Genomic DNA, 57,671 nt, shown 5'->3' with positions numbered 1-57,671 from the left:
GGCTCTCATCACGCGCCAGCATTTCCACATACGCCAGGCACCAGTGGGCAAACGTCACCGGCTGCGCGCGTTGCAGATGGGTGTACCCCGGCATGACGGCATCCTGATTATTCTGCGCCGTCTCTACCAGCGCGCTTTGTAACTGACGGTTAGCAGACAGCAGCTCGGTGACCGTATCTTTGCACCATAGCTTCAGGTCGGTCGCAACCTGGTCGTTACGACTGCGCCCGGTGTGCAGCTTTTTACCCAACTGGCCGACTTTATCGATCAGTTTGCCTTCCACCCAGCTGTGAATATCTTCCGCGTCGCTTTCCAGAATCTGCTGCGGATTCACCCGAACCTCTTCCAGCAGCGCGCTAAGCGCCTCTTCCAGTTGCAGTTGCTCATCCGCAGTCAACACCCCAACCGTGACCAGAGCTTTGGACCAGGCCACAGAGCCGACGATATCCTGCTCGGCCAGGCGGTAATCAAAGCGCAATGAGTCATTAAACTGTTTGAACCGTTGATCCGCTGCCTGTGTAAAACGCCCACCCCAAAGTGCCATAACATGCTTCCTTAATATCTTGAATTTCAATGCCGGATGGCGCTTAGCTTATCCGGCCTACAGGTTCGGTTCACCCAGGCCCGATAAGGCGTGGCCGCCATCGGGCACAAAATAGTTTAAGCCAGAATACGCGTACCGATCGGCGTACCGTTAAACAACGCCGGAAGCTGCTCGGCATGACGCCAGGAGGCGATATCCACCGGGCGCCCCAGCGTGCGGGCGGCATCCAGCGCCGCATTCACCTTCACAATCATGCCGTCGGTAATAATGCCCTGATCGATCAGCTGTTCCGCTTTGGCCGCCGTCATCTCGGCAATACGCTGACCTTTGCCATCCAGAATACCGCTTACATCAGAAAGCAGGATCAGATCCGCCCCCAGCGTTGCCGCCAGCGCCGTCGCCGCCTGATCGGCATTGACGTTCATCAGTTGCCCTTCTTCGGTCACGCCAATGGAACTGACCACCGGCAAGAAGCCGCCTTCCAGCAGCGAGTTAATCAGCTTAGCCGAACCTGGCTGCGCCAGTCCAACGTGGCCCAGCTCTTCATCGAGTTGGGTCACTTTTACGCTATCGCCGTCGCCGAGATACAGGCCAACGGACGCGATATGGTGTTTTTTCGCCCACGCCAGCAAGGTTTTATTGGCAGTTCCCGCCAGCGCGCCGGTGATGATGTCGATCTGATCGGCGGGCGTCACGCGCAGGCCATTTTTCTTTTTCACCGGCAAATTTAACTGTTTCATCAGCTCATCCACAACGCAGCCGCCGCCGTGCACGATAATCAGCGGACGCTGATGCGACTCGCGGTAATTGACCAGCGCAGTAAACAGACGCTCCAGCGCCTCTTCGCTATCCAGTAATACGCCGCCCAGCTTGATAATTAATGGATTCATCATTGCACCCTTAAATAAGAGACTGCGTTTCAGCAAAGCCGAAACGGATATTTGCGCACTGCACAGCCTGCGCCGCTGCGCCTTTCAACAGGTTATCTTCGGTCGCCACCACGATCAGGTGCTCGCCCTGAACGGCAAAGCCAATATCGCAGAACGGCAGCCCGACCACATTCTTCAGCGCCGGAACGCCCTTGTCATATAGCCGCACCAGCGGCTTGTCGCCATACGCCTGCTGCAACGCCTGCGCCACCTGAGTATGGGTAACGCCAGCTTTCAGGCGGCAGGTGATCGTTTCCAGAATCCCGCGCGGGAAGTTCCCCAGATGCGGCGTGAAAATAACCTCAGCCCCCAGATGGGTGGCGATTTCCGGCTGATGACGATGGGTAAAGACGCCATACGGTTGCAGGCTGACTTCACAGAAACTGTTCGAAAGCGCCGCCTTACGCCCGGCGCCGCTCACGCCGCTGGTTGCGTTAATGACCGGCCACTGGTTGAGATCCAGCAGACCTGCGTCAATCAGCGGTTTTAACGACAATTGCGCCGCCGTCGGATAGCATCCCGGCACCGCAATCAGATTCGCTTCTTTTAGCTTGTCCGCGCTCCACTCCGCCAGGCCATACACCGCCTGTTCCAGCAGCTCAGGGTGCTGATGGGTAAAGCCATAATATTTTTCGTAGAAGGCGCTATCATTAACCCGAAACGCACCGGAGAGATCAAACACAACGCAGCCCGCATTCAGGAACTGCGGGGCCAGGTCGTGGCTCACTTCATGCGCGGTGGCGAGAAACACCACATCCACCCCGCCGCTGAACTCGCTAATATCAGACATTGGCTGCAATGGCAGATCGACAATGCCTTTTAACTGCGGATGTAAATCAGAGATTAGCTTTCCTGCATCATTGCTTTGCGCTGAGACGGTTAAAGCGGTTATGGTCATATCAGGATGACGATTTACATAGGTCACAAGCTCTGCGCCAGCGTAACCGCTGGCACCCACAATCAGCGTATTCAACATCGGGGCTGTTCACCTTCTTATGTCTGGTTGCCTGGTTAAGCCGTAACAACTTCACCTTACAGTTGGTGGGTTTTCTTACGCTCAACGTTAATGTATTTTTATTCACAAATAATGCATGAATATTGATACTATCATGACCCGAGGTGTGTCAACAATGAAAAACACTTTACCGCCATTTATCGAGATTTACCGCGCTCTGATTGCCACACCGTCGATTAGCGCTACCGAAGAAGCGCTCGATCAAAGTAATGCGTCTTTAATCACTCTGCTGGCAGACTGGTTTAAAGATCTGGGCTTCAAGGTTGAGGTTCAGGCAGTCCCCGGTACGCGCAATAAATTCAATATGCTGGCCAGCACCGGACAGGGTACTGGCGGTTTGTTGCTGGCGGGCCATACCGATACCGTTCCCTTTGACGACGGACGCTGGACGCGCGATCCGTTCACGCTGACCGAGCACGATAACAAGCTCTACGGGCTGGGTACGGCGGACATGAAAGGCTTCTTTGCTTTTATCCTCGATGCCCTGCGTGACGTGGATGTGACGACGCTGAAAAAACCGCTGTATATTCTGGCTACCGCCGATGAAGAGACCAGCATGGCGGGCGCGCGCTATTTTGCTGAAACCACCGCCCTGCGCCCGGACTGCGCGATCATCGGTGAACCAACGTCCCTGCAACCGGTGCGCGCGCACAAAGGCCACATTTCAAACGCCATCCGCATTCTGGGGCAATCGGGCCACTCCAGCGATCCGGCGCGCGGGGTTAACGCCATTGAGCTGATGCACGACGCCATTGGCCGCATCATGCAGCTGCGCGATGACCTGAAAGAACGTTATCACTACGCGGCGTTTACCGTTCCTTATCCGACATTAAACCTGGGCCACATTCACGGCGGCGACGCCGCGAACCGTATCTGCGCCTGTTGCGAGTTGCATATGGATATTCGCCCGCTGCCAGGCATGACGCTGAACGATCTCAACGGATTGCTCAACGATGCGCTGGCGCCCGTGAGCGAGCGCTGGCCGGGTCGTCTGACGGTGTCCGAACTGCATCCGCCGATTCCCGGCTACGAATGCCCGCCTGACCATCAACTGGTGGAAGTGGTCGAGAAACTGCTGGGCGCGCAAACCGAAGTGGTGAACTACTGCACCGAAGCGCCGTTTATCCAGACCTTGTGCCCAACGCTGGTGCTTGGCCCGGGTTCGATTAATCAGGCGCACCAGCCGGATGAATATCTGGAAACGCGTTTTATCAAGCCAACCCGCGAGCTGATTACGCAGGTTGTCCATCATTTCTGCTGGCATTAACTGCTTATCACCTCGCTAACTCTTTAGTGGTAATCGAGGTGATTTATTAACATTTCCATAAGCAACGCTTATTTGATTCGATGTGAATTAAATTACGTAAATTCCCGTCATTTATTCGTTTGCTGAACCGATTTCGCAGCAATTGACGTCAGGTGTTTTACGTGGCTTTATAAAGATAAGAAGTGATGTAAAAAATTAAAGTCCGAAAGATTTCACGTTGCAGCCAACGCCGCTGTGACGCGAAAGATACAGGACATATTCAAAACAGATGGGGTGTCTGGGATCATATGAACGAACAATATTCCGCGTTGCGTAGTAATGTCAGTATGCTCGGCAAAGTGCTGGGAGAAACCATCAAGGATGCGCTGGGAGAGAACATTCTTGATCGCGTAGAAACAATCCGTAAGCTGTCTAAATCATCTCGCGCTGGCAATGAAGCGAATCGCCAGGAGTTGCTCACCACGCTACAGAATCTGTCCAACGACGAGCTGCTGCCTGTTGCCCGCGCGTTTAGTCAGTTCCTGAACCTGGCCAATACCGCCGAGCAGTACCACAGCATTTCGCCGCAGGGCGAAGCTGCCAGCAACCCGGAAGTGATTGCCCGCACCCTGCGTAAACTGAAAGATCAACCCAATCTCGACGAAGCCACCATCAAAAACGCGGTGGAGTCGCTATCTCTGGAACTGGTACTGACCGCACACCCTACCGAGATCACTCGCCGCACGCTGATTCACAAAATGGGCGAAGTCAACGCCTGTCTGAAGCAGCTTGATAACAAAGAGATCGCGGATTACGAACGTAATCAGCTCATGCGCCGTCTGCGCCAGCTGATCGCCCAGTCCTGGCATACGGATGAAATCCGTAAAAACCGCCCAAGTCCGGTCGACGAAGCCAAATGGGGCTTTGCGGTGGTTGAAAACAGCCTGTGGGAAGGGGTGCCAAATTATCTACGTGAGTTGAACGAACAACTGGAAGAACATCTGGGCTACAAACTGCCGGTGGATTTTGTTCCGGTGCGTTTCACCTCCTGGATGGGCGGCGACCGTGACGGCAACCCGAACGTAACGGCTGATGTCACCCGCCACGTTCTCCTGTTGAGCCGCTGGAAAGCCACCGATCTGTTCCTGAAAGATATTCAGGTTCTGATTTCTGAGCTGTCGATGGTCGACGCCACGCCGGAGCTGCTGGCGCTGGTCGGCGAAGAAGGCGCATCAGAACCTTACCGCTACCTGATGAAAAGCCTGCGTTCCCGCCTGATGGCAACGCAAGCCTGGCTGGAAGCGCGTCTGAAAGGCGAGAAACTGCCGAAACCCGCTGGTCTGCTGACGCAAAACGAGCAGCTGTGGGAGCCGCTGTACGCCTGTTATCAGTCTCTGCAAGTGTGCGGCATGGGCATCATCGCCAATGGCGAGCTGCTTGATACCCTGCGCCGGGTGAAATGCTTTGGCGTGCCGCTGGTGCGCATTGATATTCGCCAGGAGAGCACCCGCCATACCGAAGCGCTGGGCGAGCTGACGCGTTATCTGGGCATCGGCGATTATGAAAGCTGGTCCGAAGCCGATAAACAGGCTTTCCTGATCCGCGAACTCAACTCCAAGCGTCCGCTACTGCCTCGTCAGTGGGAACCGAGCGACGACACCCGCGAAGTGCTTGAGACCTGTCAAGTGATTGCCGAAGCGCCGCTGGGTTCCATCGCCGCTTACGTTATCTCTATGGCGAAAACGCCGTCCGACGTGCTGGCCGTGCATCTGTTGTTGAAAGAAGCCGGAATTAGCTTTGCCATGCCGGTTGCGCCGCTGTTCGAAACGCTGGACGACCTGAACAACGCCGACGCGGTAATGACCCAGTTGCTGAATATCGACTGGTATCGCGGCTTTATTCAGGGCAAACAGATGGTCATGATTGGCTACTCTGACTCAGCGAAAGACGCAGGCGTAATGGCCGCCTCCTGGGCGCAGTATCAGGCTCAGGACGCGCTGATCAAAACCTGTGAAAAAGCCGGAATTGAACTGACGCTGTTCCACGGTCGCGGCGGTTCCATTGGCCGTGGCGGCGCGCCTGCTCATGCGGCACTGCTTTCCCAACCGCCGGGCAGCCTGAAAGGCGGCCTGCGCGTGACCGAACAGGGTGAGATGATCCGCTTTAAGTACGGCCTGCCTGAAGTCACCATCAGCAGCCTGTCTCTGTACACCGGCGCGATTCTGGAAGCCAACCTGCTGCCGCCGCCGGAGCCGAAAAATTCGTGGCGTCATATCATGGACGAGCTGTCCGTGATCTCCTGCGACCTGTATCGCGGCTATGTCCGTGAGAATAAAGACTTCGTCCCGTACTTCCGTTCCGCAACGCCAGAACAGGAACTGGGCAAATTGCCGCTCGGTTCGCGCCCGGCAAAACGTCGCCCGACAGGCGGGGTTGAATCCCTGCGCGCCATTCCCTGGATCTTCGCCTGGACGCAAAACCGCCTGATGCTCCCGGCCTGGCTGGGTGCGGGCACCGCGCTGCAAAAAGTTGTTGAAGATGGCAAGCAAAGCGAACTGGAAGCCATGTGCCGCGACTGGCCGTTCTTCTCCACGCGCCTCGGCATGCTGGAGATGGTGTTCTCTAAAGCCGACCTGTGGCTGGCGGAATACTACGATCAACGCCTAGTCAAAAAAGCGCTGTGGCCACTGGGTGAAGAGTTACGCAACCTGCTGGCAGAGGACATCAAAGTGGTGCTGGCGATTGCCAACGATTCCCATCTGATGGCCGACCTGCCGTGGATTGCCGAGTCTATCCAGTTAAGGAATGTGTATACCGACCCGCTGAACGTATTGCAGGCGGAGCTTTTACACCGTTCCCGTCTTGCAGAAGAGCAAGGTAAAGATCCAGACCCGCGCGTCGAACAGGCGCTGATGGTCACGATTGCGGGCGTGGCTGCGGGGATGCGTAATACCGGCTAACCCACACGCATCGTCATATCCCCTCTCGCCCGCCCGGGCGAGAGGGCTTTGAAATATTTCTGTAATAATCGCCTGTTTTTCAATATATTCCTGCCTGCGTTTTGTTCACTCTGCTGAATACGCCATCAACAAGAATAGGTCACTGGCATCGCCATACTTAAGGTTCTCTTAATGATTTGTCGCTACGTTGGCGACTCGAATAAAAACAGGCTTCATATATGTTCTTCACACACACATCTGCTAAACCTTCGTTTAGCTGGAAAGCCCTTGGCTGGGCGCTACTCTATTTTTGGTTCTTCTCTACATTACTTCAGGCCGTTATTTGCATCAGCGGCTATAGCGGCACCAACGGGCTACGTGATTCACTGCTTTTTAGTTCGCTCTGGCTGATCCCGGTATTTTTATTTCCCCGTCATACCCGCGCGATTGCCGCCGCTATTGGCGTTGTACTCTGGACCTCTTCGCTGGCGGCGCTCAGTTATTATGTCATTTACGGGCAGGAATTCTCGCAAAGCGTTCTGTATGTCATGTTTGAAACAAACGCGAACGAAGCCAGCGAGTACTTGAGCCAGTATTTCAGTCTGAAGATTATCCTTATCGCCCTGGCCTATACCGCCGTGGCAATCCTGCTGTGGACGCGTTTAAAGCCAATATATATTCCCGCGCCGTGGCGCTGGTTAGTCTCCTTTGCATTGTTATACGGCCTTATTCTGCATCCGATCACCGTCGGGACGTTTATCAAACATAAGCCGTTTGAGCAGACATTAGGCGGCCTCGCCTCGCGTATGGAACCCGCTGCGCCGTGGCAGTTTATCAATGGCTATTATCAATATAATCAGCAACTCACGTCGCTGAATAGCCTGCTTAACGAGAACAACGCGCTGCCTCCGTTAACGAATTTTAAAGATAACTCCGGTGATGCGCCGCGTACGTTAGTGCTGATTATCGGCGAGTCAACCCAGCGTGGTCGCATGAGTCTGTACGGTTATCCGCGTGAAACCACGCCAGAGCTGGACGCGTTGCATAAAAGCGATCCGGGTCTGACCGTATTCAATAACGTCGTCACCTCCCGGCCATACACGATTGAAATTCTGCAACAGGCGCTGACCTTCGCCAATGAAAAGAACCCGGATCTGTATCTGACGAAACCGTCGCTGATGAACATGATGAAACAGGCAGGTTATAAGATGTTCTGGATCACCAATCAGCAGACGATGACCGCGCGTAATACGATGCTGACCGTATTCTCGAAACAGACCGACAAGCAGTTTTATATGAATCAGCAGCGTACTCAAAGCGCGCGGGAATATGACACCAACGTTCTGGCGCCCTTTAAAGACGTGATGGCTGACCCGGCGCCGAAGAAATTTATTATCGTTCACCTGCTGGGAACACATATCAAATACAAATTCCGCTACCCGGAGAATCAGGGAAAATTTGACGGTCAAACCGATCATATCCCTGCGGGCGTGAGCGAAGACGAACAGGATATTTATAACGATTACGATAACGCGAATCTGTATAACGACCATGTCGTCGCCAGCCTGATTAAGGACTATAAAGCGACTGACCCGAACGGTTTTCTGCTCTACTTCTCCGATCACGGTGAAGAAGTGTATGACACGCCGCCGCACAAAACGCAGGGACGTAACGAAGACAACCCTACGCGTCATATGTATACGGTGCCGTTCCTGTTATGGACGTCAGAAAAGTGGCAGGCCGCACACCCGCGCGATCTCTCTGCGTATGTTGACCGCAAGTACAGCAGCTCTGAACTTATCCATACCTGGTCCGACTTAGCGGGGCTGACCTACGACGGGTTCGACCCGACGCGCTCCATCACCAGCCCGCAGTTTAAGGCGATCACGCGCTGGATTGGCAACCCGTATAAGAAAAACGCGTTGATTGATTACGATACCCTGCCTTACGGGGATCATGTCGGAAATCAGTAACGGCATCGCCGGATGGCGCTGACGCTTATCCGGCCTGCAAAATGCATAACCCGTGTACCGCCATCCGGCAATTATCGCTTGAGGCGGTTTACGTTCAACGTTACTGTTTCCTCTGTCTGCGCTCTGCAAGGGATCAACATGTATCACGACGTCAGCCACCTTCTCTCCCGTCTGATTAACGGCCCTATGGCGCTGCGGCAGGTTTTTTTCGCCAATACCAGCGGTACGGCGCCCGAACTGGCGTATCAGGTTGATTTTCCACGCCTGGAGATGGTGCTGGAGGGGGAGTTCACCGATACAGGCATCCCGGCCGCGCCCGTGACGCTCATCGCTGGCGACGTTCTGTATGTTCCGGCAGGCAGCTGGAACTTCCCGCAGTGGCAAACGCCCGTCACCACACTCAGCATCCTGTTCGGCAAGCAGCAATTAGGTTTCAGCGTTGTTCACTGGGACGGCAAACAATATCAGAATCTTGCAAAGCAGCATGTCGCACGTCGAGGTCCACGTATTGGCTCCTTCCTGCTGCAAACGCTCAATGAAATGCAGATGCAGCCGCAGGAACAGCAGACGGCCCGATTAATTGTCGCCAGCCTGTTGAGCCACTGCCGCGATCTGCTGGGCAGCCAAATCCAGACGGCGTCACGGAGTCAGGCGCTTTTTGAAGCGATTCGCAACTATATCGATGAGCGTTACGCTTCCCCGCTCACCCGCGAATCGGTGGCGCAGGCGTTTTATATTTCGCCAAACTACCTTTCTCATCTGTTTCAAAAAACAGGCGCTATCGGCTTTAACGAATATCTGAATCACACTCGGCTGGAACACGCGAAAACGCTGCTGAAGGGCTACGATCTGAAAGTCAAAGAAGTGGCTCACACCTGTGGATTTGTCGACAGTAACTATTTCTGCCGCCTGTTTCGTAAAAATACGGAGCGTTCGCCGTCAGAATATCGTCGGCAGTACCACAGCCAGTTGACGGAAAAGAAGGCTACTCCAGAATAAGATGCGTATGCTGCGGCGCAGTGAGCAGTTTACGCACGGCGCTCATCACCCGCTGAGGTTCGCGAAGAAAGGCGTTAATTCCTGACTGAACATACCGACTCTGAATAAAACGCTCCGCGCCCGCCAGTTCAATATCCGTAATCAGCAACACAACATCCGCCCGGTTGATATCCTCCTCCGTTAAGCGATTTTCCGTGCCCAGCGCTCCCTGGGTTTCAATTTTAATGTTCCATTTTTCCTGCTGGCAGAGCTTCTCCAGGCGTTCGGCGGCCATATAGGTATGCGCCACGCCGCTGACGCAGGCGGTAACGGCAACCAGATAGCGTACAGTTGAGACTGTCATATTAACCTCCCACAGTGACCAGAAACCCGGCTCGCTCTGCCAACGCCTGCATTTCCGCCACCTCTTGCAGCGAGGGTACAGGCACATCTTTCATTGCCCACGGCTGCCCAAGCAGACGGTATTTCGCTTCACCATACTGATGAAACGGTAGCAGGTGCACCTGATTAATCCCTGACGATAGCAACACTGCCAACGCACGCTGCATATTCTCAACGTTGAGCGTGTAGCCCGGAATCAACGGCAAACGGGGGATGACCGTAATCCCCTCGTTTACCAGTAAACGCAGGTTATCCAGCACGCGTGGTAAATTCATTTTGACCACCTCATGCGCCTGGCGCGGCTCCATAATCTTTAAATCAAACAGCACTTCATCACACGCTTTAGCCAGCGGTAGCAACCGGCTGGCAGGCGCATCGCCTGCGGTTTCAATCGCGCAGGAAATGCCGAAACGTCGCAGACGTTGCAAAAACCGCGTGGCAAACGCCGCCTGCATTAATACTTCACCGCCAGAAAGCGTGACGCCACCGCCGGAGGTGCGAAAAAAGAGTTCGTCTTTCATCACCTCGCGTTCCAGTTCATCCAGAGTAATATCGCGCCCGATACGTTCAAACGCCCCGGAAGGGCATTCATCCGCATCACGCAAGCAGGGCGAGCAGTGCAGACATTTACTCTCCCGCCGCACCGTTTCGATGCGTGGCGAAATAGACTCTGGATTGGCGCACCACGGACAGGTATGCGGGCAGCCTTTAAAAAAGACCACCGTACGAATTCCCTGCCCGTCATTCAACGAATAACGCTGAATGTTGAAAATACGTGCGACATCATCAGCGCTCGTTTCCAGATTCTTACAGCTGATGCGCGGTGCGGCGAATGATGTCATCCTGGATCTCCTTCGACAGCTCGACAAAGAAGGCACTGTAACCCGCCACTCGCACCACCAGCCCGGCGAAATCCTGCGGGCGCAATTGCGCTTCACGCAACGTATCCGCATTCAACACGTTAAACTGAATATGCTGTAGCTTAAGCTGGGTAAAGGCGCGCAGAAAATCCGCCAGTTTGCGCAAGCCGGCCTCACCTTCCAGCGTCGCGGGCGTAAACTTCACGTTGAGCAGCGTACCGTTAGAAAGCAGCGTGTTATCCAGTTTACTTACTGATTTCAGCACCGCCGTCGGCCCCTGCATATCCTGGCCGAGCATTGGCGACAACCCGCCGTCTGCCAGCTGTTCCCCGGAAAAACGGCCATCCGGCGTCGCCCCCACCACCGAACCCAGCGGCACATGCGCGGAGACGGTGTATGAACCCGGTGTAAATTGCCCACCGCGCGGGTTCTGATATTTCTCCACCTCTTTACAGTAATGGCGCAGCAGTTCAGCGCTGATGTTATCCACATCATCAATATCATTACCGTATTTCTCGAAGCGGTTAATCAGCCGGGCACGGATTCGCTCACCTTCCGGCGTCGCAAAGTTCGCCTTTAACACCGCCAGCAGTTCATCGAAACGTAAACGTTGCTGATCAAATACCAGCCCTTTTAACGCGTGCAGGGAGTCGCTCAGATTAGCAATGCCAATCCCCTGTACGCCAGAGAAGTTATAACGCGCGCCGCCATCGGTAATATCACGGCCTTTATCCAGGCAGTCGCTGATAAACGAGGAAAGCAGCGGTACCGGCGCCCAGTCACGGTGGCCGATATCGCAAATATTACTGCCTTCCACCATCAGCGTAATGTAATGGCTGATTTTGGCGCGAATATGCGCCAACAGATCTTCGTACGTCAGCGTGCGGTTTCCTTCATTCTCATACAGGCTGATTTCCATCACTTTCAGCAGGTTAAACATGGCGATGTCATGCAGGCCGTAGGTTCTGCCCGGAATCGACAGCTCCACACACCCCACTACCGCGTAATCACGGGCGTCCTCCAGCGAAACACCCCGGTTCAGGAACGCGGGCACAACCACTTCATCATTAAAGATCTGCGGAATACCGGTGCCGAGGCGAATCGTCTCCGCTGTTTTCATCAGGAAGGGCGTGTCAATCAGCGCATTGGTACGCACGCCAAGGTTCGGCTGCGGCAGTTGCACATTCTGGTACGCATCAAGACAGAGAAAAGAGAGCACGTTCACCGCACTGCGTCCGTTCTCCGTCAATCCCCCAAGCAATGCGGTGTAACCGGTCGGGAATCCGGCGAAATAGCGTGCGCTACTGGTCGAACGTAACAGCACGATGTCGTTACATTTTACCCACAGCGATTCGAGGAGTTCTTTTAAAAATGCCGGGTCTTCGCCCTGGCTCAGCGATGCCTGATAAAACGGCAGCATATACTGGTCAAAACGCCCCAGCGAGAGCGAGCTGGCGTTAGACTCATATTGCAGAATGATGTTCATGTACCAGAACAGCTGGCACGCTTGCCAGAAGGTTTGCGGCTTGTACTGCATGTTATGTCGGGAGTTCGCGGCAATGGTGAGCAACTCCTGACGCCGACGCGCATCCAGGCAACTTTCCGCCATTTTCTCCGCCAGCATCGCGTAACGCAGAATGTGGCCTTGCGAAGCCTCCAGCAGCAACAACGCCGCCTGGTAAAAGTGATTGTCCGGCTGCTGCTGGCAGTGGTGCCGCACTTGCGCCACCAGTTCACCCAGACCGTGATTCAACAGCCGCGGGTAATCAATAATAATGTGCCCCTGCCCTTTATCCGTCTGGTTAACGCTAAAAATCTGCGTGCTGACGGCGGCTTTCACGTCATCGGTCATCTGACCGTTGATGAAATCCTTCATCGACCGTTTTTCCCAGTACGGGAACAGCACCTCGCGGTAGAGGCGCTTATCGTCCTCGCTGATGTCAAAACGGTCCTGCGGACGCGTCGGGAACTGTTCTAACTCGTTAAGTAACCAGTACGGGTCCATTTCCGGCGACATAATTCCCGCCCGCGGTTTCACCGTGCGGTTCCCGGCAATCAACTCCTCATCACGAATCGAAATTTCAACATGCTCAAGGATATACGCCGTCGCTTTAGCGCGACGCAATATGACCGGCTCTCCCTCTGTCTGCTGATAGCTGGCGGTATACAGCTGCGCGCGCTCAAGCGAAATTTCACGGTTATTCTGGAAAAGTGCGGCTTTAAGGCGCTGGGTACGATTCATCATGAGGAACTCCTGTAGGCAAGCTTGTTGCCGGATGGCGGCGTGATCGCCTTATCCGGCCTACGGGGATTAACATCGTAGGCCCGATAAGCTTGCGCCATCGGGCATTCTAACGTTAAGCGATTTGCGAAAGATGCGCGTCAATTTTGTTCATAATGGCATCGGCGCGTTTTACCGCATCGCTGATGTTGACGCGGACAATGGTTTTACCCGCAAAGCGTTCCTCAAACTTGATGCCGATATCTTTGGTCAGAATCACCATATCCGCATCCGCCACATCCGCCGCAGTCAGTTCGTTTTCCAGACCAATCGAGCCCTGAGTCTCGACTTTGACTTCCCAGCCTTTCGCTTTGGCCGCGCTTTCCAGCGCTTCGGCCGCCATATAAGTGTGTGCGACACCAGAAGGACATGCTGTTACTGCGATAATCTTCGTCATGGCTCATTCCTCACTTAATTCATCTCAAACTCTAAATCCAGGTCGTCTTCTTTCTCATCAACCTGAGACACTTTCTTACGCGCCAGACTTTTCAGCACGTTAACGCAGATTGCCGTCACTACCGCCCCGACAGCGACTGCCGCGATATAACCCAGCTTGCCTTCCACAACCGGCAGAACAATCAGCCCACCCCAGCCGGCATAACACTGCGCGCCAAACAGCGCAGCCGTTACTGCACCACAGGCAGAGCCAACCATAATGGATGGGATCACGCGCAACGGATCGGCGGCGGCGAAAGGAATCGCGCCTTCCGTCACCCCAACGCAGCCCATTACCAGCGCGGCTTTACCGGCTTCACGTTCTTCAGAAGAGAAGTTTTTACGACCAACCAGCGTTGCCAGGCCCAGACCCAGCGGCGGAACGCAGATACCCACCGCAGCAATCGCCACCACGCTGTATACGCCCTGCGCCACGCAAATCAGCATGAAGGCGTAGGCCACTTTATTAATCGGGCCGCCCATATCGAAGGCCAGCATCAGCCCCATGATGACCGCCAGCAGCACGATGCTGCCCTGCTGCATTCCTTGCAGCCATTGGGTCAGGCTGGTGGTTAACGCGCCAACCGGTTCGCCCAGCCCCCACATCATGATGCCTGCGGTAATGAAGGTGCCGACGATAGGGATAACGAAGATAGGCATCACCGAGCGCAATACCTTATGCACCGGGATTTTCTTCAGATAATGCACGACGATACCGCCGATAATCCCGGCAATGAGCGCGCCAAAGAACCCGGCGCCAAAGCTGTTGCCCACCCAGGCGCCGATCGCGCAAGGCGCCAGCGCGGAACGTTCAGCAATGGAGTAACCGATATAGGCGGCAAGAAAAGGCACCATCAGCGTCAGTCCTGCGACGCCAATATCAAAAAGCTTCTTGAGATTAGGATCGGTCGCGGCATCGGGAACAGCGCCTTTGCCATACAGCATGACGGAAACCGCCAGCAAGATCCCACCCGCTACGACGAAGGGGATCATATGCGAAACACCGGTCATCAGATGTTGACGGGTGTTTTTCAGGATCTGCACCAACTCTTTCATAAGTCGCTCCCGGGCCACTTCAGGCCCCTATCCATAACGTTGTTGTGGCAAACAATAGGCAATCCAACGCGGCGCAGACAGTGGATAAAAAGGCCATTTACTGGATTTTTGTAATATCAGTCAAAAAATGCGATCCGCCTCATAACTTATTAAACCTCAGGAATAAGATGCCGTACTTCGACTTGTGAAGTGTCTCGCAATTTGACGTGTATGTTACATTTGTCCAGCGTTTGGCAGTTTTGTCACATGGCACTATGCGGCAACGCCCTTTTATCCTGTAGCCAGAAAATCGTTATGGGAGAAAGGCAATGGCCCTGATTGTGGAATTTACCTGTGAGCTGCCCAATGGCGTACACGCCCGCCCGGCAAGCCACGTTGAGACGCTGTGCAACACCTTTACCTCACACATTGAGTGGCATAACCTGCGCACCGACCGTAAAGGCAACGCCAAAAGCGCGCTGGCGCTGATTGGCACCGACACGCTGGCAGGCGACGCCTGTCAGTTATTGATTTCGGGTACGGACGAACAGGATGCCCACCAGCGCCTGAGCCAATGGCTGCGCGATGAATTCCCCCTTTGCGATGCGCCTCTGGCGGAGATCAAAAACAGTGAGCTGGAGCCGCTTCCGGCGTCGCTGACAAACCTGAACCCGCTGTTTTTTCGCGCCCGCGCCGTCTGCACCGGCAGCGCGGGCGGCGTTCTGACGCAGCTCTCCTCGCTGGATCTCAATACGCTCGGCGAACTTCCTGCTGCCAGTGATATAGAGACCGAGCAATCTGCGCTGGATAACGGCTTAACGCTGCTGATAAAGAATATTGCGTTCCGCCAGCTCGACAGCGACGGCGCCACCAGCGCGATTCTGGAAGCCCACCGTTCGCTGGCAGGCGACACCTCCCTGCGCCAACATTTGCTGGCAGGCGTTGCGCGCGGTTTAAGCTGTGCGCAGGCGATAGTCGAAAGCGCCGGACACTTTTGTGATGAGTTTGCCCGTTCCAGCAGCCGCTATTTACAGGAACGCGCGCTGGACGTACGCGACGTCTGCTTCCAGCTCCTGCAACAAATTTATGGCGAACAACGCTTCCCGGCGCCAGGCAAACTGACCCAACCCACCGTCTGTATGGCCGATGAACTCACCCCAAGCCAGTTCCTCGAACTGGACAAAACGTTCCTCAAAGGCTTGTTGTTAAAAAGCGGCGGTACGACTTCGCACACGGTTATTCTTGCCCGCTCATTCAACATTCCCACGCTGGTTGGCGTGGATATTGAGGCGCTAACGCCGTGGCTGCACCAGACGGTCTATATCGACGGCAACGCCGGTGCGATTGTCGTTGCGCCAGATGAACCCGTCACCCGTTACTACCAACAGGAAGCCCGTGTGCAGGACGCTTTACGCGAGCAACAGCGTATCTGGCTGACCCAACAAGCGCGCACTGCCGACGGTATCCGTATGGAAGTGGCCGCCAACATTGCGCATTCCGTCGAAGCGCAAGCGGCATTCGGCAACGGCGCGGAAGCGGTTGGTCTGTTCCGTACAGAAATGCTGTATATGGACAGAACCAGCGCACCTTGCGAGAACGAGCTGTACAACATTTTTTGCCAGGCGCTGGAGTCCGCACAGGGCCGTAGCATTATTGTGCGCACGATGGATATCGGCGGTGACAAGCCCGTTGATTATCTGAACATTCCTGCGGAAGCCAACCCGTTCCTCGGCTATCGCGCCGTACGTATTTATGAAGAGTACGCCACGCTGTTTACCACGCAGTTGCGATCGATCCTCCGCGCTTCCGCACACGGCAGCCTGAAAATCATGATCCCGATGATCTCCTCAATGGAAGAGATCCTGTGGGTCAAAGAGAAGCTGGCGGAGGCTAAACAGCAGTTACGCAACGAGCACGTCCCGTTTGATGAGAAGATCCCCCTCGGCATCATGCTGGAAGTGCCATCGGTGATGTTCATCATCGACCAGTGCTGTGAAGAAATTGATTTCTTCAGTATTGGCAGCAATGACCTGACGCAATATCTGCTGGCGGTCGATCGCGACAACGCCAAAGTCACCCGTCACTACAACAGCCTGAACCCGGCCTTCCTGCGCGCGCTGGATTTCGCCGTACAGGCGGTACATCGTCAGGGGAAATGGATTGGCCTGTGCGGTGAACTCGGCGCGAAAGGGTCAGTGTTGCCGCTGCTGGTCGGACTGGGGCTGGACGAGATCAGCATGAGCGCGCCGTCAATTCCTGCCGCTAAAGCGCGGATGGCGCAGCTCGACAGTCGTGCCTGCCGCCAGTTGCTGAATCAGGCGATGGCCTGTCGCACCTCGCTGGAAGTGGAGCATCTGCTGGCGCAATTCCGCATGACCCAGCAGGACGCGCCGCTGGTCACCGCCCAGTGCATCACGCTTGATAGCGACTGGCGCAGCAAAGAAGAGGTGATCAAGGGGATGACCGACAACCTGCTGCTGGCAAGCCGCTGTCGCTACCCGCGCAAGCTGGAGGCCGACCTGTGGGCGCGTGAAGCCGTGTTCTCCACCGGGTTAGGGTTTAGCTTCGCCATTCCGCACAGCAAATCTGAACACATTGAGCAGTCCACCATCAGCGTGGCGCGTCTGAAAGCGCCGGTACGCTGGGGCGATGACGATGCGCAGTTCATCATCATGCTGACACTCAACAAACACGCCGCAGGCGACCAGCATATGCGCATTTTCTCACGCCTGGCCCGCCGCATTATGCACGAAGAATTCCGCAACGCGCTGGTCAACGCCGCATCTGCCGAGGCAATTGCCAGCCTGTTGCAACATGAACTTGAACTCTAAGAGGGAGCAAAATGGAACTCTATCTGGATACCGCGAACGTCGCGGAAGTCGAACGTCTGGCGCGCATCTTCCCTGTTGCTGGCGTCACCACCAACCCAAGCATTGTGGCGGCGAGTAAAGAATCCATCTGGGATGTACTGCCTCGCCTGCAAAAAGCCATCGGCGAAGAGGGAACGCTATTTGCCCAGACGATGAGCCGCGATGCGCAAGGAATGGTGGAAGAAGCCAAACGCCTGAGCAATGCCATTCCTGGTATTGTGGTGAAGATTCCGGTCACTGCCGAAGGTCTGGCGGCGATCAAACAGCTCAAAAAAGAAGGTATTACGACGCTGGGAACGGCTGTCTACAGCGCAGCGCAGGGCTTGCTGGCGGCGCTGGCAGGCGCAAAATACGTCGCCCCGTATGTCAATCGGGTTGATGCCCAGGGCGGCGACGGCATCCGTATGGTGCAGGAACTGCAAACCTTGCTGGAGATGCATGCGCCGGGCAGCATGGTACTGGCCGCCAGCTTTAAAACGCCGCGTCAGGCGCTGGATTGCTTACTCGCAGGATGCGAAGCAATCACCCTTCCTTTAGATGTAGCTCAACAAATGCTCAATACCCCTGCGGTAGAGTCAGCTATAGGGAAGTTTGAGCAAGACTGGAATAACGCATTTGGCCACATCAACCTGTGAGGGAAATAAAGTATGGACCACATTATTCAATCTCCTGGTAAATACATCCAGGGTGCAGATGTCATCACACGTCTTGGAGAATATCTCAAACCCCTGGCCGAACGCTGGCTGGTGGTCGGAGACAAGTTTGTCTTAAATTTTGCCCAGTCCGCGCTGGAGAAAAGTTTCCAGGATGCCGGACTGGCTCTGGAAATCGCGCCATTTGGCGGCGAATGTTCGCAAAATGAAATCGATCGTCTGCGTATCGTCGCAGATAAAGCGCAGTGCGGCGCCGTTCTCGGCATCGGCGGCGGCAAAACGCTGGATACCGCGAAAGCGCTGGCCCACTTTATGGATGTCCCGGTCGCTATCGCGCCGACCATCGCCTCTACCGATGCCCCCTGTAGCGCGCTTTCCGTGATCTACACCGATGCAGGCGAGTTTGAACGCTATCTGATGCTGCCGCGTAACCCGAATATGGTGATTGTTGATACCAAAATTGTCGCGGGCGCGCCCGCACGTCTGCTGGCTGCCGGTATCGGCGATGCGCTGGCGACCTGGTTTGAAGCGCGCGCCTGTTCACGCAGCGGCGCGACCACGATGGCGGGCGGCAAGTGTACACAGGCGGCGCTCGCGCTGGCGGAGTTGTGCTATAACACGCTGATCGAAGAGGGTGAGAAGGCCATGCTGGCGGCTGAGCAGCATGTCGTCACGCCGGCGCTGGAACGCGTGATTGAAGCCAACACTTACCTGAGCGGCGTCGGTTTTGAAAGCGGCGGTCTGGCGGCGGCGCATGCCATACATAACGGCCTGACGGCGATTCCAGACGCGCATCACTACTATCACGGTGAGAAAGTGGCGTTCGGCACGCTGACGCAACTGGTACTGGAAAACGCGCCGGTTGAAGAGATCGAAACCGCTGCGGCGTTGTGCCATTCCGTTGGCCTGCCGATCACGCTGGCGCAACTGGATATTAAGCAGGACATTCCGGCGAAGATGCGCACGGTGGCGGAAGCCTCCTGCGCGGAAGGCGAAACCATTCACAACATGCCTGGCGGCGCCACGCCGGATCAGGTTTACGCCGCCCTGCTGGTTGCCGACCAGTACGGTCAGCGTTTCCTGCAAGAGTGGGAATAACGGTCAGGAGAGACAAAAAGCCCGCAGATCGTGCGGGCTTTTTTTATTTGCCGGATGGCGCTGGCGCTCATCCGGCCTACACATTTTACTGAGATGGCTTACAGCAGATCGAAACGATCCAGGTTCATCACTTTCACCCATGCCGCGACGAAATCCTTCACGAATTTCTCACGCGCATCGCTGCTGGCGTAAACTTCCGCCAGGGCACGCAGTACCGAGTTAGAACCGAATACCAGGTCTGCGCGGGTCGCCGTGAATTTCACCTCACCACTCAGGCGATCGCGGCCTTCGAACAGCTCTTTCGATTCGTCCGCCGCTTTCCACTCGTTACGCATATCCAGCAGATTCACAAAGAAATCATTGCTGAGTACGCCCGGACGGTCGGTAAACACGCCATTCTGGCTGCCATCAAAGTTAGCGCCCAGAACGCGCATCCCACCCACCAGCGCCGTCATCTCCGGCGCGGTCAGCGTCAGTTGCTGCGCTTTATCAATCAGCAGTGACTCGGTGGTCGACACATCAAGCCGTGCGCGATAGTTACGGAAGCCGTCTGCGATCGGTTCGAGAAGCTCAAACATCTCGATATCCGTCTGATCCTGACGTGCATCCACACGGCCCGGCGCGAACGGCACGCTGATGCTGACGCCCGCCGCACTTGCTGCCTGCTCCACACCGACAACGCCCGCAAGGACGATGATATCGGCCAGAGACGCCTTCCCGGACGATTTCTGAATCTCTTCCAGAACCGGCAGAACGCGCGCCGCAGCGGCGTTCACATCCCAGTCTCGCTGCGGCGCTAAAGCCAGGCGAGCGCCGTTAGCGCCGCCACGTTTATCGCCGCCACGGAAGGTTGACGCAGATGCCCATGCAACCGACACCAGTTCGCTGACGGAAAGCCCGGACGCGGCAATCGCGGCCTTCAGGTTGACGATGTCTTCCTGGCTCGGATTAAATACCGGCTGCGGCAGCGGGTCCTGCCAAATCAGATCTTCTTTCGGTACTTCCGGTCCGATATAGCGCGCTTTTGGCCCCATATCCCTGTGCGTCAGTTTGAACCATGCGCGGGCGAATGCTTCGTTAAACGCCTGCGGATCGTTGAGGAAACGGCGGGAAATTTTCTCGAATTCTGGATCGAAACGCAGCGTCAGGTCAGTCACCAGCATGGTGGGTTTACGTTTCTTCGACGGATCGAACGGATCGGGAATGATTTCTGGCGCATCAACCGCTTCGAACTGGATCGCGCCCGCCGGGCTGCGCGTCTGCACCCACTCGTATTTGAACAGGTTTTCGAAGAAGTAATTACTCCACTGGGTCGGCGTCTGCGACCAGACCACTTCCAGGCCCGAGGTAATCGCATCGCCGCCTGCGCCGCTGCCGTAGTCACTGCTCCAGCCCAGCCCCTGCAATTCAATCGGCGCGGCTTCTGGATCAACGCCAACATGGGACGCCGCCGCCGCACCGTGGGTTTTACCCAGCGTGTGACCGCCGCCAATCAGCGCCACGGTTTCTTCATCGTTCATGCCCATATTGCCGAACGTCGCGCGGATAGCCGCAGCGGCGGAAAGCGGTTCACCGCTGTGATCCGGCCCTTCCGGGTTAACGTAGATAAGCCCCATTTCGGTGGCGCCTAACGGCGCTTTCGCCAGCGCTTCGGGATGACGGTGCGTCAGCCAGGCTTTCTCATCCCCCCAGTTCACATCAAGATCCGGTTCCCACACATCTTCACGCCCGGCGCCAAAACCGAACGTACGGAAACCGGAGTTCTCCAGCGCTACGTTACCCGCCAGAATAAACAGGTCGGCCCAGGAGATTTTCTGGCCATATTTCTGCTTGATAGGCCACAGCAGACGACGCGCCTTATCCAGGCTGACGTTGTCCGGCCAGGAGTTCAGCGGTGCAAAACGCTGCTGCCCGCGTCCGGCGCCGCCGCGCCCGTCGACGGAACGATAAGTGCCCGCGCCATGCCATGCCATACGAATAAACAGACCGGCATAGCTGCCCCAGTCCGCAGGCCACCACGGCTGAGAATCGGACAGGAGAGCTTTAAGATCCCCTTTCAGGGCGGAATAGTCGAGTTTGCTAAATTCTTTGCGGTAGTCGAAGTCCTCACCCAGCGGGTTCGAACGGTTGGAGTGCTGATTCAAAAGATCTACACGGAGTTGGTTAGGCCACCAGTCGTGGCTGCTGGTGCCAGCACCCGCGCTACGGTCGTGGCTGCCCTGATGGAAAGGGCACTTCCCGGTAGACAATGAATTATGGGTATCGTCAGACATGCTCATCTATATGCTCCCTCTACAGTGTTATCGTTACGATATACATCACCAACGATAAGATATAGTTGAAATAACCCACAGATTCGATAGCTAATATCTTTTAAATTTATGTATCAGGCGTCAGATCAAAATGTGCATAAAAAAGCCCTCCGAAGAGGGCTAATCATGTTACAGGCCGGGCCGCACACCCAACGTGTGGCAAATGGCGTAACTCATTTCAGCGCGGTTCAGGGTGTAGAAGTGGAAATCTTTCACGCCTTCACGGCTTAAGATCTTCACCATGTCCATCGCGATATTCGCCCCGACCAGCTTGCGGGTTTCCGCATCGTCATCCAGGCCGTCAAACATCTGTGACATCCACGCCGGAATGCGCACGTTAGTCATATCAGCGAATTTCTTCGCCTGCTTAAAGTTGGAGACCGGCAGAATGCCCGGAATAATTTCGACATCAATACCCGCAGAGACGCAGCGATCGCGAAAACGCAGGTAGCTTTCCACATCGAAGAAAAACTGGGTAATTGCGCGGTTAGCGCCAGCATCGACTTTGCGTTTCAGGTTGAGCAGATCCGCCTGCGCGCTTTTCGCTTCCGGGTGGACTTCCGGGTAAGCGGCGACGGAGATATCAAAATCGGCAACCTCTTTCAGTAAGCTGACCAGGTCAGCGGCATACATATCCGGCTTGCCGCTCCCCGGCGGCAGGTCGCCGCGCAGGGCAACAATATGACGGATACCGTTATTCCAGTAATCCTGGGCAATGGTACGCAGTTCATCGCGGGTGGCGTCAATGCAGGTCAGGTGCGGCGCGGCTTCCAGGCCCGTACGCTCTTTAATGCCTTTGATGATGCTGTGCGTACGGTCGCGTTCACCGGAGTTGGCGCCGTAGGTCACGGAGACAAACTTCGGTTTCAGGCTGCTCAGTCGATCGATAGAGTTCCACAAGGTTTGCTCCATTTCACTGGTGCGCGGCGGGAAAAACTCGAACGAAACATTAATCTGACCCTGAACTTCCGCCAGGCTCTGATTCAGGGCTTCCCGCTGGTTGGCGTGAAAAAAGCTCATACCTTACCTCATCAATCGCATGTCATTATATGTTGTGTTGTGAACATCTATCCGTTTAGACGTCTGGATGTAAAAATGACCGAAAAGTGGGATGCCGTCAACAGAAAAATCACTGTTAAAGGTGAGGAATACTCAGACAACGTGAAAAAAATTCAAATCAGTCCGAAATAATGAAGGATTGCATCGCAAGCGTATTTAACCACCGCAACCGTACAGCGTTCTCAGGCAGCATCACCAGCCCGGCACGAATACGTAATTCAGTGTCGCTAAGTGCGCGGAATATCACGCCCTGGCGCTGAATAGCGGCAAACGAGCCCGGGAGCAAACTCAGGCCATCACCGTGGGCGATTCGCGCGAGCAGCACATCATGTTCCAGCGGTTCTTCAAGGCAGGAGGGAGCGTAACCAGCGCGATGGAAAATGTGCCGGGTGTAGTCAAAAAAGGCCGGATTACGTTCCCGTTTGAACCAGAACAGCGGGCGGTGATTAAGCGCAGTTAAGGAGAGCGACGTCAGGCTCGCTTCCGGCCAGACGGAGGGTAATGCGGCAATCAACGGTTCTTGCCAGTCGAGCGGCGTGACGGTTAACCCTGTGGCCTCAAGCGGCAGCGCCACCAGCGCCGCATCCAGTTTCCCCCGACGTACCTGGCGTACCAGTTCAGGCGAACCATGACGCACAATATGCAGCCTCTCCACACGCGTATTCAGCTGCGCCTCCAGGGTGGCAAAAATCCCCTGCTCAAACGCGGTGCTCAGCCCTAAACGCAGCGATTGCGCGCCGGTTTGCGCCAGTTGATTCAGCGCAGCATACGTTTTGTCCTGCTGCGCCAGCAGCGGGCGGACGATTTCCAGCGCGCGCAGACCCTCATCCGTCAGCGTAAGTCCACGAGTATGACGGACAAAAAGCGTCACCCCCAGACGTTCTTCAAGCTGGCGAATATGGCGGCTCAGCGGCGGTTGCGACATAAACAGTCGCTGTGCCGCGCGGCTCATATTGTTCTCTTCCGCCACCACGGCAAAGTAGCGTAGCAGGCGGATATCCAGAGAGTGCAGAGGGGATGTTGTCATACCGAAAAGGTATCACGGAAACGGTATTATCCAAATCATTCCGCGCCCCCTATCCTCACGCCACATACTCCAGACAAACGAGGAATACACTATGCATTCAGAACGCTTTATTACCGGTCAGAAAATGCTGCAACAGGTGGATGGCAAGGGTGGCGATGCGGTGATCGAAAGTTTGCAAGACATTGCGCCAGATTTTGCCCGCTATCTGATCGAATTTCCGTTTGGCGATATCTATTCCCGGCCAGGGCTGGATTTACGCAGTCGGGAAATCGCAACCGTCGCCACGTTAACCGCGCTGGGCAACGCCACGCCGCAGTTGAAGGTACATATTGCCGCCGCGCGACATGTGGGGTTAACGCAGGAGGAAATTATCGAAGTGATAATGCAGATGGCGGTTTATGCCGGTTTTCCGGCTGCGCTGAACGGTCTGTTCGCCGCAAAAGAGGTGTTTGCGACTCGGTGAAGCGCCGGGTGGCGGCGTTGCCTTATCCGACCTACATGTTCCGTAGGCCGGATAAGCGCAGCGCCATCCGGCAACAAACACTACAGCAGCTGCGCCAGGCGGTTGATATCCGACTGAATCGCCCCGGCGGTGACGTCACGACCGGCCCCCGGCCCGCGGATCACCAGCGGATTGTCGCGATACCAGCGGCTTTCGATGGCAAAGACGTTATCGCACGGCAGCAGCGCCGCCAGCGGATGTTCCGGGCGCACCGCTTCGACGCCAACGCGCGCTTTACCGTTGGCGTCGAAACGCGCCACGTAGCGCAGCACCAGCCCCATTTCACGAGCGGCTTCCAGACGCTGTACCATCTGCTCATTCAGCTCATCGCCATTTTCAAAGAAGTGATCGACAGACCCCTCTTCGCAGTGTGCGGGCACCAGCGATTCAACGCGCACCTGGTCCGGCTCGATGTCATAACCCGCTTCACGCGCCAGAATCACCAGCTTGCGCATCACATCTTTACCAGAAAGGTCAACGCGCGGGTCCGGCTCGGTCAGCCCCTGCTGCCAGGCCTGATCCACCAGATCGGTAAACGGTATGGAACCGTCAAATTGCAGGAACAGCCACGACAGCGTGCCGGAGAAGATCCCGCTGATCGACAGAATGGCATCGCCGCTATCAATCAGATCGCGCACCGTATAGTTGATCGGCAGGCCCGCGCCGACGGTCGCGTTATACAGCCAGTGACGCCCGGTTTTTTCGAACGCGTCGTGGATCTGGCGATATTTATCGCTGGTGCTCGCCCCCGCCAGTTTATTGGCGCTGATAACGTGGAAGCCGTGGCTGGCGAAATCAAGATACTGATCGGCCAGTTGCTCGCTGGCGGTGACATCCAGCACCACCAGATCGTCATACGGGTGAGCGCGCATCCACAGGAACAGCGACTCTTCATCCTGCTCAATCGCTTCGTCGTTGAAGAACGCCAGCGCACGGCTGGCATCCAGCCCTTCGTAGTTCAGCAGGCTGCGACGGCTATCCACCACGCCCGCCAGGACAAATTCAAACCCGGTACGCGCGGAGAGCGTGCTCTGCTCGCGGGCAAACAGTTCCAGCCAGCGGGAACCGATGTTGCCTTTGCCGAACAGCACCAGGCCGATGCGCTTTTCCGCGCGGAAAATAGACTGGTGCAGCCCCTGAATCAGGCTTTCGGTCGGGCCGGTGCGCAGTACGGCCACCAGGCTGATCCCCTCTTCCGACTGCCAGGTAAATTCAACCGGCTGGCCTTTCAGCTGTTGCCAGAAGCGGTGGCAGTGCAGCGGGTTACGGGTGACGCCAGCGCCAACCATAGCGACCAGCGCCAGCCCCTGACGCAGGCGCAATTCGCCCGGCAGACCCGCTTCATCAAGAATTTTTAATGCGCTATCAGCGACTTCAGAGGTGTAGCAGAATTGCAGCAGATGGCGATCGTTATGCACGCCAACCGCCAGCGGACGCACCTGCGCCCGTTTCAGAATCTGGTCGACGTCTCTCCAGGCCAGTTTAAAGTCCTGGCTGGCGGGCACCTGAAACTCAATCAGGCAAACGTCATCATGACTGGTGACGATACGCGCCCCGGTGCCGGACGCCAACACGCGTTCAATGCGCGTGGACCCCTGATCCGGCGTGTAGCTACAGCGCAACTGCAAATCGATATCGCTGCCGGAAACCGGCTGTAGGGTACGGGCATGCAGAACCGGCGCGGCCAGACGCGCCAGCTCGCTGGCTTCATCCAGACGCAACAGCGGCAGCAGGCAGGCATCTTTCACTTTACGCGGGTCGGCGCTGTAAACCCCGGCCACATCGCTCCAGATGGTGACGCGGGAAACACCCGCCAGCGCGCCAATTTGCGTGGCGGAATAGTCAGAACCGTTACGGCCCAGCAGCACCGTTTCGCCCGCATTGCTGCGACTGATAAAACCGGTAACGACCAGGCGCTTGCCCGGATGCTGCACCAGCAGCTGTTGCAGTAACGGGTAAGAGAGACCTTCATCTACCTGCGGCTGCGCGGCGCGTTCAGCGCGTAAAAACTCACGCGCGTCCAGCCATGCCGACGCCAGTCCTTGCTCATTCAGCACTGCGGACATCAGACGCGCAGACCAGATTTCACCATGCCCGACGACTTCGGCATAAACGGCATCGGTCACGCCGCTGTCGAGCAGCGCGGCAAGACGCTCCAGATCGCTAATGAAAGCGCTGATCAGGCCATCCGCAACGTCGGCGGGAAGCAGCCCGCTGATCAGATCGCTCTGATAGCGGCGTAACGTCTGTTGCACCTGATGCGCGGAGAGGCGGTCGGTCTGGCTTAACTTCAGCCAGCTAATCAACTGGTTGGTGGTACTACCGGCGGCGGAAACAACCATCATATCGTCAGGCTGCGAGTACTCCGCCATAATGCCTGCGACACGCAGATAACATTTCACGTCTGCCAGACTACTGCCACCAAATTTATGCAGTTGACGACCCTTCGCCCCTGCCTGCGCAATCACACTCATGTTTACCCCTTGTTTGCAGCCCGGAAGCCATTTTCCAGGTCGGCAATTAAATCTTCGCCATCTTCAATACCGGTGGAGATACGCAGCAGCGTCTCTGAAATTCCGGCGGCAGCACGCGCTTCTGGCGCCATGCCTGCATGTGTCATCGTTGCGGCGTGGGAGATCAGGCTTTCAACACCCCCTAAGGATTCCGCCAGCGTAAACAACGACAGCCCGCCCAGGAAACGACGCAGCGTCTGCTCATCGCCATCCAGTTCAAAACTCAACATTGCGCCAAAGCCTTTTTGCTGGCGCGCGGCAATCTCGTGCCCTTGATTATCCGGCAGCGACGGATGATACAGTTTTTTCACCAGCGGCTGGGTTTGCAGATAGTCCACAATGGCCTGGGCATTGCGCTGAGCCACGTCCATTCGCGGCGCCAGAGTACGCAGCCCACGTAGCAGCAGATAGCTATCAAACGCGCCGCCGGTGACACCAATATTATTGGCCCACCATGCCAGTTCGGTGACAATCTCTGGATCTTTCGCAATCACCACGCCAGCCACCACATCCGAATGGCCGTTTAAATATTTCGTGCATGAATGCAACACCAGATCGGCGCCCAACGCCAGCGGATTTTGCAGCGCAGGGCTTAAAAACGTGTTGTCCACAACGCTCACCGCGCCCGCTTCTCGCGACAGCTGGCAGATTTTCGCAATATCCACCACGCGTAACAACGGATTACTGGGGCTTTCCACCAGCACCAGCTTCGGTTTTTCCGCCAGCGCCGCTTTCAGCGCCTGCTCATCGCCTTGATCGACAAACAGCACGCGATAACAGCCCCGCTTCGCCAGGCTGTCAAACAGGCGATAGCTACCGCCGTAGCAGTCGTGCGGCGCCACCAGCAGATCGCCCGGCTTCAGGAACACGGTCGTCACCAGCAGAATGGCCGACATCCCGGTATTGGTCAGCACCGCGCCCGTACCGCCCTCCAGCTCCGCCAGCGCGCGCTGAACCACATCACGCGTCGGATTTCCACGTCGCGAATAGTCATGGGCGCGAGGTTCATTAAAACCAGTGAAGTTATAGGTGCTGGAAAGGTGAATCGGCGGGACAACGCAACCGTACTGCTCGTCGTCATTTAACCCGCTACGCACTGCGATGGTGGCCTGTTTACGCGTCATGTTGAGAAGTTCCTGGGCTGAATCGGTGAAAAGTCAGGCACCAGAGTAAACATTGTTACAATAGACGTCAATACATCTGGACATCTAAACTTCTTTGCGTATAGATTGAGCAAACTGGAAATAGCCGTTAAAATTATATGCATTAGCGCACATCTACAGACGCTTAACCCGTGTCACGATATCGCCTGTACGGTAAACTATGCGGGATTACGGCCAGGCACGACGATTCTGGCCCTTAACTAATGACGAGAAGATTAAAGGTATCTCATGGCTGAATGGAGCGGCGAATATATCAGCCCATACGCTGAGCACGGTAAGAAGAGTGAGCAAGTCAAAAAGATTACGGTTTCCATTCCTCTGAAGGTGTTAAAAATCCTCACCGATGAACGCACGCGTCGTCAGGTGAACAACCTGCGTCACGCCACCAACAGCGAACTGCTGTGTGAAGCGTTTCTGCATGCCTTTACCGGGCAACCATTGCCGAACGATGAAGACTTGCGTAAAGAGCGCAGTGATGAAATACCGGAAGAGGCCAAAATCATCATGCGTGAACTGGGGATCGACCCGGATACGTGGGAGTATTGATTTTTTTGCCGGATAGCGGCGGAAGGATTCAGTACCGCAGGTACTGATAAGCGTCAACGCCATCAGGCAAAGACAAAAAAAGCGCCTTTCGGCGCTTTTTTCTTTGACAGCAATAACTTATTTGCTGCCCGGGATGCTGAAACGCTTGTTGAAGCGGTCAACACGGCCACCGGTAGCAACATCACGCTGTTTGCCAGTGTAGAACGGGTGGCATTTACCGCACACGTCCAGGTTCAGGTCGTGACCTGCAGTAGAGCGGATTTTGATGACATTACCGCAAGAGCAGTTTGCAGTAATTTCTTCGTATTTCGGGTGAATATCTTTTTTCATGGGGAAACCTCGGTTTAAGGCCGCGTCGCTCTTCCAGCCCTAACGCCAGACACCACGCGATGTTGATAGTATAGGTCGATGATACAAATGTGTATCAAAGGCGGCGAATCATACAGAATTTGACCAGCGTATGCAAACTGATCCGCGCTCCCTCATCACAATGTGTATACTAACCCGCCAGAATTCAAGTCAGCCAGGATGATTACATGCCCGTCGCGCACGTTGCCTTGCCCGTTCCGCTACCCCGCACCTTTGACTATCTCTTGCCGGAAGGCATGACCGTCAAAGCCGGGTGTCGGGTGCGCGTGCCGTTTGGCAAACAGCAGGAACGCGTCGGGATTGTGGTGTCGGTCAGCGAGCAAAGCGAACTGCCGCTTAACGAACTGAAAGTGGTCGTTGAGGTACTGGACAGCGAGCCGGTCTTTTCACCCTCCGTCTGGCGTTTGCTGCTTTGGGCGGCGGATTACTACCACCATCCAATGGGTGACGTTCTGTTTCACGCTCTGCCGATTTTGCTGCGCCAGGGGAAACCCGCCAGCAACGCGCCGATGTGGTACTGGTTTGCCACCGAAGACGGCCACGCTATCGATCTCAATAGCCTGAAGCGTTCGCCTAAACAGCAACAGGCGCTGGCCGCGCTGCGGCAGGGGAAGATCTGGCGCGACCAGGTGGCGGATCTTGAATTTAATGACGCGGCGCTCCAGGCGCTACGTAAAAAAGGACTGTGCGAGCTGGCGAGCGAAACGCCCGGCTTTAGCGACTGGCGCACCCATTACGCCGTTTGTGGCGATCGGCTGCGTCTCAATACCGAACAGGCCACCGCCGTTGGCGCCATCCACAGCGCGTCGGACAGCTTTTCTGCCTGGCTGCTGGCGGGCGTTACGGGTTCCGGTAAAACAGAGGTCTATCTCAGCGTACTGGAAAACGTCCTCGCTCAGGGCAAACAGGCGCTGGTGATGGTGCCGGAAATTGGCCTGACGCCGCAAACCATCGCCCGCTTTCGCGAGCGCTTCAACGCCCCCGTCGAAGTTCTACACTCCGGGTTAAATGACAGCGAACGTCTCTCAGCCTGGCTGAAAGCCAAAAACGGCGAGGCGGCGATTGTCATCGGCACCCGCTCATCGTTGTTTACGCCGTTTAAAAACCTCGGCGTCATTGTGATCGACGAAGAGCATGACAGCTCCTATAAGCAGCAGGAAGGCTGGCGTTACCACGCTCGCGACCTGGCGGTATACCGCGCTCACAGCGAACAAATCCCGATTATTCTCGGCTCGGCAACACCGGCGCTGGAGACGTTATGCAACGTGCGACAAAAAAAGTACCGCATGCTGCGCCTGACGCGCCGGGCAGGCAATGCACGCCCTGCCCTCCAGCATGTGCTGGATTTAAAAGGCCAGAAGATCCAGGCCGGGCTGGCTCCCGCGCTTATCGCCCGTATGCATCAGCACCTGCTGGCAGATAACCAGGTCATTCTCTTCCTTAACCGCCGGGGATTTGCTCCTGCGCTGTTATGCCACGACTGCGGCTGGATTGCCGAATGTCCGCGCTGCGATCACTATTACACGTTGCACCAGGCGCAACACCACCTGCGCTGTCACCATTGCGACAGCCAGCGCCCGATACCGCGTCAGTGCCCTTCCTGCGGCTCCACGCATATGGTGCCGGTCGGGTTAGGGACAGAACAGCTTGAGCAGGCGTTGGCGCCCTTCTTTCCCGGCGTGCCGGTCTCGCGCATCGACCGCGACACCACCAGCCGTAAAGGCGCGCTGGAGCAGCATCTGGCGGAAGTCCATCGCGGCGGCGCGCGCATTTTGATCGGCACGCAAATGCTGGCGAAAGGGCACCATTTCCCGGACGTCACCCTGGTGGCGCTGCTGGACGTTGACGGCGCGCTGTTCTCAGCGGATTTCCGTTCGGCGGAACGTTTTGCCCAGCTTTACACTCAGGTTTCCGGCCGCGCCGGACGCGCCGGAAAACAGGGCGAGGTGGTATTGCAGACCCACCATCCAGAGCACCCTTTGCTGCAAACCTTGCTGCACAAAGGCTATGACGCTTTTGCTGAACAGGCGCTGGCCGAGCGGCAAACGCTGCAACTTCCGCCGTGGACCAGCCATGTGATTGTGCGGGCGGAAGATCATAACAACCAGCAGGCGCCGGTGTTCCTGCAACAGCTGCGTAATCTGATTCAGGCCAGCCCGCTTGCGGATGACAAGCTCTGGGTATTAGGCCCGGTGCCTGCGCTCGCGCCAAAACGCGGCGGCCGCTACCGTTGGCAAATTTTGTTGCAGCATCCGTCGCGAATTCGTCTGCAACATATCGTCAGCGGCACGCTGGCGCTCATCAATACGCTACCCGAATCCCGCAAGGTTAAATGGGTGCTGGATGTCGATCCCATTGAGGGATAACGGGTCACGATGCGAGGCGGATCGTAAAATTAAATATCCATCACACTTTTTATGAAAATTCTGTAACCGCTTCCATTAACTATCTGATAAAAATGTTTTCGATGTGAGTTAAACAAGGATAGTTCTGCGCCTGATTTCCCAGGCGAGGAGAGAGTGTGAAACCGAAGAAACAGGTTGCTGCCGCTACAATGAAAGATGTTGCTATGAAGGCGAAAGTCTCAACAGCAACCGTGTCCCGTGCGTTAATGAACCCGGATAAAGTCTCCCAGTCGACCCGTAACCGGGTTGAACAGGCGGCGATGGAGGTGGGATATTTACCGCAATCAATGGGGCGAAATAGCAAACGAAATGAATCACGCACCATCCTGGTGATCGTCCCGGATATTTGTGATCCCTTTTTCAGTGAAATCATCCGGGGCATTGAGGTTACCGCCGCAAGCCACGGATATCTGGTGTTGATTGGTGACTGCGCGCACCAGAATCAGCAAGAGAAGACCTTTATCAATTTGATCATCACCAAACAAATTGATGGCATGTTATTGCTCGGTTCACGTCTGCCGTTCGACGCCAGCATTGAAGAGCAACGGAATCTGCCGCCGATGGTGATGGCCAACGAATTCGCGCCGGAGCTGGAGCTGCCTACCGTTCATATTGATAACCTGACTGCGGCCTTTAACGCCGTAAATTATCTGCATGAACAGGGGCACCAGCGTATCGGATGCATTGCCGGGCCGGAGGAGATGCCGCTGTGCCACTACCGTCTGCAAGGCTATGTGCAGGCGCTGCGTCGCTGCGGCATTACCGTCGACCCGCATTATATCGCCCGGGGCGATTTCACCTACGAGGCGGGCGGTCACGCGCTGCAACAGCTGCTTGCGCTTCCGCAGCCTCCGACCGCCGTGTTCTGTCACAGCGACGTTATGGCGCTCGGCGCGCTCTCCTGGGCCAAGCGTCATGGTCTGAAAGTCCCTGACGATCTGTCCATCATTGGCTTTGATAACATTGCGCTGGCGGAATTTTGCGACCCGCCTCTGACGACGGTTTCACAGCCGCGCTTCGATATCGGGCGCGAAGCAATGCTGCTCTTGCTCGACCAGCTACAGGGGCAAAATGTCAGCAGCGGCTCGCGCTTGCTGGACTGCGAGTTAATTATTCGTGGTTCGACGCGAGCCTTAACTTAAACCTTTAAGACTCACCTATCTGGTCAAAAGCCCGCCGCTTAAGTAACATGGCGGGCTGACGAACGAATAAATACAGCGAAACGATAGTGGCACAACGAGATTATGTACGTCGCGGTCAACCGGCACCTTCGCGGCGCAAAAAGAGCACCTCACGGAAAAAGCAACGCAACACGCCTGCGGTTTCACCCGCAATGGTCGCTATTGCGGCGGCTGTCCTTGTGGCCTTTATCGGGGGTCTGTACTTCATTACTCATCACAAAAAAGAAGAGTCCGAAACGCTGCAAAGCCAGAAAGTGACCGGCAACGGGCTGCCGCCGAAGCCGGAAGAGCGCTGGCGCTACATTAAAGAGCTGGAAAGCCGCCAGCCGGGCGTGCGTGCGCCAACCGAGCCTTCTGCGGGCGGCGAAGTGATGAACCCGGAGCAGCTCACCAGCGAGCAGCGTCAGCTACTGGCGCAAATGCAGGCGGATATGCGCCAGCAGCCGACCCAGCTTAACGAAGTGCCGTGGAACGAACAGACGCCTGAACAGCGTCAGCAGACATTGCAGCGCCAGCGTCAGGCACAGCAGCAGTGGGCTAACACCCAGCCGGTTCAACAGCCGCGTACGCAGCCACGCGTGACGGAGCAACCGTACCAACAGCCACAGCAGCAACCGCGTACGGCGCAGACTGCGCCTGCACAGCAGCCACGCCAGACGCAGCAGCCGAAGCAGACAACATCCCAGCAGCCTTATCAGGACCTGTTGCAGACGCCTGCGCACACCACGACTTCTCAGCCTAAAACGCAGCAGGCCGCGCCGATCGCGCGTGAACCTGAAGCGCCAAAACAGACGGCAGAGAAGAAAGATGAACGTCGCTGGATGGTGCAATGCGGCTCCTTCAAAGGCGCCGAGCAAGCGGAAACCGTGCGCGCCCAGTTGGCTTTTGAAGGCTTTGACTCCAAAATCACCACCAACAACGGGTGGAATCGTGTGGTCATCGGCCCAGTCAAAGGCAAAGAGAATGCAGACAGCACCCTTAACCGCCTGAAGATGGCGGGTCACACAAACTGCATTCGACTCGCCTCCGGGGGTTGAAACCCCCAAAATCCCCCCCATTTATATTTGCATTATGCCCCGTACCGCGTGCGGGGCCTGTATTCTGTATTTGTAACCAAGGGGTCTGCTCGTGACAACAATAGTAAGCGTACGCCGTAACGGCCATGTGGTAATCGCCGGTGATGGTCAGGCCACACTGGGCAATACCGTAATGAAAGGCAACGTGAAGAAAGTTCGCCGTCTGTACAACGATAAAGTCATTGCGGGCTTTGCAGGGGGAACGGCAGACGCATTCACGCTGTTCGAACTGTTTGAGCGTAAACTGGAAATGCATCAGGGCCACCTGGTCAAAGCCGCCGTTGAACTGGCGAAAGACTGGCGTACCGACCGTATGCTACGCAAGCTCGAAGCGCTGCTGGCCGTCGCAGATGAAACCGCTTCACTGATCATCACGGGTAATGGCGATGTCATACAGCCGGAAAATGATCTGATTGCTATCGGCTCCGGTGGTCCCTACGCCCAGGCTGCGGCACGCGCACTGTTAGAAAATACCGAACTGGGCGCCCGCGAAATTGCTGAAAAGGCGTTGGATATTGCAGGCGATATCTGCATTTACACCAACCACTTCCACACCATTGAAGAATTACCGTCTAAAGCGTAAGGATCTCCCATGTCTGAAATGACCCCACGCGAAATCGTCAGCGAACTGAACAAGCACATCATTGGCCAGGACAACGCCAAGCGTTCCGTGGCGATTGCTCTGCGTAACCGCTGGCGCCGCATGCAGCTCAACGAAGAGCTGCGCCATGAAGTGACGCCAAAAAATATTCTGATGATCGGCCCGACCGGCGTAGGTAAAACCGAAATCGCGCGTCGCCTGGCAAAACTGGCCAACGCGCCGTTCATCAAAGTTGAAGCGACAAAATTCACCGAAGTCGGTTATGTGGGTAAAGAAGTGGATTCCATTATCCGCGACCTGACCGACTCCGCGATCAAGATGGTGCGCGTTCAGTCTATTGAGAAAAACCGCTACCGCGCAGAAGAAATGGCGGAAGAGCGTATTCTCGACGCGCTGATCCCTCCGGCGAAAAATAACTGGGGTCAGGCTGAGCAACAGCAAGAGCCGTCCGCCGCGCGCCAGGCATTCCGCAAAAAACTGCGTGAAGGCCAGCTCGACGATAAAGAAATTGAGATCAATCTCGCAGCCGCACCGATGGGCGTTGAAATTATGGCGCCTCCGGGAATGGAAGAGATGACCAGCCAGTTGCAGTCCATGTTCCAGAACCTGGGCGGCCAGAAACAAAAACCGCGTAAGCTGAAAATCAAAGACGCGATGAAGCTGTTGATTGAAGAAGAAGCGGCCAAACTGGTGAACCCGGAAGAGCTGAAACAGGAAGCCATCGACGCCGTTGAACAGCACGGGATCGTGTTTATCGACGAAATCGACAAAATCTGTAAACGCGGCGAATCCTCTGGCCCGGACGTTTCCCGCGAAGGCGTACAGCGCGACCTGCTGCCGCTGGTAGAAGGCTGCACCGTCTCTACCAAGCACGGTATGGTGAAAACCGACCACATCCTGTTTATCGCCTCCGGCGCGTTCCAGGTGGCGAAACCGTCTGATCTGATCCCCGAGTTGCAGGGGCGTCTGCCGATTCGCGTTGAGCTGAAAGCGCTGACGACGGAAGATTTCGAACGCATTCTCACCGAGCCGAACGCGTCCGTTACCGTTCAGTACAAAGCGCTGATGGCGACTGAAGGCGTGGACATCGAGTTTACTGAATCCGGCATCAAACGCATTGCCGAAGCGGCATGGCAGGTAAACGAAACCACCGAAAACATCGGTGCGCGTCGTCTGCATACCGTTCTGGAACGTCTGATGGAAGATATCTCCTATGACGCCAGCGATCTGAATGGTCAGAGCATAACAATTGATGCGGAATATGTGAGCAAACATCTGGATGCGCTGGTCGCAGATGAAGATCTGAGTCGTTTTATCCTATAATCGCGTTCAATGCATTTTCATCACTGTTGATGGGGCTGAAAAGCCCCATTTTTATTGGCGCTAAATATGACTGAACAACAACAAATTAGCCGCTCCCAGGCCTGGCTGGAAAGTTTACGACCGAAAACGCTGCCGCTCGCGTTTGCGGCAATCATCGTCGGTACAGCGCTGGCATGGTGGCAAGGGTACTTCGATCCCCTGGTTGCGCTGCTGGCGCTGATCACCGCCGGGCTGCTGCAAATCTTATCGAACCTTGCCAACGATTATGGCGACGCCGTCAAAGGCAGTGATAAGCCTGACCGCATCGGGCCGCTGCGCGGGATGCAAAAAGGGGTGATCACCCGGCAGGAGATGAAGCGGGCGCTGATCATTACCGTGGCGCTGATTTGCCTCTCCGGTCTGGCGCTGGTGGCTGTCGCATGTCATACGCTGGCGGATTTTGTCGGATTCCTGGTGCTGGGCGGCCTGTCGATTATCGCCGCGATTACCTACACCGTCGGGAACCGTCCTTACGGCTATATTGGTCTGGGCGACATTTCCGTGCTGGTGTTCTTTGGCTGGCTCAGCGTAATGGGCAGCTGGTATCTACAGGCGCATACGCTCATTCCTGCGCTTATCTTACCTGCTACCGCCTGCGGACTGCTGGCGACCGCCGTGCTCAACATCAACAATCTGCGCGATATCAACAGCGATAAAGAAAACGGTAAAAACACGCTGGTGGTACGTTTAGGCGCGGTTAACGCACGTCGTTATCACGCCTGCCTGTTGATGGGGTCACTGGTCTGCCTGGCGCTGTTTAACCTGATTTCACTGCAAAGCCTGTGGGGATGGCTGTTCATCCTGGCCGCACCGTTACTGATTAAACAGGCGCGTTATGTGATGCGCGAAATGGAACCCGCTGCGATGCGCCCGATGCTGGAACGTACCGTTAAAGCCGCGCTGTTGACTAACCTGCTGTTTGTCGTCGGGATTTTCTTAAGCCAGTGGGCGGTTTAACTGACAAATATCAATGAACAATTGATGATTTTGCAAACAGTACGCATAGCGCGATATACTAAAAATTCTCGCAGCAACTGAACGTTAAGCCTATGAAATACGATACTTCCGAGCTTTGTGACATCTACCAGGAAGATGTCAACGTCGTGGAACCACTGTTCTCTAACTTTGGAGGGCGGTCGTCGTTTGGCGGACAAATCATCACGGTAAAATGTTTCGAGGACAACGGGTTGCTCTACGATCTGCTCGAACAGAATGGCCGTGGTCGCATTCTGCTGGTCGATGGCGGTGGTTCTGTCCGTCGCGCGCTGGTCGACGCCGAACTGGCGCGTCTGGCTACGCAGAATGAATGGGAAGGGCTGGTTATCTACGGCGCGGTGCGTCAGGTAGACGATCTGGAAGAGCTGGATATCGGCATCCAGGCGCTTGCCGCGATTCCGGTAGGTGCCGCAGGTGAAGGAATCGGGGAAAGCGACGTCCGCGTCAATTTTGGCGGCGTGACCTTCTTCTCCGGCGATCATCTCTACGCCGACAATACCGGGATAATCCTCTCCGAAGACCCGCTTGATATCGAGTGATCAAAAAAGGCACCGTAAGGTGCCTTTTTTATTGCGTTGCCGCTCATAAACGATGCCGACTGTAGGCCTGATAAGCGTAGCGCCATCAGGCGATATTGCAGTGCCGGATGGCGGCTTACGCCTTATCCGGCCTACAACGCTGAGCGCAGCCAACACCGCTACGGCTCAGACTTCTTCCATACGACCCAGCAGCGCCTGCAAACGATCCTGCCACCCGCTCTGCTGTTCTTTCAGATGGCTGTTCTCACGCTCCAGTTCTTCACGCTGATGCTGAGCAGACTGTACATCCTGCGCCAGGCTGTTGTTCTTTTCTTTCAGCTCTTCGATTTCCATCTGCAAAAGCGTAATGGTATCAATCGCCTGCTGTACTTTTGCTTCCAGTTTCTCAAACACTTCTAATGACATGGCCATACCTCTCCTGAATTGCAAGGCGACGCTTCACGTAAACGCGCACAATATATAGTGCCGATTGTATGAAGCCGCGCCATCCCTGTCCAGCGACATACCGCGTAGATTGCGGTTTGCAACACTTTTCATCCTTGTCCTGGTGACATAACTCACATAACTCTAAAGTGTTAACATATTGGTTAATGAAATGATTCAGCTCACACTCCTGGTTTGTCGTAAAACGCGCTTCATGGCGCGATAACGCTCATTTTATTGACGTAGTACACACATTTTGATTTCGATATTTCTCGTTTTTGCTCGTTAACGATAAATTAACAGTATGCCTACAGGCATCGAAGGCGTCAGTGACCTCTTCGCAAACAATAAACATTAAACTCTCTTCAGGATCCGATTATGAGTCAAACATCAACCTTAAAAGGCCAGTGCATTGCTGAATTTCTCGGTACTGGGTTGTTGATTTTCTTCGGTGTGGGTTGTGTCGCTGCTCTTAAAGTAGCAGGTGCTACTTTCGGTCAGTGGGAAATCAGTATCATCTGGGGTCTGGGGGTGGCGATGGCTATCTACCTGACAGCAGGTGTCTCCGGCGCACATTTAAATCCAGCCGTAACAATCGCACTGTGGCTGTTTGCCTGTTTCGACAAACGCAAAGTTGTTCCTTTTATCATTTCTCAAGTTGCCGGCGCGTTTTGCGCAGCGGCATTAGTTTACGGGCTTTACTACAATCTTTTCGCTGATTTTGAACAAACGCACCACATCGTCCGTGGCAGTATCGAAAGTGTTGATCTGGCTGGCACTTTCTCAACATATCCAAATCCACATATCAATTTTGTGCAAGCCTTCGCGGTTGAGATGGTAATTACCGCTATTCTGATGGGGCTTATTCTGGCGCTGACCGATGATGGTAACGGCGTGCCGCGCGGCCCACTGGCTCCTCTGCTCATTGGTTTACTGATCGCAGTAATTGGCGCCTCTATGGGGCCGCTGACCGGGTTTGCGATGAACCCGGCGCGTGACTTCGGCCCGAAACTGTTCGCCTGGCTCGCTGGCTGGGGGAACGTTGCCTTGACTGGCGGTAAGGATATTCCTTACTTCCTGGTGCCGATGTTCGGCCCGATTGCGGGCGCCATTCTGGGCGCATTCGCCTATCGTAAACTGATTGGCCGCCATTTGCCGTGTGATACTTGCGTGGTTGAAGAGAAGGACACCACCACTACCGCACAACAAAAAGCTTCGCTGTAATGTGACTACGGGACAAAAAAATTATGACTGAGAAAAAATATATCGTTGCGCTCGACCAGGGCACCACCAGCTCCCGCGCCGTCGTGATGGATCACGATGCGAATATCGTTAGCGTGTCGCAACGTGAATTTGAGCAAATCTACCCGAAAGCAGGCTGGGTAGAACACGACCCAATGGAAATCTGGGCCACCCAAAGCTCAACGCTGGTTGAAGTGCTGGCGAAAGCAGACATCAGTTCCGATCAGATCGCAGCAATCGGTATTACTAACCAGCGTGAAACCACCATCGTCTGGGAACGTGAAACCGGCAAACCGATTTATAACGCAATTGTCTGGCAGTGCCGCCGTACCGCCGAAATCTGCGAACGCCTGAAGCGTGACGGCATGGAAGATTACATCCGCAACAACACCGGTCTGGTGATTGACCCGTACTTCTCCGGCACCAAAGTGAAGTGGATTCTCGATCACGTAGAAGGCTCCCGTGAGCGCGCACGTCGCGGTGAACTGCTGTTCGGTACGGTGGATACCTGGCTTATCTGGAAAATGACGCAGGGACGCGTACACGTCACGGATTACACCAACGCTTCACGTACCATGCTGTTCAACATCCATACCCTGGACTGGGATGACAAAATGCTGGATGCGCTGGATATCCCGCGCGCTATGCTGCCGGAAGTGCGTCGTTCTTCAGAAGTGTACGGCCAGACGAACATCGGGGGTAAAGGCGGCACGCGTATTCCAATCGCCGGGATCGCCGGTGACCAGCAGGCGGCGCTGTTCGGCCAGCTGTGCGTCAAAGAGGGGATGGCGAAAAACACTTACGGCACCGGCTGCTTTATGCTGATGAACACCGGCGAGAAAGCGGTTAAGTCCGAAAACGGACTTTTGACCACCATCGCCTGTGGCCCGACCGGCGAAGTGAACTATGCGCTGGAAGGGGCGGTGTTTATGGCTGGCGCATCCATTCAGTGGCTGCGTGATGAGATGAAACTCATCAGCGACGCATTCGACTCTGAATATTTCGCCACCAAAGTGAAAGACACCAACGGCGTATACGTTGTACCGGCCTTTACCGGTCTGGGCGCGCCGTACTGGGACCCGTATGCGCGCGGCGCCATCTTCGGTCTGACCCGTGGCGTAAACTCCAACCACATCATCCGTGCAACGCTGGAATCGATCGCTTACCAGACGCGCGACGTGCTGGAAGCGATGCAGGCGGACTCCGGTATTCGCCTGCACGCCCTGCGCGTTGACGGCGGCGCGGTTGCCAACAACTTCCTGATGCAGTTCCAGTCAGACATTCTTGGTACGCGCGTTGAGCGCCCGGAAGTGCGCGAAGTGACGGCGCTGGGTGCGGCGTATCTGGCAGGTCTGGCGGTGGGTTACTGGCAGAACCTGGATGAGTTGCAGGAAAAAGCGGTCATCGAGCGTGAATTCCGTCCAGGCATCGAAACCACCGAGCGTAACTTCCGTTACAGCGGCTGGAAAAAAGCGGTCAAACGCGCCCTGGCGTGGGAAGACCACGAAGAGTAATACTGATCTGCCGGATGGCGGCTTCGCTTATCCGGCCTACAGGCTACATGCTTGTGTAGGCCGGGTAAGGCAACGCCGCCACCCGGCAAGTTATCTACCCCCGAGCATATCAATTATTCCCACCCTCCCCTGTGCTACACTTCGCGCCATTCCTTTCTGCTACGAGTTTGCTATGAGACGAGAACTTGCCATCGAATTTTCCCGCGTAACGGAAGCGGCGGCGCTGGCTGGCTATAAATGGCTGGGACGCGGCGACAAAAATACCGCTGACGGCGCGGCGGTAAACGCCATGCGTATTATGCTCAACCAGGTCAATATTGACGGCACCATTGTCATCGGCGAAGGCGAGATTGATGAAGCGCCCATGCTGTTTATCGGTGAGAAAGTCGGCACCGGCCGTGGCGATGCGGTAGATATCGCCGTCGACCCTATCGAAGGCACCCGTATGACGGCGATGGGCCAGGCGAACGCGCTGGCGGTTCTGGCGGTCGGCGATAAAGGCTGTTTCCTCAACGCGCCGGATATGTACATGGAAAAACTGATCGTCGGGCCGGGCGCTAAAGGATCTATCGACCTGAATCTGCCGCTGGCGGACAACCTGCGCAACATCGCAGCCGCCCTCAGCAAACCGCTCAGCGAACTGACGGTTACGATTCTGGCCAAACCGCGTCATGACGCGGTGATTGCAGAGATGCAGCAGCTTGGCGTGCGCGTATTCGCCATTCCTGATGGCGACGTGGCGGCCTCTATTCTGACCTGTATGCCGGACAGTGAAGTGGACGTGCTGTACGGCATTGGCGGCGCGCCGGAAGGCGTTGTCTCCGCAGCGGTGATTCGTGCGCTGGATGGCGACATGCAGGGCCGTCTGCTGGCGCGTCACGACGTCAAAGGCGACAGCGAAGAGAACCGCCGCATTGGCGAGCAGGAGCTGGCACGCTGTAAAGCTATGGGCATTGACGCCGGTAAAGCGCTGCGTCTGGACGAAATGGCGCGCAGCGATAACGTCATCTTCTCCGCCACCGGGATCACCAAAGGCGATCTGCTGGAGGGGATTAGCCGCAAAGGCAATATCGCTACCACCGAAACGCTGCTGATTCGCGGCAAATCGCGCACTATCCGCCGTATTCAGTCCATCCACTATCTGGATCGCAAAGACCCGGATGTGCAGGCGCATATCCTGTAACTGATTTGTTCGATTGAGCCTTCCGGCCCTTCGGGGCTGGAAATCTTTCGTTCAACGAACGAAGATAAGGGTATTGCAGCAGACAGGAGAAGATCATGGCAGATTGGGTAACAGGAAAAGTCACGAAGGTACAGTACTGGACCGACGCCCTGTTTAGTCTGACCGTTCACGCCCCCGTTCATCCCTTCACCGCAGGCCAGTTTACCAAACTCGGACTGGAGATCGATGGCGAACGCGTACAACGCGCCTATTCCTATGTGAATGCGCCCGATAATCCCGATTTAGAGTTTTACCTGGTGACGGTTCCCGAAGGCAAACTCAGCCCACGTCTGGCGGCGCTTAAACCTGGCGATGAAGTACAGGTGGTGAGTGAAGCGGCGGGGTTCTTTGTTCTGGATGAAGTGCCTGACTGCGACACCCTGTGGATGCTGGCGACCGGAACGGCCATTGGCCCTTATTTGTCGATTCTGCAACTCGGTAAAGACCTGGAGCGCTTTAACAACCTGGTACTGGTGCATGCCGCGCGTTACGCCGCTGATTTAAGTTACCTGCCGTTAATGCTGGAATTGCAAAAGCGCTACGAAGGCAAGCTGCGCATTCAAACTGTCGTCAGTCGGGAAACCATCGCAGGCTCGCTTACCGGGCGCGTCCCCGCGCTGATTGAAAGCGGCGCGCTGGAAGCGGCGGTCGGTTTACCGATGAACACCGAGACCAGCCATGTGATGCTGTGCGGAAATCCGCAGATGGTGCGCGATACGCAGCAGCTGCTGAAGGAGACCCGGCACATGACCAAACACCTGCGTCGTCGTCCTGGGCACATGACCGCTGAGCACTACTGGTAAGCACGGTTGCAGGCCCGGTAAGCGCCAGCGCCACCGGGCAATCTGCCGGATAGCGGCATAAACGCCTTATCCGGCCTACGGTTTATCGCCTGCCTGAGGCTCTGCTTTAAACTTCACATCCTGCGTTTCTTTGCCGAACTTATTCTCGCCCTGAGTACCGACAAACGCCCCCAGATCGATAAACATCATGACCAGAATGAGCGTCGGGACAAAGCGCCCCACGACCCACTGCCACATTCCCGGCAACATCACCCAATTTCCGGCCAGCAGCATCCACGCCAGAATCATCAATAACGCCCACAGGCCGGAGCGCCCCCGGTCATGCAGACGCTTAACCATGACCGCCGCCGTGGGCCAGAGCAGACACACCAGACAAAATGCCGCCGTCTGGATATCGAGTAAATTCTTGCTCGCCAGCGAAAACAGCACCAGCATGCCGACAAACCAGAAACCGAGCCAGATCCAGAAATCACGGCGTCCAATACGCCCTTTAAATGAGAATAACCACTGCTGTATGGTCATGTAAGTTCCTTTATTATTGCCTTCGCTGTCAGTTTACCCTTTTGACAAGCCCGACAGTTATCGTTTTAATCGTGAGCAGTCCTAACGAAAGGTAAGATTGATGAAGCCAGGGTGTACACTGTTTTTATTATTGTTTTCCGCCATAACTGCGAGCACAACGGTGCTGGCGGAGGCATCGCCGTCTGCGACGACCGCGCCCTACCTGCTGGCTGGCGCGCCGACGTTTGATCTCTCCATCAGCCAGTTTCGCGAAAACTTTAATCAGCAAAATCCCCGGCTTCCACTGAACGAATTTCGTGCTATCGACAGCAGCCGCGACAGGGCGAACCTGACCCGCGCCGCCAGCAAGATCAATGAAAATCTGTACGCCTCAACGGCGCTGGAGCGCGGTACGTTAAAAATCAAAAGCATGCAGATTACCTGGCTTCCCATTCAGGGGCCCGAGCAAAAAGCCGCCAAAGCCAAAGCGCAGGAATACATGGCGGCGGTGATCCGCACCGTCGCCCCGCTTCTGACAAAAGAGCAAAGCCAGCAAAAACTGCAAAAATTACTCACAGCGGGCAAGAATAAGCACTACTACGCTGAAACGGAAGGCGCGATTCGCTATGTTGTCGCAGACAACGGGGAAAAAGGGCTGACCTTCGCTGTTGAACCGATTAAGCTAGCGCTATCGGAGAATCTGGAAGGGCTGAATTAAGTGACAAAAAGCAAAGCCTTTCGAGGGAGGGATCTCTATACTGTTTCACAGACCATGCCGTCCCTGAAGGGCGGCCATCTTCCTTAATTCGCTGACAAAGCGTGGAGAAATGAAATGCGACATCCTTTAGTGATGGGTAACTGGAAACTGAACGGCAGCCGCCACATGGTAAACGAGCTGGTGGCTAACCTGCGTAAAGAACTGGCTGGCGTTGCTGGCTGTGCAGTTGCGATTGCACCACCGGAAATGTATATCGACATGGCGAAACACGCCGCTGCCGGTAGCCACATCATTCTGGGCGCGCAGAACGTTGACCTGAACCTGTCTGGCGCATTCACCGGTGAAACTTCTGCTGAAATGCTGAAGGATATCGGCGCGCAGTACATCATCATCGGCCACTCTGAGCGTCGTACTTACCACAAAGAGTCTGACGAGCTGATCGCGAAGAAATTCGCCGTGCTGAAAGAGCAGGGTCTGACTCCGGTTCTGTGCATCGGTGAAACCGAAGCAGAAAACGAAGCCGGCAAAACCGAAGAAGTCTGTGCTCGTCAGATCGACGCGGTACTGAAAACTCAGGGCGCTGCGGCGTTTGAAGGCGTGGTTATCGCTTACGAACCTGTATGGGCGATCGGTACTGGCAAATCCGCCACTCCGGCGCAGGCGCAGGCTGTTCACAAATTCATCCGTGACCACATCGCCAAAGCTGACGCGAAAATCGCTGAGCAAGTGATCATCCAGTACGGCGGTTCCGTAAACGCAGCTAACGCGGCAGAACTGTTCGCTCAGCCGGACATCGACGGCGCGCTGGTTGGCGGTGCTTCCCTGAAAGCTGACGCGTTCGCGGTGATCGTTAAAGCAGCGGAAGCGGCTAAACAAGCTTAATGCTGTTGTGGCGGGCGGCGCATGCGCTTACCCGCCACACAAAATCACAGGCCCGGTAAGCGTTAACGCCACCGGGCTTTTTTTACAAACGCCCCAGTAAACTAAACCACACGTAATCCAGCGGCAACAGCACCAGATACGTTGCCAGCGCCAGTGCCAGACACAGCGTCATGCCTGGTTTTGCCGGGACTTTCCCTAATGCCATCGCCACCACAATCGGCGACGCCTGATACGGCAACAGCGGCGTGGAGTACCCCAATACCTGAATCATAATCACCGACAGCAGCGGAAAACCGGTTGCGTCGGAAAAACTCTGCGCCAGCGTGGTATACAGCGCCGGAACGCCGTTCGCCGTCATAATAAAATTCAGCGCGGTGGTAATGCCGGTCAGCGCCAGGAAACTGGTGAAGGGCTTTTCCGGGTCCAGCGGCATGACATGCAGCAGCGCCTCGCCCACCGCATTGCCAATGCCGGTTTGCGTCACGGTGATCGCCAGCCCCAGAATGCCTGCCACATAAATACAGGTGCGGATATTCACGCCGCTGGAAAACTCTTCCCCGTTGATAAACCCCACGCGCGGCAACAGCGTGATCACCGCCGCCGCCAGCCCGGTCCACGCCGGGCCAATACCGTGCCAGCTTTCGCTGACCCACATCGCCAGCACCACCGCCAGCATCCACGCCAGCCGTTTCTCCGCACGGCTCATCGGCGCAGGCGGCGTCAGGTCGCGAGGCGCATGCGGTTTACCGGGAAACAGCCAACAAATAAGGACGATTAACAGCGCGCCTTTCAACCAGCCCAGAACAGGCGTATGCAGCAGAAGATACGGCAGATAGTTCAGGTGGATGCCGTACGAGCCTTCCGCCGCCCCGCTCATCACCAGGTTAGGTACGTTAGCAGGCAGGATGGTCGCGGAGAGCTGGAAGGTTCCAAAGCCCACCGCAAGCGCCAGTCCGTACCAGGCGCGCGTGCCATCGGCAATCCCGGCACGTTTCGCCATCGCCGCGACAATGGGCATCAGCAGCGCGATACGCCCCATATTGGACGGCATCACAAACGCCAGCGCATAACTGAGCAGCACCACGCTTGCCACCATCAGCGGCCATGAGTCAGTCAGTCTGGCGGATAAGGCGCGCGCCGCCCTGTCTGCCAGCCCTGTTTTGCGAATCGCCACCCCCAGCACAAAACCGCTAAAAACCAGCCAGAAAGCCGACGAGGCAAAACCGCCAAAAATGACGTCCGGCGGCGCGATCTTCGCCACCATCGCCACGGTAAAGAACAGCAGCGCGGTAATAAACTCCGGCAACAGCGAGGTTGCCCAGAGCAGAATGGTCACGCCGACCACCAGCGAAGGAATGAACAGAGGGTGTGTAAGCCAGAGCGACATGCCTGTCTCCTGTTGTTTTTTTCAACAAGAATACGGAGACAGGCAAGTGGAGTAAACGCCAGATTAGGTGGGGTTACTGCAAAATCTCACATTGATGATCCTGAATTTCCTCAGCGGAAGCGAGGTTAAACGCCAGCAGGTTGCGCTGCGTCGCCAGCAAAACAAAAGAGTCGTCGCTCTGGCGCACCACCGCCAGCGCATAGCTGCCCATGTGCTCACGCGCATCCGGCACCTCTTCCGCCAGCATCATGAACGGGCTGCGTTGCGCCAGCTCACTTTCCGTCACCCGACGCGCCAGATATTCATTCCCGCGCAATCCGCCCGGCAGCGGCAGCCAGCGGGTACTCACTTTCGCCAGATTATCATCCAGTTGCGCTCGCACATCAGGGCGCAGGCAGGAGATGTGGATATGAAAGTGGTTTTGCGTCCGCCCGGAGCGTGAGTTAATCGCCAGCGAAATGGCGCTGTCTGGAATATCTTTGCCGTACTTTTGGCTCATAAAGCTGCGCGCCTGCCAGGCTAGCCAGAAGAAGTTCGGCGTGTAGGGCTCCACCAGCAGCGGGCTTTCCGTACCGTTGATGCGGTACGTCGGCATCAACAGATACTGCAACGGGCCGTTACGATCTTTAAACACGACATACCCGGCATCCGGTTTCACTTCGGCGCATGGCGCAGAATTTTGCTGTTGCAGTTGGTTCGGTACGCATTGTTGCAGAACAATATCCCGCAATGCGTTCGGATTAGCGGCCAGCTTCCAGTAGCCAATGCCCGCGATGGCGGCAACAATCACAACCGCCAGCAAAAAATAACCTGTTTTTTTCATTACTCATTCCCTGTCTCTTATTGACGTGCAAGAGTAACGCAAAATGATGACAAATAAAAAAGCCCGGTCGCACGATGCCACCGGGCTGGAAAAGCAATTTACATTAGCGTTTGCTGATTTGGTCGAACGTACCGCCATTAGAGAAATGCTCTTTCTGCGCTTTCGTCCACCCGCCAAACTCCTCGTCAATGGTGAAGAGTTTCAGCTTCGGAAATGCATTTTCATATTTCTTTGCCACTTCAGGGTCGCGTGGGCGATAGAAGTTTTTCGCCGCAATTTCCTGCCCTTCCGGCGAGTAGAGATACTTCAGATAGGCTTCCGCCACGGCTTGCGTCCCTTTTTTCTCCACGACTTTATCCACCACGGAGACGGTCGGTTCTGCGAGAATTGATTCGCTCGGCGTCACGATTTCGAATTTATCTTTGCCCAGTTCGTTCGTCGCCAACAGCGCTTCGTTCTCCCAGGCGATCAGCACGTCGCCAATCCCACGCTCAACAAAGGTGTTGGTTGAACCGCGCGCGCCAGAATCCAGCACTTCCACGTTCTTAAATAACGCTTTTACGAAGTCCTGCGCTTTGGCCTGATCGTTGTTATTGTGGTGCAGGGCGTATCCCCACGCAGCCAGATAGTTCCAGCGTGCGCCGCCAGAGCTTTTCGGGTTCGGCGTAATCACCGACACGCCCGGTTTTACCAGGTCGTTCCAGTCATGGATTTGCTTCGGATTGCCTTTACGCACCAGGAAAACGATGGTGGACGTGTACGGCGCGGAGTTGTCCGGCAGACGTTTGATCCAGTTTTTGTCGATACGACCGCGCTCTGCAATGGCATCAACGTCATAAGCCAGCGCCAGCGTCACCACATCGGCCTCAATACCGTTAATGACTGACGTCGCCTGCTTACCGGAACCGCCATGCGACTGACGGATCACCACGTTGTCGCCCGTTTCTTGTTTCCAGTGCGCGCTAAACGCTTTGTTGTACTGATCGTACAGCTCGCGCGTTGGATCGTAAGACACGTTAAGTAACTGAATATCCTTCGCCAGAACGCTGGTCGATGCCAGCAATAATGTTAACCCCACGCCCCATTTATTCATCGCCCAGCTCTCTTATGTAGTGTTGTGATGAATAAAGCGTGCCAGAAAGGAATCCAAACATTAAAGAATAAAAAAAGATTGGCTATAACTTGAAGGAATAAATGAAGGATATTGCCGGATGCTGGCTAGCGCCTTATCCGGCCTACAGGCCGTACTGTTGTAGGCCGGGTAAGGCGAAGCCGCCACCCGGCACAATACACACAACGATCAGTACAGCTTTTTAGCGCAATCCAGCCAGTCACCTTTGAACGGACGCTTCATGTTTTCGATAGCGTCGATGATGTCATGGTGAACCAGTTGTTCGTTCTGGATGCCCACACAACGTCCGCCAAAGCCTTCCAGCAGCAGTTCAATGGCATATGAGCCCATACGGGAAGCCAGAATACGGTCGTAAGGCACCGGAGAGCCGCCACGCTGGATGTGACCCAGTACGGTCGCACGCGTTTCACGGCCAGTCTCTTTCTCGATGTAGTGCGCCAGTTCATCAACGTCACACATATGTTCGGTGATCGCGACAATCGCGTGTTTTTTACCTTTCGCGATGCCCGCTTTGATTTCCGCAACCAGATCGTCACGGCTGAATTCCACTTCCGGCACCACAACAAACTCACAGCCCCCAGCGATAGCCGCCGCCAGGGTCAGGTCGCCGCAGTAACGCCCCATCACTTCAACGATGGAAATACGCTGGTGAGAGGAAGAGGTGTCACGCAGACGGTCAATCGCTTCCACTACCGTACCCAGCGCGGTGAAATAACCGATGGTGTAGTCAGTGCCTTTGATGTCGTTGTCGATCGTGCCCGGCAGACCGATGCACGGGAAGCCCATTTCAGTCAGACGTTTTGCACCCATATAGGAACCGTCACCGCCGATAACAACCAGCGCGTCGATGCCACGTTTTTTCAGGTTTTCGATAGCCACTGCGCGAACATTTTCATCGCGGAATTCCGGGAAGCGCGCGGAGCCGAGGAAAGTACCGCCACGGTTGATCATGTCGGACACGCTGTAACGGTCGAGCTGAACCATACGGTCTTCATACAGACCCAGGTAGCCATCATAAATACCCATTACTTCCAGTCCTTCCGTCAACGCTGCGCGTACAACACCACGGATTGCTGCGTTCATGCCAGGCGCATCACCGCCGCTTGTCAACACACCGATTTTCTTAATCATGACTACCTCTGAACTTTGGAATGCAAAATGAAATCTGTTGCCGGAAGCCGATACTGTTACTGCACATCGGGACGATCCAACGAATATGCAGATAGTATAACAACCGCTTCCTGCTGAATTGATTCAGGTCAGGCCAAACGGCGGTAATTTATACACAAAATGCTGGCCTTGCTCACTTTTTTACAACGAATTACGAAAGCTCAAACCTCTTGCCTTCCCTGGGTACGACTGAACAGGGGTCCTGGTGGATAATGACATCCGAACCCGGAAAACGCCGCAAAATCGCCTGCTCTACCTGTTCAGCCACCAGATGCGCCTGAACGAGCGGCAGATTATCTTCCATTTCCAAATGAATCTGAATAAAGCGGGTCGGCCCTGACTGCCGCGTGCGAAGATCGTGAGCACCGTTGACGCCCGGCCATGATGTCACGATATCAATAATTTCCTGACGTTCCTCATCGGGCAGCGCGCGATCCAGTAACGACTGCACTGCCTCATATCCCATACGTAGTGCGCTGTATAGAATATAGATGCCGATTCCCAACGCAAACAAGGCGTCTGCGCGATGCCAGCCATACCAGGCCAGCCCAAGCGCAACGAGAATCGCTCCGTTCATCATAACATCAGACTGATAATGAAGCATATCTGCCCGTACTGCCTGACTTTGCGTCTTGCGCACAACCCAACGCTGAAACGTGACCAGAATGATCGTACAAACCAGGGCGATAAGCGTCACCACGATCCCGACGCCCGGTTCGTTCATTGGCGTAGGGGTAATCAGATGCTGAATACCGGTCAAAAACAGAAACAGCGCCGAGCCGGAAATAAACATGCTCTGCGCCAGCGCCGCCAGCGACTCTGCTTTGCCGTGTCCAAAGGTGTGTTCATCATCCGCCGGTTGCAGCGAATAGCGCACCACTAACAAGTTAGTCAGCGACGCGGCAATATCCACCAGCGAGTCAACCAACGCAGCCAGAATACTCACCGACCCGGTGTACCACCACGCAAAAATTTTGATCAAAAGTAACAGTGACGCCATCACTGTCGCGGCAATTGCCGCCCGGCTGACCAGTCGCCCATAGGTTTGATTCATAAACACTCCTGCCTTTCCATGCCGGTAGTATAACGGATGGAGTAAAACAGTAAGGCAATAACCGGATGACAAATTTTGGACAAAAAAAACCCCTCCATCATGGAGGGGAAGACAGGGATGGTGTCTATGGCAAGGAAAACAGGGTTTGTTACTGGGAACGTGAGTTGCTACTACTCAATAACTTCAACGAGGAGCCGTTTTGCCATTGCGCCACATCGCGCAGTTGCTCCATTCGTTGTTGATGCTTCTCATTTAAAACCGCTTGCTGCTCCGGCGTTAACAGGCGATACATCTGGTTGCGAACCCTGGCCATTTCGACCTGGCGGGCAACCTGTTCTTGCGCCATTTTTTCTGCCTGAGCGCGCACAGCGTTTTCATCAAATTTTTCTGCGATGACAAGGCGATGCATTGTCTCCATTTCGCTAACATTAACAGGAGGCTGTTCGTGTCTTGCCTGCTGCATCAGATCTCGCATCTGTTGACGCTGATGTTCGGTTAAACTTATGCCGTCGAACATATGGCTCTGCGTACTGCGCTGCGTAAGTCCTTCACCTTGATGCCAGTTATCGCCTGTAACGACTTCAGCAGCGTGGCTTAAAGGACTGAGTGCCAGCGTTGAGGCCATGACGGCAGCGGTAACTTTGCGCATCACTTGCTCCCAAAATCTTTTCTGTCGCGATTCAACGAGAGACAGTTTACGATTCGGGCTGCAAACATGCGTCAGGGGGTGTAAAACAACGTAAAGTCATGGATTAGCGACGCCTGATGACGTAATTTCTGCCTCGGAGGTACTTAAACAATGAATAAAATCCTGTTAGTTGATGATGACCGAGAGCTAACTTCCCTGTTAAAGGAGCTGCTCGAAATGGAAGGCTTCAATGTGCTGGTTGCCCATGACGGGGAGCAGGCGCTTGAGCTTCTGGACGACAGCATTGATTTACTTTTGCTCGATGTCATGATGCCGAAGAAAAACGGTATTGATACGTTGAAAGCGCTTCGCCAGACACACCAGACCCCTGTCATTATGCTGACCGCGCGCGGCAGCGAACTGGATCGCGTACTCGGCCTTGAGCTGGGCGCGGATGATTATTTACCTAAACCGTTTAACGACCGCGAACTGGTCGCGCGTATCCGTGCGATTCTGCGCCGCTCGCACTGGAGCGAACAGCAGCAGAACAACGACAACGGCTCGCCGACGCTGGAAGTGGATGCGTTAAGCCTCAATCCGGGTCGCCAGGAGGCCAGCTTCGATGGTCAAACCCTGGAGTTAACCGGCACCGAATTTACCCTGCTCTATCTGCTGGCACAGCATCTCGGCCAGGTGGTTTCGCGTGAACATTTGAGCCAGGAAGTGCTGGGTAAACGCCTGACGCCGTTTGACCGCGCGATCGACATGCATATCTCCAACCTGCGTCGTAAGCTGCCGGAGCGTAAAGACGGGCACCCGTGGTTTAAAACCCTGCGTGGTCGCGGTTATTTGATGGTTTCCGCTTCATGATAGGCAGTTTAACCGCGCGCATCTTTGCCATCTTCTGGTTGACGCTGGCGCTGGTGCTGATGTTGGTATTGATGTTACCCAAGCTCGACTCACGCCAGATGACCGAGCTACTGGACAGCGAACAGCGCCAGGGGTTGATGATTGAGCAACATGTAGAAGCTGAACTCGCGAACGATCCACCCAACGATTTAATGTGGTGGCGTCGCCTGTTCCGTGCGATCGACAAGTGGGCGCCGCCAGGACAGCGGTTATTGCTTGTGACCACTGAAGGACGCGTGATCGGTGCAGAACGCAGCGAAATGCAGATCATTCGTAACTTTATTGGTCAGGCGGATAACGCCGATCATCCGCAGAAGAAGAAATATGGCCGCGTTGAGATGGTAGGCCCGTTCTCTGTCAGAGACGGGGAAGATAACTACCAGCTTTATCTGATTCGACCGGCCAGCAGTTCCCAATCCGATTTTATTAATCTGCTGTTTGACCGCCCGCTCTTGTTGCTGATCGTCACCATGCTGGTCAGTTCGCCTCTGTTGCTTTGGCTGGCCTGGAGCCTGGCGAAACCGGCGCGTAAGTTGAAAAACGCGGCGGACGAAGTGGCTCAGGGTAATCTGCGACAACATCCAGAACTGGAAGCAGGCCCGCAGGAATTTCTTGCGGCTGGCGCCAGCTTTAACCAGATGGTGACCGCGCTGGAACGTATGATGACCACGCAGCAGCGTCTGCTGTCGGATATCTCGCACGAGCTACGCACTCCGCTTACGCGTCTGCAACTGGGCACCGCGCTGCTGCGTCGCCGTAGCGGCGAGAGTAAAGAGCTGGAGCGCATCGAGACCGAAGCGCAGCGGCTGGACAGCATGATCAACGACCTGCTGGTGATGTCGCGTAATCAACAGAAAAACGCGCTGGTCAGCGAAACGATGAAAGCCAATCATCTGTGGGGAGACGTGCTGGATAACGCCGCCTTCGAAGCCGAGCAGATGGGCAAATCGTTAACGGTGAACTTCCCGCCGGGGCCGTGGCCGTTATACGGCAACCCTAGCACCCTGGAAAGCGCGCTGGAGAACATTGTCCGTAACGCCCTGCGCTATTCGCACACGAAGATTGAAGTCGGCTTCGCGGTGGATAAAGACGGCATTACGATAACGGTTGATGACGATGGCCCGGGCGTTAGCCCTGAAGACCGCGAACAGATCTTCCGCCCGTTTTATCGTACCGATGAAGCGCGCGATCGGGAGTCCGGCGGAACAGGGTTGGGGCTGGCCATCGTTGAGACCGCGATCCAGCAGCATCGCGGTTGGGTGAAAGCCGAAGACAGCCCGCTGGGCGGCTTACGGCTGGTGATCTGGCTGCCGTTGTATAAGCGTTCTTAAGTCTCGCTGTGGTGCCGGATGGCGGCGTGAACGCCTTATCCGGCCTACGGAACCGCACGTTGTAGGCCCGATAAGCGCAGCGCCATCGGGCATTACGCCGGATGGCGGCGTAAACGCCTTATCCGGCCTACGGAAACCGCACGTTGTAGGCCCGATAAGCGCAGCACCATCGGGCATTACGCCGGATGGCGGCGTGAACGCCTTATCCGGCCTACGGGAAACCGCACGCTGTAGGCCCGATAAGCGCAGCACCATCGGGCATTACGCCGGATGGCGGCGTGAACGCCTTATCCGGCCTACGAAAAACCGCACGTTGTAGGCCCGATAAGCGCAGCGCCATCGGGCATTACATCATCCACGTAAACGTCGTGACTGATCTTCAATTTTGCCGCTCAAACGGCGCTTCTGCATCGTTCTGGTCCAGCTTTTCGATAACCCCGCCGCCGACAGCAAACGATGATACTGGCCGTCGTCGAACGGCATATGCCAGGCTATCGCAATCGCCTCCTGTACGCTCACATCACTGACGCGCGACGCCAGAATTAACGGCGCATCCGCCGATACCTGCCCCGGCGCGATAACGCTGTACAGCCAGCCGGTTTTCCCGGCGTTCTGCATCTGCGTCGCCATATCGCTAATGCCGAAATGGAAGTTGAGCTTAAAGCACGGCGAACGTGGCTGAGTCACCTGAATCAGCGCCTCTCCCCACTGAAAAATATCGCCGATAAAAACATTTTGCTCGGTCAGACCGTCGGTCGAAAGGTTTTCGCCAAACGCGGGCGCGACAAACAGATCCGCCTGCGCCGGGAATTGACGCGCCCAGTGCAGATAGTGTTCACGGGGATAATGGCACAGCGCGCGATCGGGCCCGCCGTGAATTTTTGTCTCTGCCTGCTCATCACCGGCAAGGCCCAGATCGTTAAGCATCAGCTCGCCATCAACCTGGATTTTCGCAATGGCGCTGGGACGACTTCCCGCATAGTCCCGAATTTTGCCCGTAAACACCTCGACCGGATATCGCATCAGCTTCCCTCTCCCGACAAATAATCCTCATTAGAGCATATTTATTTTGTCTCAGCCGCTCAAAATGAGAGCCGGGTTCACATGATGCGCCAGCAGACGTGCTATCAATTAAAGTGATTTTGAAACGCCATTTCATAATAAGGAGTCAACAACGTGACAGTACAATCGCAGTTTGCTGGCGTCTGGTGTCCTTCCATTACGCCGATGGACAATGACGGAAAAGTCGATCTCAACGGCCTGAGCCAGCATCTCAAACGCCTTACCGAGGCCAACATTGATGTTATTTTGCTGATGGGCAGCATTGGCGAATTTGCGTCTTTCACGCTGGAAGAGCGGCTGATGCTGATCCGCGAGGCCCGCGCGATGAGTTCGCTGAAGATGGTTGCCAATGTCTCCTCCACCTGCACCAGCGACATCCTGCTTATGGCGCAGGAAGCGTACCGCGTCGGGTACGATGCGGTGATGATTCTGCCGCCGTATTACTACGGGCAGACGTCGAAGCAGCTTCTGAGCTACTTCCGCCAGCTTGGTAACGCCCTGAGCGGCAAATGGTTTGCCTACAATTTCCCGGCACGTACCGGCTGCGATTTAACGCCGGATCTGGTGGCGACCCTTGCCGCCGAATTCCCGAATTTTGCCGGGATTAAAGATACCGTCGACTGCCAGTCCCATACCCGCAGCATGATTCAGACCACCCGCGCGGTACGCGACGATTTTGCCGTGCTCTCCGGCTATGACGAGTATTACATCCCCAACCTGCTGGCGGGCGGCGCAGGCATTATTTCCGGCTTAAACAACGTGATGCCGGAGCTGTTTGTCAGCGCGCGGGAGGCGTTTAAGCAGGGTGATTTGCAAACGCTGCGCGATATCCAGGAGAAAATCGGCACGTTTATGTCCATTTACGCGATTGGCGAGGATTTTGTAACCACGATTAAAACCGTGGTATCGCGTAAGTTCGGCTATTGTACCGGCGTGTCGCGTAATGCGGGAGGAGAACTGAACGAGCACGAGCGTCGCACAATTGATGAGGTGTTTGGCCGTTAATTCTGACCGGAAGCGCCGGATGAGGCATAAGCCGTCATCCGGCAAAACGGGTTTATTTCACCGTACCGCGAATATCGATTTCCGCCGCTCTGGCCTTCACCTTCCGCGACCAGACTGAGGTAATGATCGGCACCAGAATCGAAGTCACGATAACCGATGTGGCAACCAGCGAGGTCGCGGCGGGCGCCATTGGTTTAAACGCCGGAACCATCTCTGCGATCAGCACGGGCGTGGCTACTGCGGCGCCCGCAGAACTTGAGGCGGCAATACCTGCCGTACCGTCACCGCCGCCGATAAACTTGTCAGCGATGATTAACGGGATGCCGGTGATAATAATGACCGCCACACCCAGTAGAATCCCCAGCACGCCCGTCTGTGCAATCACGCTCAAATCAATGGTGTTGCCCAGCGCAAAGGCGAAGAACGGGATCAGCGTCTGTACCGCTTTGCTGAAGAATTCCCGCAGTTCCGGGTCGAGATTCCCCAGCGCGAAACCAATCAGGAACGGCAATACCGCCCCCACAAATACATGCGGTTCAAACGAGGCAATCCCGGCGGTTCCCAGAATAACCATCGTCATCAGCGGCCCTGACTCCAGCGACATCAGGACAAATGCCCCGGCCTCTTCTTTGGTGCCGTACTGCTGCATGATGGAGGCGTACAGCCCACCGTTGGTCATGTCCATAGAGGCCACCAGCGCCAGCGTCGACAGCCCGGCGAAGAAGCCCGCTTCCACCCCATGTTCCGGGATAACGCGTGACGCAATAGCGGCCACCACCCAGGCAACCGCAATTTTGGTCACCACCAGCGTCCCGGATTTACGCAGTACGGTGCCTGTGGCGCTCAGTTTGATCGACGCGCCCATACAAAAGAACCAGACCGCCAGAATCGGCACCGTACCGGTGATCATACCGTTTGTGAATGAGCCGAAGTATTTCCCTGCACCTGGCGCGAAGGTGTGGCATAGCGCGCCGAGGAACAACGGAACGAGCATCATGCCACCCGGGACTTTTTCTATCGTGCGTTTAATCTGCATTTCCTTCACCTGTAGACATAAAAACGGGCAATTTTTATGGGCGAATGCGCCTTACTTTGAGGCACACCCGCGTTGATGAAGAAACGATAGACATTCATTCAAACAATAAAAGTGATCCCAACCACACAACAAAACTATGTTTCATTTTTTATGGATTGATGTTTTTAATTTGACGTAAGTCACACCAGGCAAGCCCAAAAGCGCCTAAAAGAAAGCCCCCGCAGGTTATGCCTGCGGGGGCTGAATCTAATGCCGGATGGCGGCTAACGCCTTATCCGGCCTACAAACTGTAACTCTGTGCCGGATGGCGGCTAACGCCTTATCCGGCCTACAAATTGACAAATCCTCTTCGTAGGCCTGATAAGCGCAGCGCCATCAGGCAAAAAGACTTATTTTTTCGCCGCGAAACGCGCAGCAGCTTCGTCCCAGTTCACCACGTTCCAGAACTCTTTGATGTAGTCCGGGCGACGGTTCTGGAATTTCAGGTAGTAAGCGTGTTCCCATACGTCCAGACCCAGGATTGGGAAACCGGAAACGCCGGAAATGGCCTCGCCCATCAGCGGGGAGTCCTGGTTAGCGGTAGAGACAACCGCCAGTTTGTCGCCCTGCAACACCAGCCAGGCCCAACCGGAACCGAAACGCGTTGCCGCCGCTTTTTCAAACTCCGCTTTGAAGTTATCAACGGAACCGAAATCACGTTCGATAGCCGCTTTCAGGTCGCCCTGCAAAGCGGTGCCTTTTTTCAGGCCTTTCCAGAACAGGCTGTGGTTAGTGTGGCCGCCCGCGTTGTTGCGCAGTACGGTTTTTTTGTCCGCCGGAAGCTGATCCAGTTTGGTGATCAGTTCTTCAACCGGCAGGTTCGCGAATTCAGGCAGGTTTTCCAGCGCCGCGTTAGCGTTGTTGACATAAGTTTGATGGTGTTTGGTATGGTGGATTTCCATCGTCTGCTTATCGAAGTGCGGTTCCAGCGCATCATAAGCGTACGGCAGGGATGGCAGTGTATAACTCATAATCATCTCCATTATTGTCGAGCGGCTGAAGTGTTAATGCCGCGTAAGCAGTTGGTTCATTATAGTTAATTAAATGATATTGAAAATGCTTATCAATGCCGTAGTTTTAATAAGGATATAACTTTTCATTATGTTCTTGAATATGTGAGCCAAATCACCCGTATAACGTGCTGGTTGCCAGGAAGGAAGAAATGTCGGCAATCCTCAAAAGGTTAATCAACTGCACAATTTTTACACTCATCAGGTCGGGAGGGTCACACCGGCAATAAAAACGATGAGGATTAAGTCATGAGTAACGCGATTACGATGGGTATCTTTTGGCATTTGATAGGTGCGGCCAGTGCAGCCTGTTTTTATGCCCCGTTCAAACAAGTTAAACAATGGTCCTGGGAAACCATGTGGTCAATCGGTGGGATTGTCTCCTGGCTTATCCTGCCCTGGACCATCAGCGCCCTGCTGCTCCCGGATTTCTGGGCCTATTACAGTTCCTTCAACCTCTCCACCCTGTTGCCCGTATTTCTGTTCGGCGCAATGTGGGGCATCGGTAATATTAACTACGGCCTGACCATGCGCTATCTCGGCATGTCGATGGGGATCGGCATCGCGATTGGTATTACGCTGATCGTCGGCACCCTGATGACCCCCATCATCAATGGAAACTTTGATGTGCTGATCAATACCGAAGGCGGACGAATGACGCTGCTGGGCGTCCTGGTGGCGCTGATCGGCGTTGGCATCGTCACCCGCGCCGGGCAGTTAAAAGAGCGCAAAATGGGGATCACCGCCGAGGAGTTCAACCTGAAAAAAGGTCTGCTGCTGGCGGTGATGTGCGGTATTTTCTCCGCCGGGATGTCCTTTGCGATGAACGCCGCCAAACCGATGCATGAAGCCGCCGCCGCGCTCGGCGTCG

At 55.4% G+C, this 57,671-nt stretch carries 51 protein-coding genes (2 of these 51 cut by a window edge); 26 read left to right on the top strand and 25 right to left on the bottom strand.

Features of this window, described 5'->3' with window-relative positions:
* The 3 genes from argH to argC form a co-directional block, all read right to left on the bottom strand.
* Positions 1 to 544: the 5' end (the start) of an argininosuccinate lyase gene (gene argH, locus OGX81_RS00540; protein ID WP_012133832.1), read on the bottom strand. 830 nt of this gene lie to the left of the window's left edge; 544 of the gene's 1,374 nt are visible here — the first part of the coding sequence; it begins with the start codon at positions 542 to 544; its stop codon lies off the left edge, out of view.
* Positions 545 to 660: 116 nt separating this feature from the next.
* On the bottom strand, positions 661 to 1,437 hold the full coding sequence (gene argB, locus OGX81_RS00535; protein WP_104867925.1) for an acetylglutamate kinase: 777 nt from the start codon (positions 1,435 to 1,437) through the stop codon (positions 661 to 663).
* Positions 1,438 to 1,444: 7 nt separating this feature from the next.
* Positions 1,445 to 2,449, bottom strand: coding sequence for an N-acetyl-gamma-glutamyl-phosphate reductase (gene argC, locus OGX81_RS00530; protein WP_012133834.1), 1,005 nt, complete (start codon positions 2,447 to 2,449; stop codon positions 1,445 to 1,447).
* 154 nt (positions 2,450 to 2,603) lie between these two features.
* Between argC and argE the strand changes: the two genes are divergently transcribed.
* From argE to OGX81_RS00510, 4 genes are all read left to right on the top strand, one after another.
* Positions 2,604 to 3,755: an acetylornithine deacetylase gene (gene argE / locus OGX81_RS00525; RefSeq protein WP_104867926.1), complete on the top strand. Its 1,152-nt coding sequence runs from the start codon at positions 2,604 to 2,606 to the stop codon at positions 3,753 to 3,755.
* A 287-nt stretch (positions 3,756 to 4,042) separates the two neighbouring features.
* Entirely contained in the window at positions 4,043 to 6,694 is a 2,652-nt protein-coding gene (ppc, locus tag OGX81_RS00520) for a phosphoenolpyruvate carboxylase (RefSeq protein WP_104867927.1), read from the top strand.
* A 218-nt stretch (positions 6,695 to 6,912) separates the two neighbouring features.
* Entirely contained in the window at positions 6,913 to 8,646 is a 1,734-nt protein-coding gene (locus OGX81_RS00515; RefSeq protein ID WP_104867928.1) for a phosphoethanolamine transferase CptA, read from the top strand.
* Between the two features lie 138 nt (positions 8,647 to 8,784).
* Positions 8,785 to 9,645 (top strand): AraC family transcriptional regulator, encoded by an 861-nt coding sequence (locus OGX81_RS00510; protein WP_012133838.1) that lies wholly within the window; start codon positions 8,785 to 8,787, stop codon positions 9,643 to 9,645.
* Here OGX81_RS00510 and OGX81_RS00505 read toward each other — a convergent pair.
* The 5 genes from OGX81_RS00505 to OGX81_RS00485 form a co-directional block, all read right to left on the bottom strand.
* Positions 9,632 to 9,988 (bottom strand): PTS fructose-like transporter subunit IIB, encoded by a 357-nt coding sequence (locus OGX81_RS00505; protein WP_012133839.1) that lies wholly within the window; start codon positions 9,986 to 9,988, stop codon positions 9,632 to 9,634. The genes OGX81_RS00510 and OGX81_RS00505 overlap by 14 nt on opposite strands.
* A gap of 1 nt (position 9,989) precedes the next feature.
* Complete coding sequence (locus tag OGX81_RS00500) at positions 9,990 to 10,868, bottom strand: [formate-C-acetyltransferase]-activating enzyme (protein WP_104867929.1); 879 nt, start codon at positions 10,866 to 10,868, stop codon at positions 9,990 to 9,992.
* A complete protein-coding gene (locus OGX81_RS00495; protein WP_104867930.1) occupies positions 10,834 to 13,131 on the bottom strand; it encodes a formate C-acetyltransferase in 2,298 nt (765 codons plus the stop codon). Before OGX81_RS00495 ends, OGX81_RS00500 begins: the two co-directional genes overlap by 35 nt.
* A gap of 112 nt (positions 13,132 to 13,243) precedes the next feature.
* Positions 13,244 to 13,564, bottom strand: coding sequence for a PTS fructose-like transporter subunit IIB (locus OGX81_RS00490; RefSeq protein WP_024130658.1), 321 nt, complete (start codon positions 13,562 to 13,564; stop codon positions 13,244 to 13,246).
* 14 nt (positions 13,565 to 13,578) lie between these two features.
* Positions 13,579 to 14,658, bottom strand: a complete 1,080-nt coding sequence (locus OGX81_RS00485) for a PTS fructose transporter subunit EIIC (protein ID WP_012133843.1) — start codon at positions 14,656 to 14,658, stop codon at positions 13,579 to 13,581.
* A gap of 308 nt (positions 14,659 to 14,966) precedes the next feature.
* On the opposite strand from OGX81_RS00485, the gene ptsP reads away from it, so the two are divergent.
* Genes ptsP through gldA form a run of 3 tightly spaced genes read left to right on the top strand, consistent with a single transcriptional unit; the run spans position 14,967 to position 19,258 of the window.
* Positions 14,967 to 17,468 (top strand): phosphoenolpyruvate--protein phosphotransferase, encoded by a 2,502-nt coding sequence (gene ptsP / locus OGX81_RS00480; RefSeq protein WP_058668385.1) that lies wholly within the window; start codon positions 14,967 to 14,969, stop codon positions 17,466 to 17,468.
* A gap of 11 nt (positions 17,469 to 17,479) precedes the next feature.
* Positions 17,480 to 18,142: a fructose-6-phosphate aldolase gene (fsa, locus tag OGX81_RS00475; RefSeq protein ID WP_058668384.1), complete on the top strand. Its 663-nt coding sequence runs from the start codon at positions 17,480 to 17,482 to the stop codon at positions 18,140 to 18,142.
* 12 nt (positions 18,143 to 18,154) lie between these two features.
* On the top strand, positions 18,155 to 19,258 hold the full coding sequence (gene gldA, locus OGX81_RS00470; protein WP_012133847.1) for a bifunctional L-1,2-propanediol dehydrogenase/glycerol dehydrogenase: 1,104 nt from the start codon (positions 18,155 to 18,157) through the stop codon (positions 19,256 to 19,258).
* Between the two features lie 98 nt (positions 19,259 to 19,356).
* Here gldA and katG read toward each other — a convergent pair whose 3' ends face one another.
* The 3 genes from katG to OGX81_RS00455 form a co-directional block, all read right to left on the bottom strand.
* Positions 19,357 to 21,537: a catalase/peroxidase HPI gene (gene katG, locus OGX81_RS00465; RefSeq protein WP_012133848.1), complete on the bottom strand. Its 2,181-nt coding sequence runs from the start codon at positions 21,535 to 21,537 to the stop codon at positions 19,357 to 19,359.
* Positions 21,538 to 21,699: 162 nt separating this feature from the next.
* On the bottom strand, positions 21,700 to 22,590 hold the full coding sequence (gene metF, locus OGX81_RS00460; RefSeq protein ID WP_012133849.1) for a methylenetetrahydrofolate reductase: 891 nt from the start codon (positions 22,588 to 22,590) through the stop codon (positions 21,700 to 21,702).
* A 157-nt stretch (positions 22,591 to 22,747) separates the two neighbouring features.
* Positions 22,748 to 23,656: a LysR family transcriptional regulator gene (locus OGX81_RS00455; RefSeq protein ID WP_104867931.1), complete on the bottom strand. Its 909-nt coding sequence runs from the start codon at positions 23,654 to 23,656 to the stop codon at positions 22,748 to 22,750.
* Positions 23,657 to 23,747: 91 nt separating this feature from the next.
* Between OGX81_RS00455 and OGX81_RS00450 the strand changes: the two genes are divergently transcribed.
* Positions 23,748 to 24,119: a carboxymuconolactone decarboxylase family protein gene (locus OGX81_RS00450; RefSeq protein WP_104867932.1), complete on the top strand. Its 372-nt coding sequence runs from the start codon at positions 23,748 to 23,750 to the stop codon at positions 24,117 to 24,119.
* An 80-nt stretch (positions 24,120 to 24,199) separates the two neighbouring features.
* Here the strand turns inward: OGX81_RS00450 and metL are convergent, their stop codons facing one another.
* Positions 24,200 to 26,632, bottom strand: coding sequence for a bifunctional aspartate kinase/homoserine dehydrogenase II (metL, locus tag OGX81_RS00445; RefSeq protein ID WP_060815949.1), 2,433 nt, complete (start codon positions 26,630 to 26,632; stop codon positions 24,200 to 24,202).
* 2 nt (positions 26,633 to 26,634) lie between these two features.
* Positions 26,635 to 27,795: a cystathionine gamma-synthase gene (gene metB / locus OGX81_RS00440; RefSeq protein ID WP_047459810.1), complete on the bottom strand. Its 1,161-nt coding sequence runs from the start codon at positions 27,793 to 27,795 to the stop codon at positions 26,635 to 26,637.
* Between the two features lie 267 nt (positions 27,796 to 28,062).
* Between metB and metJ the strand changes: the two genes are divergently transcribed.
* Entirely contained in the window at positions 28,063 to 28,380 is a 318-nt protein-coding gene (metJ, locus tag OGX81_RS00435; protein WP_012133855.1) for a met regulon transcriptional regulator MetJ, read from the top strand.
* A 117-nt stretch (positions 28,381 to 28,497) separates the two neighbouring features.
* On the opposite strand, the gene rpmE is transcribed toward metJ, so the two are convergent.
* Entirely contained in the window at positions 28,498 to 28,710 is a 213-nt protein-coding gene (gene rpmE, locus OGX81_RS00430; RefSeq protein ID WP_024130659.1) for a 50S ribosomal protein L31, read from the bottom strand.
* Between the two features lie 206 nt (positions 28,711 to 28,916).
* On the opposite strand from rpmE, the gene priA reads away from it, so the two are divergent.
* The 7 genes from priA (at position 28,917) to rraA (ending at position 36,909) form a co-directional block, all read left to right on the top strand.
* Positions 28,917 to 31,115, top strand: coding sequence for a primosomal protein N' (priA, locus tag OGX81_RS00425; protein ID WP_104867933.1), 2,199 nt, complete (start codon positions 28,917 to 28,919; stop codon positions 31,113 to 31,115).
* Positions 31,116 to 31,270: 155 nt separating this feature from the next.
* Positions 31,271 to 32,296, top strand: a complete 1,026-nt coding sequence (gene cytR, locus OGX81_RS00420) for a DNA-binding transcriptional regulator CytR (RefSeq protein WP_012133858.1) — start codon at positions 31,271 to 31,273, stop codon at positions 32,294 to 32,296.
* An 86-nt stretch (positions 32,297 to 32,382) separates the two neighbouring features.
* Positions 32,383 to 33,372: a cell division protein FtsN gene (ftsN, locus tag OGX81_RS00415; protein ID WP_110123638.1), complete on the top strand. Its 990-nt coding sequence runs from the start codon at positions 32,383 to 32,385 to the stop codon at positions 33,370 to 33,372.
* 91 nt (positions 33,373 to 33,463) lie between these two features.
* Positions 33,464 to 33,994: an ATP-dependent protease subunit HslV gene (hslV, locus tag OGX81_RS00410; protein WP_012133860.1), complete on the top strand. Its 531-nt coding sequence runs from the start codon at positions 33,464 to 33,466 to the stop codon at positions 33,992 to 33,994.
* A gap of 9 nt (positions 33,995 to 34,003) precedes the next feature.
* A complete protein-coding gene (gene hslU, locus OGX81_RS00405; protein ID WP_012133861.1) occupies positions 34,004 to 35,335 on the top strand; it encodes an ATP-dependent protease ATPase subunit HslU in 1,332 nt (443 codons plus the stop codon).
* 66 nt (positions 35,336 to 35,401) lie between these two features.
* Positions 35,402 to 36,331, top strand: a complete 930-nt coding sequence (menA, locus tag OGX81_RS00400) for a 1,4-dihydroxy-2-naphthoate polyprenyltransferase (protein ID WP_047459819.1) — start codon at positions 35,402 to 35,404, stop codon at positions 36,329 to 36,331.
* 92 nt (positions 36,332 to 36,423) lie between these two features.
* Entirely contained in the window at positions 36,424 to 36,909 is a 486-nt protein-coding gene (gene rraA, locus OGX81_RS00395) for a ribonuclease E activity regulator RraA (RefSeq protein ID WP_012133864.1), read from the top strand.
* A 165-nt stretch (positions 36,910 to 37,074) separates the two neighbouring features.
* On the opposite strand, the gene zapB is transcribed toward rraA, so the two are convergent.
* Positions 37,075 to 37,320, bottom strand: a complete 246-nt coding sequence (zapB, locus tag OGX81_RS00390; RefSeq protein WP_104867935.1) for a septal ring assembly protein ZapB — start codon at positions 37,318 to 37,320, stop codon at positions 37,075 to 37,077.
* 390 nt (positions 37,321 to 37,710) lie between these two features.
* On the opposite strand from zapB, the gene OGX81_RS00385 reads away from it, so the two are divergent.
* From OGX81_RS00385 to fpr, 4 genes are all read left to right on the top strand, one after another.
* Positions 37,711 to 38,556: an MIP/aquaporin family protein gene (locus OGX81_RS00385; protein WP_012133869.1), complete on the top strand. Its 846-nt coding sequence runs from the start codon at positions 37,711 to 37,713 to the stop codon at positions 38,554 to 38,556.
* Between the two features lie 23 nt (positions 38,557 to 38,579).
* Entirely contained in the window at positions 38,580 to 40,088 is a 1,509-nt protein-coding gene (glpK, locus tag OGX81_RS00380) for a glycerol kinase GlpK (protein WP_012133870.1), read from the top strand.
* 172 nt (positions 40,089 to 40,260) lie between these two features.
* The gene (glpX, locus tag OGX81_RS00375) at positions 40,261 to 41,271 is read left to right on the top strand and encodes a class II fructose-bisphosphatase (protein ID WP_012133873.1); all 1,011 of its coding nucleotides are present in this window, start codon (positions 40,261 to 40,263) and stop codon (positions 41,269 to 41,271) included.
* A gap of 95 nt (positions 41,272 to 41,366) precedes the next feature.
* Positions 41,367 to 42,113, top strand: coding sequence for a ferredoxin--NADP(+) reductase (gene fpr / locus OGX81_RS00370; protein ID WP_104867936.1), 747 nt, complete (start codon positions 41,367 to 41,369; stop codon positions 42,111 to 42,113).
* A gap of 75 nt (positions 42,114 to 42,188) precedes the next feature.
* Here fpr and OGX81_RS00365 read toward each other — a convergent pair whose 3' ends face one another.
* A complete protein-coding gene (locus tag OGX81_RS00365) occupies positions 42,189 to 42,635 on the bottom strand; it encodes a DUF805 domain-containing protein (protein ID WP_104867937.1) in 447 nt (148 codons plus the stop codon).
* A gap of 100 nt (positions 42,636 to 42,735) precedes the next feature.
* On the opposite strand from OGX81_RS00365, the gene OGX81_RS00360 reads away from it, so the two are divergent.
* Positions 42,736 to 43,332: a YiiQ family protein gene (locus tag OGX81_RS00360; protein WP_047459831.1), complete on the top strand. Its 597-nt coding sequence runs from the start codon at positions 42,736 to 42,738 to the stop codon at positions 43,330 to 43,332.
* A 114-nt stretch (positions 43,333 to 43,446) separates the two neighbouring features.
* Complete coding sequence (gene tpiA, locus OGX81_RS00355) at positions 43,447 to 44,214, top strand: triose-phosphate isomerase (protein ID WP_024130662.1); 768 nt, start codon at positions 43,447 to 43,449, stop codon at positions 44,212 to 44,214.
* An 82-nt stretch (positions 44,215 to 44,296) separates the two neighbouring features.
* On the opposite strand, the gene OGX81_RS00350 is transcribed toward tpiA, so the two are convergent.
* The 6 genes from OGX81_RS00350 to cpxP form a co-directional block, all read right to left on the bottom strand.
* Positions 44,297 to 45,601 (bottom strand): SLC13 family permease, encoded by a 1,305-nt coding sequence (locus tag OGX81_RS00350; RefSeq protein WP_012133878.1) that lies wholly within the window; start codon positions 45,599 to 45,601, stop codon positions 44,297 to 44,299.
* A gap of 73 nt (positions 45,602 to 45,674) precedes the next feature.
* A complete protein-coding gene (locus OGX81_RS00345; protein WP_104867938.1) occupies positions 45,675 to 46,424 on the bottom strand; it encodes a CDP-diacylglycerol diphosphatase in 750 nt (249 codons plus the stop codon).
* Between the two features lie 103 nt (positions 46,425 to 46,527).
* Complete coding sequence (gene sbp, locus OGX81_RS00340; RefSeq protein WP_012133881.1) at positions 46,528 to 47,517, bottom strand: sulfate/thiosulfate ABC transporter substrate-binding protein Sbp; 990 nt, start codon at positions 47,515 to 47,517, stop codon at positions 46,528 to 46,530.
* Positions 47,518 to 47,724: 207 nt separating this feature from the next.
* Positions 47,725 to 48,687 carry a 6-phosphofructokinase gene (gene pfkA / locus OGX81_RS00335; protein WP_012133883.1) on the bottom strand — a complete coding sequence of 321 codons (963 nt, stop codon included), beginning with the start codon at positions 48,685 to 48,687 and terminating at the stop codon, positions 47,725 to 47,727.
* 190 nt (positions 48,688 to 48,877) lie between these two features.
* Positions 48,878 to 49,780 carry a CDF family cation-efflux transporter FieF gene (gene fieF, locus OGX81_RS00330; protein WP_012133884.1) on the bottom strand — a complete coding sequence of 301 codons (903 nt, stop codon included), beginning with the start codon at positions 49,778 to 49,780 and terminating at the stop codon, positions 48,878 to 48,880.
* A gap of 148 nt (positions 49,781 to 49,928) precedes the next feature.
* Positions 49,929 to 50,429: a cell-envelope stress modulator CpxP gene (cpxP, locus tag OGX81_RS00325; protein ID WP_012133885.1), complete on the bottom strand. Its 501-nt coding sequence runs from the start codon at positions 50,427 to 50,429 to the stop codon at positions 49,929 to 49,931.
* Between the two features lie 150 nt (positions 50,430 to 50,579).
* On the opposite strand from cpxP, the gene cpxR reads away from it, so the two are divergent.
* Both cpxR and cpxA read left to right on the top strand, forming a co-directional pair.
* Entirely contained in the window at positions 50,580 to 51,278 is a 699-nt protein-coding gene (gene cpxR, locus OGX81_RS00320; protein WP_012133886.1) for an envelope stress response regulator transcription factor CpxR, read from the top strand.
* Positions 51,275 to 52,648, top strand: coding sequence for an envelope stress sensor histidine kinase CpxA (cpxA, locus tag OGX81_RS00315; protein ID WP_012133887.1), 1,374 nt, complete (start codon positions 51,275 to 51,277; stop codon positions 52,646 to 52,648). The genes cpxR and cpxA overlap by 4 nt, the downstream gene beginning before the upstream one ends.
* A 351-nt stretch (positions 52,649 to 52,999) precedes the next feature.
* Here cpxA and yiiM read toward each other — a convergent pair whose 3' ends face one another.
* Positions 53,000 to 53,671, bottom strand: coding sequence for a 6-hydroxyaminopurine reductase (gene yiiM / locus OGX81_RS00310; protein WP_049009552.1), 672 nt, complete (start codon positions 53,669 to 53,671; stop codon positions 53,000 to 53,002).
* A gap of 153 nt (positions 53,672 to 53,824) precedes the next feature.
* Here yiiM and OGX81_RS00305 point away from each other — a divergent pair, with 153 nt between their 5' ends.
* On the top strand, positions 53,825 to 54,715 hold the full coding sequence (locus OGX81_RS00305; protein WP_047459842.1) for a dihydrodipicolinate synthase family protein: 891 nt from the start codon (positions 53,825 to 53,827) through the stop codon (positions 54,713 to 54,715).
* Between the two features lie 52 nt (positions 54,716 to 54,767).
* On the opposite strand, the gene kdgT is transcribed toward OGX81_RS00305, so the two are convergent.
* Positions 54,768 to 55,751 (bottom strand): 2-keto-3-deoxygluconate transporter, encoded by a 984-nt coding sequence (kdgT, locus tag OGX81_RS00300; protein WP_012133890.1) that lies wholly within the window; start codon positions 55,749 to 55,751, stop codon positions 54,768 to 54,770.
* 389 nt (positions 55,752 to 56,140) lie between these two features.
* On the bottom strand, positions 56,141 to 56,761 hold the full coding sequence (sodA, locus tag OGX81_RS00295; protein WP_104867940.1) for a superoxide dismutase [Mn]: 621 nt from the start codon (positions 56,759 to 56,761) through the stop codon (positions 56,141 to 56,143).
* 288 nt (positions 56,762 to 57,049) lie between these two features.
* Between sodA and rhaT the strand changes: the two genes are divergently transcribed.
* Positions 57,050 to 57,671, top strand: the 5' portion of a protein-coding gene (rhaT, locus tag OGX81_RS00290; RefSeq protein WP_049009553.1) for an L-rhamnose/proton symporter RhaT. Its footprint extends 413 nt past the window's final position; the window shows 622 of its 1,035 coding nt (coding positions 1-622); the start codon lies at positions 57,050 to 57,052; the stop codon falls past the right edge of the window.

The sequence above is a fragment of the Citrobacter sp. CK206 genome, assembly GCF_030333125.1.
In the GTDB taxonomy this organism is placed as follows: domain Bacteria; phylum Pseudomonadota; class Gammaproteobacteria; order Enterobacterales; family Enterobacteriaceae; genus Citrobacter_B; species Citrobacter_B koseri.
The sequence above is the reverse complement of the archived record's forward strand: the minus strand, read 5'-3'. Positions and strand labels throughout refer to the sequence as shown.

Bases quoted from the DNA above. Each gene is read 5' to 3' on its own strand.
- rraA (WP_012133864.1), top strand. From the start codon at position 36,424: ATGAAATACGATACTTCCGAGCTTTGTGACATCTACCAGGAAGATGTC.
- yiiM (WP_049009552.1), bottom strand. From the start codon at position 53,671: ATGCGATATCCGGTCGAGGTGTTTACGGGCAAAATTCGGGACTATGCG.
- OGX81_RS00455 (WP_104867931.1), bottom strand. From the start codon at position 23,656: ATGACAACATCCCCTCTGCACTCTCTGGATATCCGCCTGCTACGCTAC.
- OGX81_RS00385 (WP_012133869.1), top strand. From the start codon at position 37,711: ATGAGTCAAACATCAACCTTAAAAGGCCAGTGCATTGCTGAATTTCTC.
- OGX81_RS00485 (WP_012133843.1), bottom strand. From the start codon at position 14,658: ATGAAAGAGTTGGTGCAGATCCTGAAAAACACCCGTCAACATCTGATG.
- ppc (WP_104867927.1), top strand. From the start codon at position 4,043: ATGAACGAACAATATTCCGCGTTGCGTAGTAATGTCAGTATGCTCGGC.
- gldA (WP_012133847.1), top strand. From the start codon at position 18,155: ATGGACCACATTATTCAATCTCCTGGTAAATACATCCAGGGTGCAGAT.
- OGX81_RS00500 (WP_104867929.1), bottom strand. From the start codon at position 10,868: ATGACATCATTCGCCGCACCGCGCATCAGCTGTAAGAATCTGGAAACG.
- argE (WP_104867926.1), top strand. From the start codon at position 2,604: ATGAAAAACACTTTACCGCCATTTATCGAGATTTACCGCGCTCTGATT.
- OGX81_RS00365 (WP_104867937.1), bottom strand. From the start codon at position 42,635: ATGACCATACAGCAGTGGTTATTCTCATTTAAAGGGCGTATTGGACGC.
- glpK (WP_012133870.1), top strand. From the start codon at position 38,580: ATGACTGAGAAAAAATATATCGTTGCGCTCGACCAGGGCACCACCAGC.
- pfkA (WP_012133883.1), bottom strand. From the start codon at position 48,687: ATGATTAAGAAAATCGGTGTGTTGACAAGCGGCGGTGATGCGCCTGGC.
- fsa (WP_058668384.1), top strand. From the start codon at position 17,480: ATGGAACTCTATCTGGATACCGCGAACGTCGCGGAAGTCGAACGTCTG.
- OGX81_RS00450 (WP_104867932.1), top strand. From the start codon at position 23,748: ATGCATTCAGAACGCTTTATTACCGGTCAGAAAATGCTGCAACAGGTG.
- OGX81_RS00505 (WP_012133839.1), bottom strand. From the start codon at position 9,988: ATGACAGTCTCAACTGTACGCTATCTGGTTGCCGTTACCGCCTGCGTC.
- priA (WP_104867933.1), top strand. From the start codon at position 28,917: ATGCCCGTCGCGCACGTTGCCTTGCCCGTTCCGCTACCCCGCACCTTT.
- menA (WP_047459819.1), top strand. From the start codon at position 35,402: ATGACTGAACAACAACAAATTAGCCGCTCCCAGGCCTGGCTGGAAAGT.
- OGX81_RS00360 (WP_047459831.1), top strand. From the start codon at position 42,736: ATGAAGCCAGGGTGTACACTGTTTTTATTATTGTTTTCCGCCATAACT.
- metF (WP_012133849.1), bottom strand. From the start codon at position 22,590: ATGAGCTTTTTTCACGCCAACCAGCGGGAAGCCCTGAATCAGAGCCTG.
- sbp (WP_012133881.1), bottom strand. From the start codon at position 47,517: ATGAATAAATGGGGCGTGGGGTTAACATTATTGCTGGCATCGACCAGC.
- fpr (WP_104867936.1), top strand. From the start codon at position 41,367: ATGGCAGATTGGGTAACAGGAAAAGTCACGAAGGTACAGTACTGGACC.
- OGX81_RS00350 (WP_012133878.1), bottom strand. From the start codon at position 45,601: ATGTCGCTCTGGCTTACACACCCTCTGTTCATTCCTTCGCTGGTGGTC.
- cpxA (WP_012133887.1), top strand. From the start codon at position 51,275: ATGATAGGCAGTTTAACCGCGCGCATCTTTGCCATCTTCTGGTTGACG.
- glpX (WP_012133873.1), top strand. From the start codon at position 40,261: ATGAGACGAGAACTTGCCATCGAATTTTCCCGCGTAACGGAAGCGGCG.
- OGX81_RS00345 (WP_104867938.1), bottom strand. From the start codon at position 46,424: ATGAAAAAAACAGGTTATTTTTTGCTGGCGGTTGTGATTGTTGCCGCC.
- metB (WP_047459810.1), bottom strand. From the start codon at position 27,795: ATGACGCGTAAACAGGCCACCATCGCAGTGCGTAGCGGGTTAAATGAC.
- hslU (WP_012133861.1), top strand. From the start codon at position 34,004: ATGTCTGAAATGACCCCACGCGAAATCGTCAGCGAACTGAACAAGCAC.
- OGX81_RS00515 (WP_104867928.1), top strand. From the start codon at position 6,913: ATGTTCTTCACACACACATCTGCTAAACCTTCGTTTAGCTGGAAAGCC.
- argB (WP_104867925.1), bottom strand. From the start codon at position 1,437: ATGATGAATCCATTAATTATCAAGCTGGGCGGCGTATTACTGGATAGC.
- rpmE (WP_024130659.1), bottom strand. From the start codon at position 28,710: ATGAAAAAAGATATTCACCCGAAATACGAAGAAATTACTGCAAACTGC.
- OGX81_RS00490 (WP_024130658.1), bottom strand. From the start codon at position 13,564: ATGACGAAGATTATCGCAGTAACAGCATGTCCTTCTGGTGTCGCACAC.
- kdgT (WP_012133890.1), bottom strand. From the start codon at position 55,751: ATGCAGATTAAACGCACGATAGAAAAAGTCCCGGGTGGCATGATGCTC.
- zapB (WP_104867935.1), bottom strand. From the start codon at position 37,320: ATGGCCATGTCATTAGAAGTGTTTGAGAAACTGGAAGCAAAAGTACAG.
- cpxR (WP_012133886.1), top strand. From the start codon at position 50,580: ATGAATAAAATCCTGTTAGTTGATGATGACCGAGAGCTAACTTCCCTG.
- argC (WP_012133834.1), bottom strand. From the start codon at position 2,449: ATGTTGAATACGCTGATTGTGGGTGCCAGCGGTTACGCTGGCGCAGAG.
- sodA (WP_104867940.1), bottom strand. From the start codon at position 56,761: ATGAGTTATACACTGCCATCCCTGCCGTACGCTTATGATGCGCTGGAA.
- ptsP (WP_058668385.1), top strand. From the start codon at position 14,967: ATGGCCCTGATTGTGGAATTTACCTGTGAGCTGCCCAATGGCGTACAC.
- fieF (WP_012133884.1), bottom strand. From the start codon at position 49,780: ATGAATCAAACCTATGGGCGACTGGTCAGCCGGGCGGCAATTGCCGCG.
- katG (WP_012133848.1), bottom strand. From the start codon at position 21,537: ATGAGCATGTCTGACGATACCCATAATTCATTGTCTACCGGGAAGTGC.
- OGX81_RS00510 (WP_012133838.1), top strand. From the start codon at position 8,785: ATGTATCACGACGTCAGCCACCTTCTCTCCCGTCTGATTAACGGCCCT.
- cpxP (WP_012133885.1), bottom strand. From the start codon at position 50,429: ATGCGCAAAGTTACCGCTGCCGTCATGGCCTCAACGCTGGCACTCAGT.
- OGX81_RS00495 (WP_104867930.1), bottom strand. From the start codon at position 13,131: ATGATGAATCGTACCCAGCGCCTTAAAGCCGCACTTTTCCAGAATAAC.
- tpiA (WP_024130662.1), top strand. From the start codon at position 43,447: ATGCGACATCCTTTAGTGATGGGTAACTGGAAACTGAACGGCAGCCGC.
- metL (WP_060815949.1), bottom strand. From the start codon at position 26,632: ATGAGTGTGATTGCGCAGGCAGGGGCGAAGGGTCGTCAACTGCATAAA.
- metJ (WP_012133855.1), top strand. From the start codon at position 28,063: ATGGCTGAATGGAGCGGCGAATATATCAGCCCATACGCTGAGCACGGT.